At 51.9% G+C, this 57,671-nt stretch carries 52 protein-coding genes (1 of these 52 only partly in view); 23 read left to right on the top strand and 29 right to left on the bottom strand.

Features of this window, described 5'->3' with window-relative positions; genetic code table 11:
- The 5 genes in view from menD to menE are tightly spaced (at most 13 nt apart) and all read left to right on the top strand, a layout consistent with a single transcriptional unit that may run on beyond the window.
- Positions 1-1,073: the 3' portion of a 2-succinyl-5-enolpyruvyl-6-hydroxy-3-cyclohexene-1-carboxylic-acid synthase gene (menD, locus tag X965_RS08425; RefSeq protein WP_032098402.1), read on the top strand. The gene continues 598 nt to the left of window position 1, outside the view; only the last 1,073 of its 1,671 coding nucleotides appear in the window; its start codon lies off the left edge, out of view; its stop codon occupies positions 1,071-1,073.
- Positions 1,070-1,843 carry a 2-succinyl-6-hydroxy-2,4-cyclohexadiene-1-carboxylate synthase gene (menH, locus tag X965_RS08420; protein WP_004239877.1) on the top strand — a complete coding sequence of 258 codons (774 nt, stop codon included), beginning with the start codon at positions 1,070-1,072 and terminating at the stop codon, positions 1,841-1,843. The genes menD and menH overlap by 4 nt, the downstream gene beginning before the upstream one ends.
- A 13-nt stretch (positions 1,844-1,856) precedes the next feature.
- Positions 1,857-2,714, top strand: a complete 858-nt coding sequence (menB, locus tag X965_RS08415; protein ID WP_004235182.1) for a 1,4-dihydroxy-2-naphthoyl-CoA synthase — start codon at positions 1,857-1,859, stop codon at positions 2,712-2,714.
- Positions 2,714-3,685 (top strand): o-succinylbenzoate synthase, encoded by a 972-nt coding sequence (menC, locus tag X965_RS08410; RefSeq protein WP_036417751.1) that lies wholly within the window; start codon positions 2,714-2,716, stop codon positions 3,683-3,685. The genes menB and menC overlap by 1 nt, the downstream gene beginning before the upstream one ends.
- Complete coding sequence (menE, locus tag X965_RS08405; RefSeq protein WP_036417749.1) at positions 3,685-5,076, top strand: o-succinylbenzoate--CoA ligase; 1,392 nt, start codon at positions 3,685-3,687, stop codon at positions 5,074-5,076. Before menC ends, menE begins: the two co-directional genes overlap by 1 nt.
- Positions 5,077-5,137: 61 nt before the next feature.
- On the opposite strand, the gene X965_RS08400 is transcribed toward menE, so the two are convergent.
- Positions 5,138-6,580: a catalase gene (locus tag X965_RS08400; protein WP_015422776.1), complete on the bottom strand. Its 1,443-nt coding sequence runs from the start codon at positions 6,578-6,580 to the stop codon at positions 5,138-5,140.
- 296 nt (positions 6,581-6,876) lie between these two features.
- Between X965_RS08400 and X965_RS08395 the strand changes: the two genes are divergently transcribed.
- On the top strand, positions 6,877-7,416 hold the full coding sequence (locus tag X965_RS08395) for a YfaZ family outer membrane protein (protein ID WP_004235190.1): 540 nt from the start codon (positions 6,877-6,879) through the stop codon (positions 7,414-7,416).
- 64 nt (positions 7,417-7,480) lie between these two features.
- Here X965_RS08395 and satP read toward each other — a convergent pair whose 3' ends face one another.
- Positions 7,481-8,050, bottom strand: a complete 570-nt coding sequence (gene satP, locus X965_RS08390; RefSeq protein WP_004235192.1) for an acetate uptake transporter — start codon at positions 8,048-8,050, stop codon at positions 7,481-7,483.
- A gap of 916 nt (positions 8,051-8,966) precedes the next feature.
- Between satP and X965_RS08385 the strand changes: the two genes are divergently transcribed.
- The gene (locus X965_RS08385) at positions 8,967-9,167 is read left to right on the top strand and encodes a hypothetical protein (protein WP_004235196.1); all 201 of its coding nucleotides are present in this window, start codon (positions 8,967-8,969) and stop codon (positions 9,165-9,167) included.
- A gap of 76 nt (positions 9,168-9,243) precedes the next feature.
- Positions 9,244-9,414, top strand: coding sequence for a hypothetical protein (locus tag X965_RS19320; RefSeq protein WP_155275476.1), 171 nt, complete (start codon positions 9,244-9,246; stop codon positions 9,412-9,414).
- Positions 9,415-9,420: 6 nt separating this feature from the next.
- On the opposite strand, the gene X965_RS18955 is transcribed toward X965_RS19320, so the two are convergent.
- A complete protein-coding gene (locus X965_RS18955; protein WP_004235197.1) occupies positions 9,421-9,597 on the bottom strand; it encodes a GhoT/OrtT family toxin in 177 nt (58 codons plus the stop codon).
- Positions 9,598-10,682: 1,085 nt separating this feature from the next.
- Between X965_RS18955 and X965_RS08380 the strand changes: the two genes are divergently transcribed.
- Entirely contained in the window at positions 10,683-12,137 is a 1,455-nt protein-coding gene (locus X965_RS08380; protein WP_004235201.1) for a sodium:alanine symporter family protein, read from the top strand.
- 164 nt (positions 12,138-12,301) lie between these two features.
- Positions 12,302-12,952, top strand: a complete 651-nt coding sequence (locus X965_RS08375; RefSeq protein ID WP_036417747.1) for a CatB-related O-acetyltransferase — start codon at positions 12,302-12,304, stop codon at positions 12,950-12,952.
- A 35-nt stretch (positions 12,953-12,987) separates the two neighbouring features.
- Here the strand turns inward: X965_RS08375 and X965_RS08370 are convergent, their stop codons facing one another.
- Positions 12,988-13,599, bottom strand: coding sequence for a glutathione S-transferase family protein (locus X965_RS08370; protein WP_004239895.1), 612 nt, complete (start codon positions 13,597-13,599; stop codon positions 12,988-12,990).
- Between the two features lie 193 nt (positions 13,600-13,792).
- Between X965_RS08370 and X965_RS08365 the strand changes: the two genes are divergently transcribed.
- A complete protein-coding gene (locus X965_RS08365; RefSeq protein ID WP_004235209.1) occupies positions 13,793-14,620 on the top strand; it encodes an N-acetylmuramoyl-L-alanine amidase in 828 nt (275 codons plus the stop codon).
- A gap of 55 nt (positions 14,621-14,675) precedes the next feature.
- On the opposite strand, the gene brnQ is transcribed toward X965_RS08365, so the two are convergent.
- The 3 genes from brnQ to X965_RS08350 form a co-directional block, all read right to left on the bottom strand.
- Entirely contained in the window at positions 14,676-15,998 is a 1,323-nt protein-coding gene (gene brnQ / locus X965_RS08360) for a branched-chain amino acid transport system II carrier protein (RefSeq protein ID WP_036417745.1), read from the bottom strand.
- Between the two features lie 157 nt (positions 15,999-16,155).
- Positions 16,156-16,962 (bottom strand): sugar-phosphatase, encoded by an 807-nt coding sequence (yidA, locus tag X965_RS08355; RefSeq protein WP_036417743.1) that lies wholly within the window; start codon positions 16,960-16,962, stop codon positions 16,156-16,158.
- A 240-nt stretch (positions 16,963-17,202) separates the two neighbouring features.
- The gene (locus tag X965_RS08350) at positions 17,203-17,586 is read right to left on the bottom strand and encodes a helix-turn-helix domain-containing protein (protein ID WP_015422774.1); all 384 of its coding nucleotides are present in this window, start codon (positions 17,584-17,586) and stop codon (positions 17,203-17,205) included.
- A gap of 207 nt (positions 17,587-17,793) precedes the next feature.
- Between X965_RS08350 and X965_RS08345 the strand changes: the two genes are divergently transcribed.
- Entirely contained in the window at positions 17,794-17,940 is a 147-nt protein-coding gene (locus X965_RS08345; protein WP_025154858.1) for a PhoP/PhoQ regulator MgrB, read from the top strand.
- Between the two features lie 139 nt (positions 17,941-18,079).
- On the top strand, positions 18,080-19,480 hold the full coding sequence (locus tag X965_RS08340; protein ID WP_036417741.1) for an amino acid permease: 1,401 nt from the start codon (positions 18,080-18,082) through the stop codon (positions 19,478-19,480).
- A 55-nt stretch (positions 19,481-19,535) separates the two neighbouring features.
- Here X965_RS08340 and pagP read toward each other — a convergent pair whose 3' ends face one another.
- Positions 19,536-20,141 (bottom strand): lipid IV(A) palmitoyltransferase PagP, encoded by a 606-nt coding sequence (gene pagP, locus X965_RS08335; RefSeq protein WP_036417740.1) that lies wholly within the window; start codon positions 20,139-20,141, stop codon positions 19,536-19,538.
- Positions 20,142-20,619: 478 nt separating this feature from the next.
- Between pagP and cspE the strand changes: the two genes are divergently transcribed.
- From cspE to rluF, 3 genes are all read left to right on the top strand, one after another.
- Positions 20,620-20,829, top strand: coding sequence for a transcription antiterminator/RNA stability regulator CspE (gene cspE / locus X965_RS08330; RefSeq protein ID WP_004239901.1), 210 nt, complete (start codon positions 20,620-20,622; stop codon positions 20,827-20,829).
- A 223-nt stretch (positions 20,830-21,052) separates the two neighbouring features.
- The gene (gene thiD / locus X965_RS08325; RefSeq protein ID WP_036415055.1) at positions 21,053-21,850 is read left to right on the top strand and encodes a bifunctional hydroxymethylpyrimidine kinase/phosphomethylpyrimidine kinase; all 798 of its coding nucleotides are present in this window, start codon (positions 21,053-21,055) and stop codon (positions 21,848-21,850) included.
- Between the two features lie 48 nt (positions 21,851-21,898).
- Positions 21,899-22,795 (top strand): 23S rRNA pseudouridine(2604) synthase RluF, encoded by an 897-nt coding sequence (gene rluF / locus X965_RS08320; RefSeq protein WP_024473323.1) that lies wholly within the window; start codon positions 21,899-21,901, stop codon positions 22,793-22,795.
- A gap of 143 nt (positions 22,796-22,938) precedes the next feature.
- Here rluF and fbaB read toward each other — a convergent pair whose 3' ends face one another.
- The 3 genes from fbaB to yegQ all read right to left on the bottom strand — a co-directional run bounded on the left by fbaB (position 22,939) and on the right by yegQ (position 26,578).
- On the bottom strand, positions 22,939-23,988 hold the full coding sequence (gene fbaB, locus X965_RS08315; protein ID WP_004235228.1) for a class I fructose-bisphosphate aldolase: 1,050 nt from the start codon (positions 23,986-23,988) through the stop codon (positions 22,939-22,941).
- A 63-nt stretch (positions 23,989-24,051) separates the two neighbouring features.
- Positions 24,052-24,945, bottom strand: a complete 894-nt coding sequence (gene yegS, locus X965_RS08310; RefSeq protein WP_004235229.1) for a lipid kinase YegS — start codon at positions 24,943-24,945, stop codon at positions 24,052-24,054.
- A 241-nt stretch (positions 24,946-25,186) separates the two neighbouring features.
- Positions 25,187-26,578, bottom strand: a complete 1,392-nt coding sequence (gene yegQ / locus X965_RS08305; RefSeq protein WP_036417738.1) for a tRNA 5-hydroxyuridine modification protein YegQ — start codon at positions 26,576-26,578, stop codon at positions 25,187-25,189.
- 218 nt (positions 26,579-26,796) lie between these two features.
- Between yegQ and X965_RS08300 the strand changes: the two genes are divergently transcribed.
- Positions 26,797-27,558, top strand: a complete 762-nt coding sequence (locus tag X965_RS08300) for a hypothetical protein (RefSeq protein ID WP_032098393.1) — start codon at positions 26,797-26,799, stop codon at positions 27,556-27,558.
- A gap of 40 nt (positions 27,559-27,598) precedes the next feature.
- On the opposite strand, the gene baeR is transcribed toward X965_RS08300, so the two are convergent.
- Genes baeR through X965_RS08275 form a run of 5 tightly spaced genes read right to left on the bottom strand, consistent with a single transcriptional unit; the run spans position 27,599 to position 37,137 of the window.
- Entirely contained in the window at positions 27,599-28,318 is a 720-nt protein-coding gene (baeR, locus tag X965_RS08295; RefSeq protein ID WP_004239907.1) for a two-component system response regulator BaeR, read from the bottom strand.
- 14 nt (positions 28,319-28,332) lie between these two features.
- On the bottom strand, positions 28,333-29,694 hold the full coding sequence (gene baeS / locus X965_RS08290; protein WP_004235234.1) for a two-component system sensor histidine kinase BaeS: 1,362 nt from the start codon (positions 29,692-29,694) through the stop codon (positions 28,333-28,335).
- Positions 29,691-32,783, bottom strand: a complete 3,093-nt coding sequence (gene mdtC, locus X965_RS08285) for a multidrug efflux RND transporter permease subunit MdtC (RefSeq protein ID WP_036417736.1) — start codon at positions 32,781-32,783, stop codon at positions 29,691-29,693. The genes baeS and mdtC overlap by 4 nt, the downstream gene beginning before the upstream one ends.
- A complete protein-coding gene (locus X965_RS08280) occupies positions 32,780-35,920 on the bottom strand; it encodes an MdtB/MuxB family multidrug efflux RND transporter permease subunit (protein WP_032098390.1) in 3,141 nt (1,046 codons plus the stop codon). The genes mdtC and X965_RS08280 overlap by 4 nt, the downstream gene beginning before the upstream one ends.
- Positions 35,920-37,137: an MdtA/MuxA family multidrug efflux RND transporter periplasmic adaptor subunit gene (locus X965_RS08275; protein ID WP_036417734.1), complete on the bottom strand. Its 1,218-nt coding sequence runs from the start codon at positions 37,135-37,137 to the stop codon at positions 35,920-35,922. Before X965_RS08275 ends, X965_RS08280 begins: the two co-directional genes overlap by 1 nt.
- A gap of 286 nt (positions 37,138-37,423) precedes the next feature.
- Here X965_RS08275 and X965_RS08270 point away from each other — a divergent pair, with 286 nt between their 5' ends.
- Positions 37,424-37,783, top strand: coding sequence for a hypothetical protein (locus tag X965_RS08270; protein WP_004239914.1), 360 nt, complete (start codon positions 37,424-37,426; stop codon positions 37,781-37,783).
- A gap of 49 nt (positions 37,784-37,832) precedes the next feature.
- Here X965_RS08270 and phoC read toward each other — a convergent pair whose 3' ends face one another.
- The gene (gene phoC, locus X965_RS08265; RefSeq protein WP_004235240.1) at positions 37,833-38,582 is read right to left on the bottom strand and encodes an acid phosphatase PhoC; all 750 of its coding nucleotides are present in this window, start codon (positions 38,580-38,582) and stop codon (positions 37,833-37,835) included.
- A 401-nt stretch (positions 38,583-38,983) separates the two neighbouring features.
- On the opposite strand from phoC, the gene X965_RS08260 reads away from it, so the two are divergent.
- Positions 38,984-39,406 carry a DoxX family protein gene (locus X965_RS08260; protein WP_004235241.1) on the top strand — a complete coding sequence of 141 codons (423 nt, stop codon included), beginning with the start codon at positions 38,984-38,986 and terminating at the stop codon, positions 39,404-39,406.
- Between the two features lie 62 nt (positions 39,407-39,468).
- On the opposite strand, the gene X965_RS08255 is transcribed toward X965_RS08260, so the two are convergent.
- The 5 genes from X965_RS08255 to speG all read right to left on the bottom strand — a co-directional run bounded on the left by X965_RS08255 (position 39,469) and on the right by speG (position 47,281).
- Positions 39,469-40,818 carry an MFS transporter gene (locus X965_RS08255; protein WP_004235242.1) on the bottom strand — a complete coding sequence of 450 codons (1,350 nt, stop codon included), beginning with the start codon at positions 40,816-40,818 and terminating at the stop codon, positions 39,469-39,471.
- Positions 40,819-41,488: 670 nt separating this feature from the next.
- On the bottom strand, positions 41,489-42,952 hold the full coding sequence (mgtE, locus tag X965_RS08250; RefSeq protein ID WP_004235243.1) for a magnesium transporter: 1,464 nt from the start codon (positions 42,950-42,952) through the stop codon (positions 41,489-41,491).
- A 56-nt stretch (positions 42,953-43,008) separates the two neighbouring features.
- A complete protein-coding gene (ppx, locus tag X965_RS08245) occupies positions 43,009-44,541 on the bottom strand; it encodes an exopolyphosphatase (protein WP_004235245.1) in 1,533 nt (510 codons plus the stop codon).
- An 11-nt stretch (positions 44,542-44,552) separates the two neighbouring features.
- Positions 44,553-46,625: a polyphosphate kinase 1 gene (gene ppk1 / locus X965_RS08240; protein WP_015422771.1), complete on the bottom strand. Its 2,073-nt coding sequence runs from the start codon at positions 46,623-46,625 to the stop codon at positions 44,553-44,555.
- 65 nt (positions 46,626-46,690) lie between these two features.
- A complete protein-coding gene (gene speG / locus X965_RS08235) occupies positions 46,691-47,281 on the bottom strand; it encodes a spermidine N1-acetyltransferase (protein WP_004235247.1) in 591 nt (196 codons plus the stop codon).
- Positions 47,282-47,486: 205 nt separating this feature from the next.
- Here speG and X965_RS08230 point away from each other — a divergent pair, with 205 nt between their 5' ends.
- The gene (locus X965_RS08230) at positions 47,487-47,789 is read left to right on the top strand and encodes a helix-hairpin-helix domain-containing protein (protein WP_004235250.1); all 303 of its coding nucleotides are present in this window, start codon (positions 47,487-47,489) and stop codon (positions 47,787-47,789) included.
- A 36-nt stretch (positions 47,790-47,825) separates the two neighbouring features.
- Here X965_RS08230 and purN read toward each other — a convergent pair whose 3' ends face one another.
- Together purN and purM are read right to left on the bottom strand one after the other, a co-directional pair.
- A complete protein-coding gene (gene purN, locus X965_RS08225) occupies positions 47,826-48,458 on the bottom strand; it encodes a phosphoribosylglycinamide formyltransferase (RefSeq protein ID WP_004235252.1) in 633 nt (210 codons plus the stop codon).
- The gene (gene purM / locus X965_RS08220; RefSeq protein ID WP_015422770.1) at positions 48,458-49,498 is read right to left on the bottom strand and encodes a phosphoribosylformylglycinamidine cyclo-ligase; all 1,041 of its coding nucleotides are present in this window, start codon (positions 49,496-49,498) and stop codon (positions 48,458-48,460) included. The genes purN and purM overlap by 1 nt, the downstream gene beginning before the upstream one ends.
- Before the next feature lie 253 nt (positions 49,499-49,751).
- Between purM and upp the strand changes: the two genes are divergently transcribed.
- The 3 genes from upp to hda all read left to right on the top strand — a co-directional run bounded on the left by upp (position 49,752) and on the right by hda (position 52,607).
- Entirely contained in the window at positions 49,752-50,378 is a 627-nt protein-coding gene (upp, locus tag X965_RS08215; RefSeq protein WP_004235255.1) for a uracil phosphoribosyltransferase, read from the top strand.
- A gap of 69 nt (positions 50,379-50,447) precedes the next feature.
- Positions 50,448-51,737, top strand: a complete 1,290-nt coding sequence (gene uraA / locus X965_RS08210) for a uracil permease (protein ID WP_036405800.1) — start codon at positions 50,448-50,450, stop codon at positions 51,735-51,737.
- 153 nt (positions 51,738-51,890) lie between these two features.
- Entirely contained in the window at positions 51,891-52,607 is a 717-nt protein-coding gene (gene hda, locus X965_RS08205) for a DnaA inactivator Hda (protein ID WP_004239923.1), read from the top strand.
- Positions 52,608-52,610: 3 nt separating this feature from the next.
- On the opposite strand, the gene X965_RS08200 is transcribed toward hda, so the two are convergent.
- The 5 genes from X965_RS08200 to X965_RS08180 all read right to left on the bottom strand — a co-directional run bounded on the left by X965_RS08200 (position 52,611) and on the right by X965_RS08180 (position 57,540).
- A complete protein-coding gene (locus X965_RS08200) occupies positions 52,611-53,003 on the bottom strand; it encodes a hypothetical protein (RefSeq protein ID WP_004239924.1) in 393 nt (130 codons plus the stop codon).
- Positions 52,996-54,327 carry a dual specificity protein phosphatase family protein gene (locus tag X965_RS08195; protein WP_036417732.1) on the bottom strand — a complete coding sequence of 444 codons (1,332 nt, stop codon included), beginning with the start codon at positions 54,325-54,327 and terminating at the stop codon, positions 52,996-52,998. The genes X965_RS08200 and X965_RS08195 overlap by 8 nt, the downstream gene beginning before the upstream one ends.
- Before the next feature lie 65 nt (positions 54,328-54,392).
- On the bottom strand, positions 54,393-56,159 hold the full coding sequence (locus X965_RS08190) for a bifunctional alpha/beta hydrolase/class I SAM-dependent methyltransferase (protein WP_036417731.1): 1,767 nt from the start codon (positions 56,157-56,159) through the stop codon (positions 54,393-54,395).
- 2 nt (positions 56,160-56,161) lie between these two features.
- On the bottom strand, positions 56,162-56,791 hold the full coding sequence (locus X965_RS08185; RefSeq protein ID WP_004235263.1) for a CDP-alcohol phosphatidyltransferase family protein: 630 nt from the start codon (positions 56,789-56,791) through the stop codon (positions 56,162-56,164).
- A gap of 191 nt (positions 56,792-56,982) precedes the next feature.
- On the bottom strand, positions 56,983-57,540 hold the full coding sequence (locus X965_RS08180) for a filamentous hemagglutinin N-terminal domain-containing protein (protein ID WP_004235269.1): 558 nt from the start codon (positions 57,538-57,540) through the stop codon (positions 56,983-56,985).
- Positions 57,541-57,671: the final 131 nt, after the last annotated feature.

Genomic DNA, 57,671 nt, shown 5'->3' with positions numbered 1-57,671 from the left:
TGCAGCAGACCCGTTGTACATCGGTGATCAGCGTGGATGACTGGTTCTTCTGGCGGCAGAAAAAAGGTGTGATTATTGCCGGACGTATGCAGGCCGCCGAAGGTAAACAGTTGCGCCAGTGGGCTGAATGTCTCGGCTGGCCGCTGATCAGTGATGTGCTTTCCCAGACCGGGCAACTGCTGCCGCATGCGGATCTCTGGCTGGCATCCCCGCGTTACCGCGAAGTACTGGCTCAGGCGGATGTGGTGATCCAGTTCGGCTCAAGCCTGACCGGCAAACGGCTTTTACAGTGGCAGGCTGCCTGCACGCCGCCGGAATACTGGATTGTGGATACTATCCCGGGACGGCTGGATCCGGCAAATCACCGGGGCCGCAAATTTGAATGCAGTGTCAGCGAATGGCTGGATGACCATCCGGCACAAACCCGCACACCGTGGGCTCCGCAACTGGCGGAATGGACGCAGGCACTGAACACGCATGTTACAGAAACCCTGGGCGATGGCTGGGGCGAGGCGCAGATTGCCTGCCGCCTGCCGGAACTGCTGCCGCCGCAGGGCATTTTATTTGCCGGTAACAGCCTGATTGTCCGGCTGATTGATGCGTTTGCTCAACTGCCGTGCGGTTATCCTGTGTACAGCAACCGGGGCGCGAGCGGTATCGACGGCCTGATTTCCACGGCGGCCGGTGTTCAGCGCGGCAGTGCCAAACCGGCACTTGCTGTCGTCGGGGATATCTCCGCGCTGTATGATCTCAACAGCCTGGCACTGCTGCGTTATACCTCCGGGCCGTTTGTTCTGCTGATCGTCAACAACAATGGCGGACAAATCTTTTCCATGCTGCCGACACCGGAACAGGAGCGTCAGCGCTTTTACTGTATGCCGCAGTCGGTCAGTTTTGCCGGTGCGGCGCAGATGTTCGGCCTCAGCTACAGTGCTCCGCAGGACTGGCCGTCACTGAAAGCCGCCGTCAGCAAAGCCTGGTCACAGCACTCTGCTACCGTGATTGAGGTGGTGACAAACGGCGACGAGGGCGCAAAATACCTTCAGCAGCTGGTCCGTGAGGCAGCACAATGACGGTTCTGGCCGCACAGCGCTGTTATGCGGACAGGCCCGGTCCGTGGCTGGTCTGGCTGCACGGTCTGTGGGGAAATAAAGAAGAGTGGCTGACGGCAGCAGCAGAAGCCGGAAATTATCCCTCATTACTGATTGATTTGCCGGGTCACGGCGGCTCACAATCCGTCCGCGCAAAAAATTTTCCGCATGTCAGTCAGCTGATTGCTGATACCCTGGCCGCACATCAGGCAGACGATTACTGGCTGATTGGCTACTCTCTCGGCGGGCGGCTGGCGATGTATCACGCTGCATACGGCGACCGGGCAGGGTTGCGCGGTCTGATTATTGAAGCCGGGAATCCCGGGCTTGCCACACTCGATGAGCGCAATGCCCGGCTGCTGCATGATAACCGCTGGGCACAACAGTTACGTGAACGTCCGCTGGCATCGGTGCTGTATGACTGGTATCGTCAGGGCGTTTTTGCTGATCTCAATGAGGTTCAGCGACAGCAGCGGGTAGAGCAGCATCTGCATCATAATGCTTTTGCGATCGCGGATATGCTGTCGGACACCTCGCTCGGGCATCAGCCGCAGCTGGCGGAGAAACTGCATGCCCTGAATCTGCCGCTGCTCTATCTCTGCGGTGAGCGGGACAGCAAATTCCGCGCCATTGCAGAGGCACATCATTTTCCGTTACGGACTATCCAATATGCCGGGCATAACACCCATCAGGCAAATCCCGCTGCGTTTGCGGAGACAGTCCGGACATTTTTATCATTACATTCTGTTTAAGGAACTCACCGCTATGATGTATCCGAGCGAAGAAAAGCTCTCTGCCCCGGTTGAATGGGTCGACTGCACCGGCGATTATCAGGATATTCTGTTTCATAAATCAAAAGACGGTATCGCCAAAATCACCATTAACCGTCCGCAGGTGCGCAACGCGTTCCGTCCGTTAACAGTGAAAGAGATGATCAGTGCGCTGGCGAATGCCCGTTATGATGACGGCATCGGTACCATTATTTTTACCGGACAGGGCGAAAAAGCCTTCTGTGCGGGCGGTGACCAGAAAATCCGCGGTGACTACGGCGGCTACCGTGATGACAGCGGCACACATCATCTGAATGTGCTCGATTTACAGCGTGATATCCGTACCTGTCCGAAGCCGGTGGTGGCGATGGTGGCGGGGTATGCTATCGGCGGCGGCCATGTGCTGCACATGATTTGTGACCTGACCATTGCGGCGGATAATGCGGTATTCGGCCAGACCGGGCCGAAAGTCGGTTCATTTGACGGCGGCTGGGGTGCTTCTTATATGGCGCGGATTGTCGGCCAGAAGAAAGCCCGTGAAATCTGGTTCCTGTGCCGTCAGTACAATGCACAGGAAGCACTGGATATGGGACTGGTCAACACCGTGGTGCCTTACGCGGATCTGGAAAAAGAAACCGTGCGCTGGTGCCGTGAGATGCTGGAAAACAGTCCGATGGCGCTGCGCTGCCTGAAAGCGGCACTCAATGCGGATTGTGACGGCCAGTCCGGTCTGCAGGAGCTGGCGGGTAATGCCACCATGCTGTTCTACATGACCGAAGAAGGTCAGGAAGGGCGTAATGCATTCAACGAAAAACGCTCACCGGATTTCTCTAAATTCAAACGTAACCCGTAATGCGCCACGCTACACTGTACAGTTTCAGCCTGCCGATGGAGGCAGGCGTTATTCTGCGTAATCAGCGCCTGAAAACCCGTGACGGACTGCTGGTCTGTCTGCGGGAAGATGACCGCGAAGGATGGGGGGAAATCTCCCCGCTGCCGGAATTCAGCCGAGAAACCCTCACTGAAGCACAACAGGCGGCGGAAGCGTGGATTACGGCCTGGTGTCAGCGCAGCAATCCGGCGGAAAGCCCGCTGCCGTCAGTCGCATTCGGGCTGAGCTGCGCACTTGCTGAGCTGGATGATACGCTGCCGCAGACTCTCAATACCCGCAAAGCACCGCTCTGTACCGGTGACCCGGATGATCTGATCCTTGCGCTCGATGCCATGGAAGGTGAGAAAATCGCTAAAGTGAAAGTCGGGCTGTATGAGGCGGTTCGTGACGGTATGGTGGTCAATTTACTGCTGGAGGCGGTGCCGGATCTGCGTCTGCGCCTGGATGCCAACCGCAGCTGGACCCGTACCAAAGCGGATGGTTTCGCGAAATATGTGGCACCGGAGCACCGCACCCGGATTGATTTTCTCGAAGAGCCGTGCAAAACGCCGGAAGAATCCCTGTGTTATGCGCAGGATACCGGTATTGCTATCGCCTGGGATGAATCTGTCCGTGAACCGGGCTTTACGGTAACAGCACAGCCCGGCGTGGCAGCGATTGTGATCAAACCCACGCTGACGGGCAGTATCGCCCGCTGCCGTGAACTGATCACAGCGGCGCACCGCGAAGGGTTGCAGGCGGTGATCAGCTCCTCGGTGGAGAGCAGTTTCGGCCTGACACAACTGGCCCGTCTTGCCGGATGGCTGACGCCGGATACCCTGCCGGGGCTGGATACGCTCTCCCTGATGCAGTCACAGCTGGTGCGTCCGTGGCCGGGCAGTACACTGACACTGATAACCGCAGATCAATTAACTCAGACAGGACAATGGTAATGACGGCAGCACAATGGCCGTGGGTTGCGCATGCTCAGCAGACACCGGATAAAACTGCGCTGCGCTGTGCGGACTCATCGCTGACATGGACAGAACTGGCAGCTCTCGCGGATGCCCGCGCCGCCGGGTTTTATCAGCAGGGATTGCGGGAAAGTAACTGCGTGGTGCTGCGCGGCAAAAACAGCACAGAGCTGGTAATCGATTTTCTGGCGCTGCTGCGCTGCGGGGCAGTGATTCTGATACTCAATCCCGCATTACCGCGCGGGTTACAGGCAGAACTGGTCGCGTCTCTCGATGCGGATTATGTGTGTGACCGGAGCGACGGTACAATCGCGCTGCCGCTGAAAACACTGGATCCGTCTGTGACCGGCATGGCTCCGCCGGACGTGATCCCGCATCCGAAACGGCTGGCAACGCTGATACTGACCTCCGGATCCACCGGGTTACCGAAAGCCATTGCCCACCGTCCGGTCGCACATCTGGCTGCGGCGCAGGGCGTGGTTTCACTGCTGGACTATCAGGCAGATGACAGCTGGCTGTTATCACTGCCGCTGTGTCATGTTTCCGGACAGGGGATTCTCTGGCGCTGGCTGCTGCAGGGCGGGGAAATGGTTCTCAGGGCGGAGGGGGAAACGCTGGCGGAATCGCTGCGCGGATGTACTCATGCTTCTCTGGTACCAACACAGCTCTGGCGTCTGCTGCAGTCACCGGACACACTACCGCCGCTGCGGGATGTTCTGCTCGGTGGTGCGGCTATCCCTGTTGCGCTGACGGAAGCAGCGGAAGCCCGCGGGATCCGCTGCTGGTGCGGCTACGGTATGACCGAATTTGCCTCAACTGTCTGTGCCAAACGGGCGGACGGCAAACCGGGTGTCGGACATCCGCTGCACGGCAAAGATATCCGCCTGGATGAACAACAGCAAATCCTGGTTAAAGGTGACAGTTTTGCCGCCGGTGTCTGGCTGAATGGTGCACTGCATACACTGCCGTCCCATGACGGCTGGTATCCGACCCGCGACAAAGGCCATATGCAGGACGGTGAACTGGTGATCGACGGCCGGCTGGATAATCTTTTCTGCTGCGGTGGTGAGAATGTGCAGCCGGAAGTGACAGAAAAGCAGCTTATGTACTATCCGCTGATCACGGAGTGTCTGGTGGTACCGGTCAGCAGCGAGGAGTTTGGTGCTGTACCGGTGTATCTGATCCGTGATTATGATGACTGGACAGACGAACAGCGTCAGCATTTCAGTGACTGGTGCCTGGCGGAACTGCCTGCATTTATGCGCCCGGCGGCCTGCTATGCATTACCGGAAGCGGATGCGGCCGGTGGTATCAAACGCACCCGCGCACCGCTGATTCAGATGGCGCAGGATCGTTTTCATACCAACTGAGTTCATATAAAAAAACCGCTGCGGTCAGTGAACGCAGCGGTTTTGTCATGTTATCACACGATTATTTTTTCAGTTTTGCGATCGCGGCTTCCACACCGGCACCGTACTCCGGATGCACCTGTTTAAACAGTGCTATCTGGCGGGCTTGTGTTTCTTCGGCTGCCTGCACCAGTTCACCGGCGATACGGGCAAACATACGCTGATGCTCGGCGTCGCTGAGTAATTCATACAGCGCACGAGGCTGGCTGAAGTAATCGGTATCTTCGCGGTGGTTCCAGTGGTCGGCGGCACCGTCCACAGACAGTGGCGGCTCGCTGAAATCCGGCTGCTCCTGAAAGAGACCGGCACTGTTCGGCTCATACGTTTCCGCATTACCGCTGTTACCGTCGATACGCATTGCACCGTCACGGTGATAGTTGTGGAACGGGCAGCGTGGTTTATTGACCGGGATCTGATGGTGATTGACCCCTAAACGGTAGCGGTGAGCATCGCCGTAGGAGAACAGACGGCCCTGCAACATTTTATCCGGTGAGAAACCAATGCCGGGAACCACGTTGGCCGGGCTGAATGCCGCCTGTTCCACATCGGAGAAATAGTTTTCAGGGTTACGGTTCAGCTCGAAATAACCGACATCCATCAGCGGATAATCCGCATGCGGCCATACTTTGGTCAGGTCAAACGGGTTATACGGTACTTTTGCCGCATCAGTTTCCGGCATCACCTGAATTTGCAGGTTCCAGCGCGGATAATCGCCTTTCTCGATCGCATTGAACAGATCACGCTGTGAGCTTTCACGATCTTTCCCGATTAACTGTTCTGCTTCATCATCCATCAGGTTGGCAATACCCTGCTGGCAGCGGAAATGGAATTTCACCCAGAAACGCTCGTTATTACCGTTGATAAAGCTGTAAGTATGACTGCCGAAGCCGTGCATATGGCGGAAGCTCTGCGGCAGACCACGGTCACTGACATCGATGGTCAGCTGGTGGAGGGATTCAGGCAGATGAGAGAAGAAATCCCACTTATAAGCCATATTGCGCAGGTTGGTGCGCGGGTCACGTTTCACCACGTGGTTCAGATCCGGGAATTTCAGCGGGTCACGCAGGTAGAACACCGGCGTGTTGTTACCGACCATATCCCAGTTACCTTCCTCGGTATAAAATTTCAGGGCAAAGCCGCGGATGTCGCGCTCTGCATCTGCCGCGCCGCGCTCACCGGCCACGGTGGAGAAGCGGGCAAACATATCGGTTTTTTTACCGACCTGAGAGAAAATTTTTGCGCGGGTAAAACGGGTAATATCATGGGTTACTGTAAATGTACCGAACGCACCGGAGCCTTTGGCGTGCATACGGCGCTCAGGGATCACTTCGCGGTCAAAATGCGCCAGTTTTTCCAGAAACCACACATCCTGTAACAGCATCGGGCCGCGTTTTCCGGCAGTCATGACATTGTTGTTATCAACGACGGGTGCGCCCGCAGCCGTTGTTAATCCTTTCTTTTTCATCACATATCTCCAGTCGGTAAAGGAAAAAAGACACTGATTGCAGAAATTGGCGCGATGTGCAAAATCAGCATGGTAAGTCATAAATTGCACTGAGCATTGTTGTTTTTATCTGTATTTATAACTTGGTATAAAATATAGCACTGTCATAAAAAGAATGTGTCGATTTGATGGATTGGTGTGACCTATTGATGGCGGATATAGATAACTTTACATAAAAATCAGAATATTAACTTTCAAACGGTGACAGTTTCGGGGAAAATGCCCGAAACCCTGTCTGAATTTATGTGGTGGCAAAAATGAAAAAATATAAAGCAGCTGTGGCTGCAACACTGATGCTTGCGGCAGGTGCTGCAAACGCAATCTCTATGGATGTTGAAGCCGGTAAGAAATTTACTGATATCAATGTGGGCTTAGGTGACCCGTACTCCGGTCTGTCATTTGACGGTAACTGGGCGCGCAGTGATCACCAGGGGCAGTTAGGCGGCGCGCGTGCCAAATTTGCTTTCCCGCTGGGCCCGGTTTCCGCGAGTGTCGGCGGTAAAGCGGTTTACATCGACCCTGAAGTGGGTAAGAAAGGTATGGCCGTGGCTCCGGGTGTCGGTGTGGCATGGAGCATTCTGCCGTCAGTACGTGTTTACGGTGAGTTTTACGGTGCGCCGTCAGGCCTGACTTCCGGTAACGACTCTTATAAAGAAGCGGATGTCGGTGCAAACTGGACAGTATTTGCCCCGCTGAATGTCAAAGCCGGTTACCGTAAGATTGAAGTTGAATCCAACAGCGGTCATGAAAACCGTATTGCGGATGGCGCTTATCTGGGCGCGGGTCTGAGTTTCTGATCCCCGTTTTGCAGACAAAAAAACCCGTTCACTGAACGGGTTTTTTTATACAGAAATCGTGTCATCAGGCGTGACGTTCACCGATTGGTAAAATTGTCCGGCCATACTGTTCATTCAGAACTTCAGCCATTGCCAGATAAAATGCAGTCGCACCACATAAAATACCTTCATAACCGGCAAATTTCAGTAATGCGGCATTACCGGTAGCATTACCGATAACGAGCAGGGCAAATAAAATCACCAGTAAAAAGAAAACCGCGCGCAGTGTCAGGTTTGCTTTCAGTGTGGCAATAAACATAAAGAACGAGAAAATACCCCACAGTGCCAGATAGACAGCCAGGAATTCATGACTGGTTGCTTCACCGAATCCCATTGACGGCATCAGCAGTATGCCGACCAGACTTATCCAGAAAAAGCCATACGACGTAAAGGCAGTCGCACCGAACGTATTTCCTTTCTTAAATTCAAAAATACCCGCGATGACCTGCGCAATACCACCGTAGAAAATCCCCATGCTCAGAATAACAGAAGCCATCGGGAAGAATCCGGCGTTGTGGACATTCAGCAGGATAGTCGTCATACCAAATCCCAGTAAGCCCAGCGGGCCTGGATTCGCAATACGGTCAGAGCTCATAGAACCTCAATCAGATAAATAAAGGAGAGACACACTATTCAAAGGCGCGGATGATAAGGGGAAATGTACAGAAATACAACTATAAAAAACTGATTTTTGCAGGGTAAATGTTAAATATTAATATATTGTAAAACAAGATGTCTTGTTTACGGCAGATTTGTTTAAAAATATGGCAGATCGGGTGTGTTTACCCGCTGTTCAGAATAACCTGTTTTTTTGACCGGTAATAAGTGTATTCAAATTATGATTAGGCGTAATTACGATGAAATATTTTATTATATTATCTAAGTAAGGAAATAAAAATAATAGTATGGAACGGCTTGTTTATTACTGTTATTAATAAAAGAATGATTAACTAAAGTATTATAACTACGTATTAAGCGAGTGGTGTATATCGGTTAATACTTATATCCCTGTATTGTGTAAATGCCTTTATTCCCACACAAACAGTAAAGGAATAATGTGAATCACTGCCTGTTGAGGGAGTATTGAGATTTTGTATGATTATAATAATCCATAAATGAGTATGGCGAAGTGATTTAATATATTTTATTTGCCGGGAAAAAAAGGACGTTATTTATGCGGGTAAAAATTTATAAATTTATGTATTTTAATAGCGAAAAAGCACATATCGCATGATATAGTATTAACCAATAAACAACCGAAAAGTAACAATTCGTAGCAATGATAACACAAAATTAGTATAACTATTTGATAGTGGTTAATTTTCGCTGTTTTCAAAAAAATGTTCTCCGGAATAATATGTTTTTCTTTGAACATTAAACGTAATGTGACGATAATAAATCACAGGGAATTTTTAGATAATTCTTACCGGGGTGTCAGTCAACAGCAATGCCCTGATGTCTTAATTAAAGACGGAAAGGCAGTAGTTATATTAAAATAAATAGGCACAAATATGATTTCAGAACGAGTTAGCGATGCATATGTTTATGGCGAAATTTGCCAGGCAATCGGCAGAGCCGCTGTCCTTTTATGCAAAAGTGGCGAGCCGGTTACTAAAGAAGCCATTCAGGTGATGCTGGAAATATATTGGGAACAGCAGAATGATGACTTTATGAATGTCATCTATGAAAAAGCCATCAATGCACTGGACTGATTGTTATCAGCCATTATTCTCAATAAAGGAGAACTCAGCCGCATAATCCCTCCCTTTTTGTGGTTGCGGTTCTCTTTTGTTATTCCGTCTTTTCCTTGCCCGTCATATCCGCCGCCGTATTTGTCAGCGCGGCTACACACGGGTACCTGAAATAAATGCATTATGGCAGCAGCATGGCAGTTTTCTGACATGGGGGCGGCTGATGCTTTTTTGTCTGGTGATGACAGCGGGAATATTGTGGGTTTAAAACCTGTCAGAACAGAGAGAATAAAATAACCACCGGTAATGACATCGGCCAGGTGAGGGCTATCAGCAGGCAACTGAGCAGGCGGAAAAACGGGTTCGGATCTTTTGTCAGGAAAAAAGTCAGAATGAATGAAAGAAGACCACCTGTTGCGTAGATAGTCAGTAAAATCTGTGCAGAGGACATAACGGTTACATTAGTTAAACTGATGCGGGTAGTGTACCTCACCCCGCGTGATAAATCATGGCGGATCTGCTGCCGGCACCGGAATTTTTATGATTTTCCGTGCCGGCAGCGGTGTTTTACAGCCCGGCTGATAAGAAAATGCTCCCGTAAGGGAGCAAAAATAAAGAAAAATAACGAAGAAATGCACGATTATCTGTTCTGATAATAATGATTAATGACAAAATTACTACACGGTTATTCCTGTCTTTATGCTGAATGCCGGGTCGGATCACATTTTTAGTCGTCGTAATCAGATATAGCAGACAAAAAAATTGCCGGTCAGCTGACCGGCAAAAATATATTAAGAGCAATGTATACAATCCTGTATATAACAGATTATATAACGCTATGTTAGCGGAAACGGGTCTGTGGTGAAAGCTTTTTTTCACAGGAGTGTGTTACAGAGCAAAGTTTGGCCCGGAATCAGAGCCCGCCTGAGGTAAGCAGTGATCGGCAGGCTGACGGGCATCCCCGGTGTTGCTGCATGTTTCAGGTAATGAAAAAAGGTATATTATTTTGTAATAACCGACGTTTTTATTTCACGGTTTAATTTTTTATCTGAATTTTATTATTATCATTTCTGTTTTTCTCTGTGAGAACTTTAAATTATCCAATTCTGTAAAAATAACGATTAATTAAGAGGGCTATTTTAATATTGATTTAATCATGTGTTTTAATATCAGAAAATAAAACAGAATAGGGCGCTAAATTGAAAGTATCAGTTAATGAATAAGAATATAAAATAAAAAAATTATAACATCATGAAAACAAAGGCGTTATGTGTGTTTTTGATGGATTTTATTGAGTTAATAATTCGGATTAAACGCTGTATTAATGCGAAAAAGTAACGCTGATAAATAGAACAAAAAAAAGAAATAAAAAAATATACAGGGAAATATTTCTTATGGTAAAGTCGGGCTGATTCTTAATAAGAGGTGTCTTTTTTTTAAACAATCACTGTCAGATATGACAACACGGATACTACCTGTCATTCGTTAAGGGGCTTATTCGCCGCAAATCAGCACAGCAATATAAGAGGTATAACTTTGACCGATATAATTAATACATTAAACGGACTGCTCTGGAACCACCTGCTCATCTATTTATTACTGGGTATCGGACTGTACTTCACATTTCGTACCGGATTTATCCAATTCCGTCACTTCGGACACATGTTCAGCGTGCTAAAGCACAGTAAGAAATCGGATAAATCCGGCATCTCGCCGTTCCAGGCGCTTTGTACAAGCCTGGCCGCGCGGGTCGGTACCGGAAACCTGACCGGGGTGGCTATCGCCCTGACTGCCGGTGGCCCCGGTGCTATCTTCTGGATGTGGGTGGTCGCCCTGATCGGGATGGCAACATCCTTTATCGAAAGCACACTCGCACAGCTTTATAAAACACGGGACGACCAGGGAAATTATCGCGGCGGACCGGCGTATTATATGGAACGCGGACTGAAAGCCCGCTGGATGGGCGTGTTGTTTTCTGTCTTCCTGATCATCGCGTTCGGGCTGGTCTTTAACGCGGTTCAGGCTAACTCGATTGCCCAGGCGTCCAAAATGGCCTTTGGTGCGGATGCCGGTTATGTCGGTGCCTTGCTGGTGGTTATCTGCGGCGTGATTATTTTCGGCGGTCTGCGCTCGATTGCCCGTGTGGCGGAGCTGGTGGTGCCGGTGATGGCGGTTGCGTATCTTATCCTCGCTTTCTGGGTGATGGGGCATTACGCCGAGCGTCTGCCGGATGTCTTTATGCTGATTATCAAAAGTGCCTTTGGTTTACAGGAAGCCGTTTCCGGTGCTGTCGGTTACGGCGTGGCGCAGGCCATGATTAACGGCGTGCAGCGCGGTCTGTTTTCGAATGAGGCCGGTATGGGCTCCGCACCGAATGCAGCCGCTTCTGCAGCACCGTTCCCGCCGCATCCGGTTTCTCAGGGGTACGTACAGATGCTGGGAGTCTTTATGGACACACTGGTTATCTGCAGCGCCACCGCGATGATTATTCTCTCCTCAGGTGTACTGGATAATCCGCCGGGCGATATCAACGGTATTGAGATCACACAGCTGGCGCTGAGTTCGGTTGTCGGCAGTTGGGGATCCACCTTTGTGGCCGTGGCTATCTTCTTCTTCGCCTTTACCTCCATTATTGCCAATTACGCTTATGCGGAGAGCAATATGGTGTTCCTCGAGCATAAACACACCAAAGGGTTGTTTGTGCTGCGTCTGGCTGCGCTGGGAATGGTGATGTTCGGGGCACTGTCAGAAATGCCGCTGGTCTGGAAAATGGCTGATTTCTCGATGGGGCTGATGGCGGTGACTAACCTGATTGCTATTTTGTTGTTATCCGGCGTTGCATTTAAGCTGGCGAAAGATTATAACCAACAGCGCAAAACGGGGAAATTACCGCAGTTTGATATCAACCTTTATCCTGAAATCCGTAAACAGGTCGAAGACGGCATCTGGGAAGAAGTACCGGAACCGCTGGTCGAACAAAAGGTTAACTGATGATGACACCCGCAAATGCGGGTGTTTTTCTGTATGGGAGAGAGTGATGGACAATCCCCGGCTGAAACGGGCGAGGATAACCCGGCGTGATGTGCTTTGAACGCGAGTGCATCACCACAGAATAGCGTTCTGTGGTAACTATCCATTAAATAATGAGATTTACCATGAAACAAAAGCATTGGTCCGTTTGCGAACGGCTGCATGAAACCGTTACAAACCCGAATATTCATATCAAAGGTACGCACAGTTATTACAGCGATTGCTGGGATAATGGCTTTGAAGCTTCTGTTGTCCGCTATTTACAGGGCGATGAAATCAGCCGCGACTGGCAGCTCAGCTGGAAAGTAGATGAGCTGTATATCGGGGATTATGTCTGTATCGGGGCAGAAGCCGTGATCCTGATGGGAGGCAATCATACACACCGCCATGACTGGTTCAGCCTCTATCCGTTTCCGGAGATGATTGATGAGGCTTATATCGGTAAAGGGGATACCCGGATTGGTGATGGTGCCTGGATAGGCATGCGGGCCATGATTATGCCCGGTGTGACTATCGGGGAGGGCGCGGTGATTGCCGCGAACAGTGTGGTTGTCCGCGATGTCCCACCCTATGCTATCGTTGGCGGTAATCCGGCTGCCTTTATCCGCAGCCGGTTTGATGAAAGTACCATCCGCGAATTGCTGGCGCTGTCTCTTTATGACTGGCCGAAGGCGAAGTTTGATGCCCTGAAACCGCTGATTTGTTCGGCAGATCTTGCCGGGCTGAAAGCAGCGTCAGAACAGTATGACATAAGAGAAAAACTCACTCAGTCATAACTGACTTATTGAATACCCGCTGCGGCGGGTATTTTTTATCGTGCGTTTTCAGCCGCCTGTTGTTCCCGCTGACGGGCACGTTGCAGCGCCGGGCGCTTTTCCAGCTCGCCGGTGTAATGCACCAAATCCTCTGACAATACAAAGCCCAGCATCATTGCCCAGCGTGAGATATGAAATAAGAAGATATCTGCCACAGAAAAATCATCATTGCACAGCCATGTTTTTCCGCTGATCTCCTGCTCAATCACCTTAATTGCCCGCAGAAAATCCGCTTTTGCCGGTTCAATTGCCCCCGGCTGCCGCATAGCTTCCGGCAGAACCACGGCGTGTCTCAGTATGATCCAGAGCGGACCTTCCAGCTCCGAAATAATATAGGCAAGCCACTGATTTACGATGGCCTGTTTTTTCGGATCCTGCGGGTAAAAGCGGCCATTGCCGTAGGTTTGTGCCAGATAAATGCAGATAGCGGAGGATTCAAAAATAACCAGACCGTTATCAGACAGTGCCGGGACTTTCTGGTTTTTCCCGGGGACCTGCTTTTCAGCAGACATCACATCGGTAAAGTGACACTGATAATCAAGACCCAGCTCTTCTGCCATCCAGGTGGCACGGATGGAGCGCGACTTCGGGTAGGTGTAAATATCCATTTTATTCTCCGTGTGAATAAAAAGCTGAAAAACATCATGATGATTCGCTTTCAGAGCATAGCACTGCCGCAGTGAAGTCGTCATAATACACGGCCGTGATATTATGTCCGTTGTGAATAATGCGGTCGTGATATTTCCGGGAAAGGGGCTGTACCGGCATTGTGCCGGATAACATTGTACAGGACAAAGAAAGATGTGGCGTAGTGTGTGTCTGGTGTGTGCGCTGATACTGACAGGATGCAGTAATCAGAGCCAGTATATTGATCGCGGTGAGTATATTGTTGATCAGCGAAGTATCAAAGAGCCGTGGCTATCCAAACCGAATAATTATCTGGTTTTCCATTATACCGCACTGAATGATGAGGCATCGCTGCGTGTGCTGACTGCCGGCGGGGTGAGTGTCCAGTATCTGGTGCCGACAATCCCTGCGGTACGTGACGGTAAACCGGTGGTATTGCAGCTGGTGCCGGAGGGCAATGAAGCCTGGCATGCGGGCAAAAGTCACTGGCGCGGGGAAAGCAGCCTGAATAAAAGCTCGATCGGCGTGGAAATTGTCAATCCGGGCACTGTGAAAATGTCTGTCGGGCAGCGCTGGGTGCCGTATCAGACTGCGCAGATAGACCTGATTGTAAAACTGGCACAGGATGTGATAGCGCGGCATAACATTGCCCCGCAGAATGTGGTGGGGCACAGTGATATCGCGCCGCAGCGCAAACTGGACCCGGGCCCGATGTTCCCGTGGGAATATCTGGCAAAACGCGGGGTCGGCGCCTGGCCGGATGCTTCTGATGTGAAACGTTTTCTCGGTAACCGGCATCCGTCGGATAAAATCAGTGTCGGTGAATTACAGCAGGCACTGAAAAAATACGGCTATGAGATTCCGCTGACCGGTAAGGCTGACGGGAAAACCCGCAATGTGATTAAAGCGTTCCAGATGCATTTCCGCTCTCACAAGGTGAACGGGGAAGCGGATGCGGAAACCCTGGCACTGGTGAAAGCATTGCTGAAGAAATATAACTGACAACGTATCAGCGGCAGGAATAAAAAAGCCCGGTCAGATAACCGGGCTTTTGTGTTTACGCGGCCGCATCCGGCTGTGGTTTTGCCGCTCTCATATTGCCGGCAACAAATGAGATGATAAAGGCAATCACGCCCGGCAGTAACCAGCCGATCCCTTCCTTAAACAGCGGCATCCGGTGTAACACTGCCAGCACATTTTCACTGAGCAGACCGATGTTATTCAGGGTGTCGAACGCACTCATCACCACCAGCACCGCGACAGTAAAGCCGTAGGTAAAACGCGGATTACGCATTTTGCGGCGGGCAAACTGCAGGAACACCAGTGCAACGGTGGTCGGGTAGATCAGCAGCAGCACCGGAATGGTGACGCGCAGCAGTGTATCAAGGCCGAAGGTGGAGACAATGGTGGTCAGCAGTGTGGATACCACCACCCAGAAACGGTAGTCCAGGCGCGGATTGAATGTCGCGAAGAAATCCGCACAGGCACTGGTCACGCCGACAAAGGTGGTCATACTGGCGAGCAGTACGATACCGCACATCAGCCAGGTACCGAGCGCGCCGTAAAGGGCATCGACATAGCGGGAGAAAATCTGTCCGCCGTTGGTGGCGGTCTGTGAAACCGCATCACTGGTCGCACCCAGGTAGAACAGGCAGATATAGAGTGCAGCCAGCAGGCCGACCGCAATCAGCCCGGCTTTGATAGTGATAACCACCACGTCCTGCGGTGAGGTTATCCCGCGTGATGCCAGCGCGCGGGCAACAATACCGCCGAACGCCATTGCGGACAGCACATCCATGGTCTGATAACCATCGACAATACCGGAGAAGAACGCAAAATCCACATACTGATTGATCGGTTCATTAATTGGGGAGAGCGGGGTGCGCACCACGGCGATCCCCACGGCAACCAGCAGGAACAGCAGGGCCGGGGTCATAAATTTACCGATGGCGCTAATCATCGTTCCCTGTTTAAGCATAAAAAACATAGAAACGAAGTTAAACACAAAGGCAAAAATCAGATGGCTGGCGGTGCTTTTCTCAACGAAACCGAGCGGCAGAAAACCCAGTTCATACGCGGTGTTGGTGACACGCGGCATGGCGAATGTTGAGCCGAGGATCAGATAGAGCGCCACCCAGAATGTCACAGAAACCCAGCGCGGCAGATCGACAGAAAGCCGCTCACCACGGCCTTTGACCGCAACAGTAATCAGGGTAAGAAACGGCAGAACGACGCCGGTGACGATAAATCCGAGGGAGGCACTGAACCAGTCAGTTCCCGAGTGATAACCCGCCATCGGAGGAAAAATTATGTTGCCCGCACCCAGGAAAAGCGCAAAAACCATCATCCCGAGAACGAGCATGTCTTTTGTTGAAAACATAAAACAACCTGTACATGTTAAAATTAAATACTGTGATTTAGTTATTTTTTAAATGAAACCGTTAAAATAGTAACAAAATGCAGGTTGATTAAAAGACTCAGAAGAGTAAACGGAACAAATTCATTAATTAGGGGAATTTGAAAAAATATAATCCCGGTCACACAAACTTTTCTATGGCTGCCGCCACACCATCCTCATCATTTGAGGTGGTCACATATCCGGATTTTTGCTTAATGTGGTCAGCGGCGTTGCCCATTGCGACACCTACCCCGGCGTATTCCAGCATGGAAATATCATTGTTCTGATCGCCGATACACATGACTTTGTCCGGCGTCAGCCCCAGTTTTTCGGTGATTAGCGCAACAGCCTGTCCCTTCGTGGCGTTTTTGGCCGAAATCTCCACAAAATGCGGCGCTGTCCGCAGAATATTATAGCTGTCAAAGGAGACCTGCGGGATATAACCGGCAGCTTCATTCAGGCGCAGCGGGTTATCAATCATCATAAATTTGCTGAACTGCATTTCGCTGTCCATTTCCGCCAGCGGACGATAGTGCAGCTGTGTTTGTGTCAGGTACGCATCCATCAGGGTGTAGTGGCTGATGTCACGGTTTGTTGTGAACATTTCACCGTTACTCAGCACATGAAAATGCACGTTAATATCCCGGGCCAGCGCCTCAAAATAGCGGTAATCCTCAAAATCCATCAGCGTTTCAATTACGGGCTCGCCGGTTTCGGCATCATGGATCACCGCACCGTTGTTACTGATGCAATAATGATTTGCTTTATCCAGCCCAAGCTCCCGGAGGTAGGGCAGAATGCCGTTAAACGGGCGGCCGGACGTCAGGATAACATGCAGACCTTTCTCTTTTGCGCGGGTGACAGCAGCACTGACAGCGGGGGTAATCTGATGGTGAGAGTTAAGCAGGGTGCCATCGAGGTCAATGGCGATAAGTTTTACGGACATGCAGGCTCCTGAAAACAGCGGCAACAAAATAACAGACAGTTAAAATGTTATGCCGCCATTTCGGGGGGATGTCAATAAAACCGCCTGTTGCGCGATAAGATTGCCGTTATTCATCAAAAACAGCCGGATACACCGTATGTTGTGCTGTGGCAGGGATTTGTCCTGCCAATCTGAATGCTGAATAAGATAGCTAAAATCATATGGCTAAATATAGTTTTGTTATTAATTGTTTAAGTTGCCTTAGTTACAGTCATGACTGAAATGCCACGGCTCTTTGATATCCAGAGTGATATCCGGGTTCTGGCGGTAGTCGTAAGGGGTGATGTTATATTCTTTGCGGAACATATAGGTGAAATGAGATTGCGACCCGAAACCGAAATCAAGGGCGATATCAAAGATAGTCTGTTCACTCCGGCGCAGGGCGTTAACCGCACCGGCCAGACGGCGCTGACGGATGTATTTGCCGAGCGAGATCCCGGCAACTTCTTTGAAGATCTTCTGCATATGCCAGAGCGAGTACCCGGAATAGGCAGCCAGTTCTTCGAGGTGGATAACACGACCTGTGTGGTTTTCTATCCATTTACTAAGTGCGCACACAAGTGCGACATGATTATCTTGCGGCATTGATGATTTCGGCTCAGTTTCAGGGTTTTCCAAGTATACAAGTTTATTTCATTATGACAAAACAGGGTGTTATCTGTTTATGCGCTTCCTGCTGATGAAATGAATTTTTTTGTGAAACAGCACACTCATTCCGCTAAAGTATGTGACGATACCGGAATGTAACGAAATCTTTTAAACGGGTATAATTCAGATGAAAATAGGCGAAACATGAAAAAAATCATAATTATCCTGCTGCTGATTGTTGCCGGTGTATTTTTTTATATTGCGGCGCTCGATAAGTACTGTGATCAGCGTGAGGATTTTATGCTGGGAATCTGTGAAATTACGAAATTTATTCCGTCAGACAAGGGCTGAGTTTTGCCTTTTCCCTCTGATTATCTTGTTGCTAACGGTATTCAAGGCAGCAAAATGATGTTTTAATAACGGGCTTAAACTTTTCAGGATGCAGTGATGCACGACGCAGAATAATAATATAGCCGTTACAGAGGATCTAATGTCAGAAGTACAGCAGGAGCAGACGCTCAAGCGCGGATTAAAAAACAGACACATACAGCTTATCGCATTGGGTGGTGCTGTGGGTACGGGGCTGTTTCTGGGAACAGCCACAACGATTCAGATGGCAGGGCCTTCTGTCCTGCTCGGTTATGCAGTCGCCGGGTTTATCGCGTTTCTGATCATGCGCCAGCTTGGTGAGATGGTGGCGGAAGAGCCGGTTACGGGGTCATTCAGTCACTTTGCCCATAAATACTGGTGTGGTTTTGCCGGCTTTTTATCCGGCTGGAACTATTGGGCGATGTTTGTTCTGGTGGGCATGGCGGAACTGACGGCGGTCGGCGAGTATATTAAATTCTGGTGGGATGTCCCGACCTGGATCTCTGCGGCAGTTTTCTTTGTGCTGATAAACCTGGTAAACCTGGTGAACGTCAAGGTTTACGGGGAAACCGAATTCTGGTTTGCCATGATCAAAGTGGTGGCCATTCTTGGTATGATTGCCTTTGGTGCTTATCTGCTGATCAGCGGTAACGGCGGCCCGGAAGCCTCTGTCAGTAACCTCTGGGAGTTCGGCGGATTTATGCCGCACGGCTGGGGCGGGCTGATTTTCGCGATGGCTATCATTATGTTCTCCTTCGGCGGCCTCGAGCTGGTCGGCCTGGCGGCAGCGGAAGCGGAAAACCCGCGTTACAGCATTCCGAAAGCTATCAATCAGGTGGTTTACCGTATCCTGATTTTCTATATCGGTTCCATTACCGTTATCCTTTCTCTCTATCCGTGGACAAAAATTGTCGAGAACGTCAGTCCGTTTGTGCTGATCTTCCGTGAAATCGGCCATGCCTTTGGTGCTGCGGATTCTGTGCAGGGCAATATCAATCTGTGGATTGCTCATGTGCTGAACGTGGTGGTACTGACTGCCGCTCTCTCTGTTTACAACAGTGGTGTTTACAGCAACAGCCGCATGCTCTACAGCCTGGCACGTCAGGGTAATGCGCCGGCATTCCTGAAACGCATCAGTCCGCGTGGTGTACCGGTGAACTCGATTATTCTGTCCGGTCTGGTCACCTCGGTGGGGATCCTGATTAACTACCTGCTGCCGAAAGAAGCGTTCTCGCTGCTGATGTCGCTGGTGGTCACCACACTGGTGATTAACTGGATCATGATCTGTATCTCCAACCTGAAATTCCGTCAGGCGAAGATGAAAGAGGGTGTGGAGCCGTTCTTTAAGGCACTGTGGTATCCGTGGGGCAACTATATCTGTCTCGTGTTCCTGGCCTTTATCCTGGTACTGATTGCCCTGATGGATGGTCTGCGGATTTCAGTGATCCTGCTGCCTTTCTGGATTGGCTTCCTGTGGCTGACATACCGCTATTATGAACGCCGCCGTGCAGCGAAAGCATAATGTCAGGCAATAAAAAACCGGGGAAAAATCCCCGGTTTTTTATGTTTAAAAAGGCTTAAAACTGCCAGCGGGCCCACATAAACAGGACGTTACCGTTATTGTAAGTGCCCGGAATATAAGTGGCCTGAATCGCGAGGCGGTTATATTCCACCGACGCCAGCGGCAGCGGTACCGGGATCGGGATATAGTGATAGTCATCCCGCGCCGTCACGCCAATGGTAAAGCCGACACCGGCTTTGAAACCATCCTGCCCGTGCGGCATCCACATCTTCTGGAATCCGTAACCGACAATCGGCTCCCATTTATTGTGTGAATCCTTAAATGCCATGGCGTACAGGCTGTGCCAGTCATTATCCTCATCATAGTAGGACTTGCCGAACCCGGCACCCCACGGCTTTTCATTGTATTTATCAGTTTTTTCTTTGTCGTAGGTCAGGCGGTTATGCCATGTCCAGAACGGGACATATAAATCATACTGGTCTGATTGCCAGACGTTGGTAACGTTGTGTTTAAACGTTCCCCACAGTCCTTCTGAAGCTGCAGTATCATTTGTGACGCTGTCACTTTGGTGTGTGTCCTGTTCCTGTGCTGCTGCGGGCTGTGCGGCCATCAGCAGAGAGGTGAGCGTCAGGGCGCTGATTGTGCTTAAAGAAAGCTTCATGAATGACTCCTGGTGTGACAATAATCATTTATCCTAAAACGATTATTTTGCTCATAACAAATGATGCTAATTAGTAGACAACAATTATAGTAACATAGATTTCATATTATTTTTATACTGCTAATCCGGCTTAAATCTAAACAAAATATCAACGGCTACCGGAACCAGGCAGATTCTTAGTCCGGAAATAATGAAGTAAGGCAGCTTATCGTTCTTGCAGGAAAGGAACAAAGTTGTAATTTTTTTATATGTTTAAACACAAGCGGTTATCAATTTTCCGTATAAATTTACCTGAACATGTTATTAATATTTCTAAATATGTGCACCAGATCTTCCCGCTGAAAAAATCGCTTGATTTCCGACCTGTCCTATGTGATAACTCAAATGGGTAAACGAGGTACGCTTCTGTTTTTTAAGCAGTAACGACTAGTTTGTATACGCCGGTTATCGGCAAATTTGTAGGATAGGAATTTTATCAATGGCTAAACTTAAAGGCACCGTTAAGTGGTTTAACGAATCAAAAGGTTTTGGTTTCATCACTCCAGCTGATGGCAGCAAAGACGTGTTCGTTCACTTCTCTGCAATCATGACTGATGGTTTCAAAACACTTGCTGAAGGCCAACAAGTTGAATTTGAAGTGCAGGATGGTCCTAAAGGCCCTGCTGCTGCCAACGTCACTAAAGCATAATTATCTCCGGCAATAAAATTGCCCCTGATAGTTGGTTTTACCAGCGTGGTCAACGCGACAGCCTGATAGCCGTTTTAACGACGAGTGTATATCACTGACGCAAATTCAGACCCTGTGCCCTTGCGGGCATGGGGTTTTTTATTGCCTGCTCTGCGGTGGTTTCCTGTCACCGGATGCGTATAATTCACTATACAGAGTGGTACAGCAAAACAGGAGATATCAGGTGAGAATCAACGCATTAACCATTGCAGGAACGGATCCGAGCGGCGGCGCGGGTATCCAGGCAGATTTAAAAACCTTTTCTGCACTGGGCGTTTACGGCACCACGGTAATAACAGCGCTGGTGGCACAAAATACCTGTGGCGTAAATTCTGTTCATTCTGTTCCGCCGGAATTTGTCGCAGCACAACTGGATGCGGTACTGACGGATGTCAGAATTGACAGCGCCAAGATTGGTATGTTGTCTGACGGCGGCGTGATCCGCACCGTGGCTGAGAAACTGCGTCAGTATCCTGTGCCGTACGTGGTACTGGATACAGTCATGCTGGCGAAAAGCGGCGATCCGCTGCTGAAAGCCGAAGCGGTTGATTTACTGATCTCTGAATTATTACCTCACGTTTCGGTTATTACCCCCAATCTTCCCGAAGCGGCGGCATTGCTGAAAACGTCCGTCGCCACAGATGAAAAAATGATGCAGCGGCAGGGCGAGGCACTGATGGCCGCCGGGGCAAACGCCGTATTGCTGAAAGGCGGACATCTGGATAACGCCGAAAGCCCTGACTGGCTGTTTCTGCCGGATGGCCGCCACCGCTTTACCTCAACCCGTATTCCGACCAAAAACAGCCATGGCACCGGCTGTACATTGTCTGCGGCAATGGCGGCACTGCGGCCTCAGTGTGCGGACTGGGCGGAAACCACGGAGGCGGCAAAACAGTATCTGCACGGGGCGCTGGCGGCGGCAGACAGCCTGGAAGTGGGGCACGGACATGGCCCGGTTCACCATTTTTATCAGTGGTGGTGATATCACACGATAATTGGTGTATATTGCGCGCTTTTCAGGGGGGAAGATATGGAAACGGGTTCATCTGTGCGTCTTAATAAATACATCAGCGAAAGCGGCATCTGCTCCCGCCGGGATGCGGACCGCTATATTGAGCAGGGATTAGTCCTGATCAACGGCAAACGTGCGGCTATCGGCTCACAGGTGATGCCGGGTGATGTGGTTAAAGTCAACGGACAACTGATTGAGGCGCGGGAGCAGGATGATCTGGTGCTGATTGCCCTCAATAAACCGGTGGGTATCGTCAGCACCACCGATGAAGGCGAGAAAGATAATATTGTCGATTTCGTCAATCACAGCACCCGTATCTTCCCTATCGGCCGCCTGGATAAAGATTCACAGGGATTGATTTTCCTGACTAACCACGGTGACCTGGTAAACAAAATTCTGCGTGCCGGTAACGATCACCAGAAAGAGTATGTGGTGACGGTAAATAAACCGATCACCGATGATTTTATCCGTGGTATGGGAGCAGGTGTGCCGATCCTCGGTACCGTTACCAAAAAATGTAAAGTGAAGCAGGAAGCGCCGTTTGTTTTCCGCATCACGCTGATTCAGGGGCTGAACCGTCAGATCCGCCGCATGTGTGAGCATTTCGGTTATGAAGTGACGAAACTCGAGCGTGTTCGCATCATGAATATCAGCCTGACCGGGATCCCGGTGGGGGAATGGCGTGATTTAACGGATGACGAGCTGGTCGAACTCTTTGATGCGATTGAAAAATCCTCATCTGAAGATAAAAAAGTCAAAAAGCCGGCTGCAAAACCACAGAAGCGCGATAACAAAATTAAAGTTGCTCCGCCGGTTTATCCGGGCTCTGACAAACAGCAGAAGAAGAAAGAGAGCAGCAGCGATAGTAACCGCCAGCGCTTTGCTCAGGCAGGACGGAAGAAGAAGAAACGATAATTATCTGTCTGCTGAAAAGTAATCTGCAGTACAGGTAATAAGCGGATAACGGGCATGCTTTTCGTTTTGCCCGTTATCAGCAGCTCCCCGGAACAAACAGGGAGCACAAAAAAATCAGGCCGGTTATCCGGCCTGTTCTGCATTTAAGCAATCGTCACTTTCTTATCGAGATACACATCCTGCACTGCATTAATCAGTGCCACCCCGTCTTTCATCGATTTCTTAAAGGCTTTACGGCCGAGGATCAGCCCCATACCACCGGCACGTTTGTTGATCACCGCAGTACGGACCGCATCCGCCAGGTCATTATTACCGGATGCACCGCCGGAGTTAATCAGCCCCGCACGGCCCATATAGCAGTTCGCCAGCTGATAACGGACCAGGTCAATCGGGTTATCCGTGGTCAGTGTGCTGTAAACGCGCTCATCAGTATGGCTGAAGCCGATAGCTTTAAAGCCGCCGTTGTTTTCCGCCATTTTCTGTTTGACGATATCCGCACCGATAGTGGCCGCAAGATGGTTTGCCTGGCCGGTTAAATCCGCGCTGGCATGATAATCCACCCCGTCTTTTTTGAAGGCCGGGTTGCGCAGATAAGCCCACAGCACGGTCACCATGCCCAGTTCATGGGCACGTTCAAAGGCCGCAGAGATTTCTTCTATCTGACGGCGGGATTCCGGTGAGCCGAAATAAATCGTCGCGCCGACAGCCACAGCGCCCATTTCGAAAGCCTGTTCAACACTGGCATACAGTGTCTGATCATACTGCGCAGGCAGGCTCAGGGTTTCATTGTGGTTGATTTTGACAAGGAACGGGATGCGGTGTGCGTAGCGGCGGGCAACAGAAGCCAGTACACCGTAGGTAGAGGCAACACAGTTACAGCCTGCCTCGATAGCCAGCTCGACAATATTTTTCGGATCAAAATAGAGCGGGTTAGCGGCAAAAGAGGCTGCGGCAGAGTGCTCAACACCCTGATCCACCGGCAGAATAGAAAGATAACCGGTACCCGCCAGACGGCCGTGATTAAACAGTGACTGCATGGAGCGCAGCACGGTATTCGGCCGGTTATTATCAATCATCACGCGGGTGACAAAGTCATCGCCCGGCAGATAAAGATTGTCTTTGGGAATGGTGGTGCAGGTGTGTTCAAGAAGAGATGATGCATCATTGCCTAACAACTTAACGATATCAGTCATGGTAAGTAAACTCCGATTCCTGTAGCGTGTTATAAAATTGTCACGGATTGTCGTGGATTGTGTTTAAGATAACAACCCGCAGTGTGGCGGTAACCGGCACTGGATCGCTTCAGGCAGCACGGAAAAGGTGAATTGCTGACCAGTCAGCGGTTCGCCGTCGAGATTAAACACCATCTCATGTGCCGCGCTGATGGTGATCCGTGTGCTGCGCTTCATGATGACGCCTTCCGCCTCACCCTCATTAAAGAGGCTGTTCCAGAGTGAGCGCGGCCAGTTGCGTTCCGGCAGAATACTCAGGTTGAGCAGACCGTCATTGATCCGCGCATCCGGGCACAGTTTATGTCCGCCGCCCGCCTGGCAGCCGTTGCCGACACCAATCACCAGCGCGTCATCCTGCCAGTGGAAATCATCACAGCTGATAGTACAGTGATCCGCTTTCAGCAAATCGCTGCGTGTCAGGCCGTGGAGAAAATAGGCGGCACCGCCGAAGGTGCTTTTCAGGGCTTCCGGGGTATCTGTGGTGATTTTCGGGCCGAATCCGCCCGTAGCCATATTGATAAAATAATGAGATTCATTGATACAGCCGATATCAATGGCGACCGGACTGCCTTTGGCGGCCAGAAGCAGGGCTTTGGTTTTATCCGCCGGTATTCCGGCTGCGGTGGCAAAATCATTGGCGGTGCCGAGCGGCAGAATGCCGAGAACCGGGCGTTTTTCAGCCGGATAAGTCATCAGGGCACTGCATACGGCATTAATCGTGCCGTCGCCTCCGGCTGCAATCACGGTTGCCGCTTTCAGCTGACGGGCTTCGCGGACAAAACGGGGAATATCCTCCGGCTCCCACGTCACCCGCACCTGAATGTCCTCACCGCTTTCCCGCAGGTGCCGGACAGCCTGACGAATACCGTCATCACCGGCACGTTTTCCGTTAAGAACCACTATATGCGTTTCCGCCATATCAGACTCCGTGTTCAGATTACGTCTTTTAAAGATAACAAACACGGACAGTTTATGCCGGGAAAAATGGGCGGAGAAAAAAGAGAAGGGCACAAAAAGAAAAGGTTGGCTCAAGGGAGATTGAGCCAACCAAGGAGGTGGTTCCTGGTATTACATGTTGCGTTTTAGTTCTTCATTTTCCTGTCCGATACTACGAAATAACTAACGTGATTGTTGTGATCGGATTCGAAAATTCAGAATTTTACCCGTTGGTGGCCGCAGCGTCGGTAAATTCCGGCATATGCGGATTACGGGTGCTGGTGCCCGGTAAGTTACGGATCAGCAATGCAAATTCCAGGTTTACATCATCCGGTACCGGCAGATAAACAATATGACCGTTACCCGGCGCGACTTCGGTGGCTTCCCCTTTGCGGTTATTCATGGCATCGAGGGTAAAGCTGATATTGCCGTTAGGCGTCATCAGTTCCAGGCTGTCGCCGACGGAGAATTTGTTTTTCACATCCACTTCAGCCAGGCCGTTCACGCGGTTGCCGGTAAACTCACCGACAAACTGCTGGGAATCAGAAACGGAATAACCGTACTCATACGTCTGATAAGAGTCATGGGTATGGCGGCGCAGGAATCCTTCGGTATAACCGCGGTGTGCCAGGCCTTCCAGCGTGGTCAGCAGCGACGGGTCAAACGGTTTTCCGGCAACAGCATCATCAATAGCACGGCGGTAAACCTGTGCGGTACGGGCGCAGTAATAGAAGGATTTGGTACGGCCCTCGATTTTCAGGGAGTGAACACCCATCTGCGTCAGTTTTTCGACGTGCTCGATAGCCCGCAGATCTTTGGAGTTCATAATATAAGTACCGTGTTCATCTTCGAACGCGGTCATATATTCGCCCGGACGCTGTGCTTCCTCAATCAGGAATACTTTGTCTGTCGGGGCACCGGCACCGAGGGTCGGCTCAATGTTTTTCACCGGAATCGGTTCCTGCTTGTGGACGATATTACCGACCACATCCTCTTTGCCTTCCTCGACTTTATATTCCCAGCGGCAGGCATTGGTGCAGGTACCCTGGTTCGGGTCACGTTTGTTGATATAACCGGAGAGCAGGCAACGGCCGGAGTAGGCCATGCACAGTGCACCGTGAACAAACACTTCCAGCTCAATTTCCGGTACATTTTTGCGGATATCGGCGATTTCTTCGAGTGACAGTTCACGGGAGAGGATCACACGGGTCAGGCCCATCTGATGCCAGAATTTAACGGTTGCCCAGTTCACGGCATTGGCCTGAACGGATAAATGGATATCCATCTGCGGGAAATGCTCGCGCACCATCATGATCAGGCCGGGGTCAGACATAATCAGTGCGTCCGGACCCATGGCAATCACCGGCTCCAGGTCACGGATAAAGGTTTTCAGTTTGGCGTTATGCGGGGCGATATTGACCACGACATAGAATTTCTTGCCCAGTTCGTGGGCTTCCTGAATGCCTTTGGCGAGGTTTTCATGGTTAAATTCGTTGTTACGGACACGCAGGCTGTAACGTGGCTGTCCGGCATAGACCGCATCCGCACCATAGGCGAACGCATAGCGCATATTCTTCAGCGAGCCCGCCGGAGAGAGTAATTCGGGTGTAAACATAATGTATTCCGATCTGAGTTCAAGTCAGAACCTTCCCCGGAGGGGGAGGCGTAATCAAGGCGTTGGATTCTAGCGCGTCATCCGCCCGGTATCAAATGAATTACTGAAAATGGCATGAATATCGGATAACGATTTGATATAGTTTCGTTAAATTCAGTTGCGCGGCGGATAATTTCTGCCGCACTATCATTTACTATAGCCTGTTACAGCGTGGATACATGGAAAAACGTCATATTGCAGTCTGGATCGGTTTGGTTCTTAACCTGATTTTCCTGGGGATTATCTCCTATATTCCGTCGGCACTTGAGCCGTACCGGGATCAACTGGATTATCAGATGCAGCAGATGATTGAAGTCTTACCGTACGTGAAAATTCTGATGACCGGCGGGATGGCCGCACAGCTGGCCAGTCTGGCATTCTTGCGTAACCAGCCGAAACTGGGCCTGGTTCTCGCCATGATCGGCGGTATTATTTTTATTCCGCTGGGCTTTGTCTTTATCGTCGGTTACCTCTACGACTACAACCGCGTGGTCTACCGGTCACTGAAAACAGTACCGAAACTGGCACAACTGCCGTTTGAGGTCCTGCTGAAATTCAATAAACAGCGCCAGATCAGCATGGCGGTGCTGTACGGAATTCTCGGCGTGGCACTGCTGGTGTTCGGGATGGATATCGGCGGCATTATGGTCGCGGTGGCGATTGTGCTGGTGATTAACGCGCGGCGTATCCAGTATTATCCGATGCTGGCGATTGCCGGTGATAACCTGTTGTTTACCCCGGGACAGTACGCGGTCTGCTATGAAGCACCGCTGAGTGCTTTCACTGTGATAACAGACAACCGCGCTGCGCTGAAACTGCATATCAGAACAGCAGAGCTGGATCGGACATTCCGTATTGCAAAAGCGGATTTATTACAGGATGAACAAAATACGCTTGATAAAATCCTGGCACGGCTGAAGCGTCCGTCCGTTATTCAGTAATCAGAGAAACAACAAACGGCGGATATTCCGCCGTTTTTTATCAGATAATGGTGGCGGCAATAATCTCTGCCGGACCGCCTTCCCAGCGGTAACCCAGCCCGTAGACGGAATGAATAAAATCGCGGTCACCGTCTAATTGTCCGAGCTTGCGGCGCAGATTTTTGATATGGCTGTCAATCGTGCGGTCAGTGACCACGCGGTAATCATCATACAGATTATCCAGCAACTGATTGCGTGACAGTACGGTGCCCGGCTGTGACACCATGGTGCGCAGCAGGCGGAATTCAACCTGAGTGAGATCCAGGCTTTGTGTCCCGAAACGCACCTGATAATTCACCTCATCAATAGTCAGGGTGTCACATTTATCCTCTGAGGTATCGTTACTGCGCTGACAGCGGCGCAGAATGGTTTTGATCCGCGCCACCACCTCACGCGGACTGTAAGGCTTGCAGACATAATCATCCGCACCGATTTCCAGCCCCAGCAGGCGGTCAATCTCTTCGGTTTTGGCCGTGACCATCATCACCGGCACGTCACTGAACTGACGGATTTCACGGCAGAGTGTCAGGCCGTCTTTCTCCGGCAGCATCAGATCCAGCAAAATCAGATCCGGTTTATTTTCCTGCACCCAGGCCGTAACTTCGCCGCCGCGTGCCAGCCAGTGCGTGCGGTAATGGGCGGCGTGCAGGTAATCTGTCAGTAACTGAGCCAGTTTCGGCTCATCTTCCACAATAAGAATCAGTTCAGCATTTTGTTCCATGCAGTCAACTCCTGTCAGTCAGGGCGGGGCAGGATCAGAGTGATGGTCACGCCGCCGAGCGGGGACGCGGATGCACTTATCTGCCCGTGATGCGCTTCCGCGATTTTATCACAAATCGCAAGGCCGAGTCCGGATCCGCCGCTGGCCCGGTTGCGGGAGGATTCGCTGCGGTAGAAACGCTCAAAAATCTGTGAAAATTGTTCTTCAGTCAGCCCCGGTGCACTGTCTGACCAGTCGATGCGGATCTGTGTTTCATCCTGCCGCCCGCGTACCACAATCTGTCCGCCGCTGTCGGTGTAACGCAGGCTGTTTTCCAGAAGATTATGGAACAGCTGGCCGAGCCGCGCATCATCCCCGAAAATCATCAGGGTATCCGGCAGCTCCGTTGTGACGGAGAGACCTTTTTCCTGCAACCGGTGGCGGAATACGCCGATAGACCGGCTGATCACATCGGTCAGGTTGCATAACTCTTTGCGGTAAGAGAGTGAGCCGCGATCGGATAGTGACAGCTGATGCAGGTCACTGACCAGTTTTGTCAGGGTCTGCACTTCAGCAAGCAGAGACGCCAGGGTTTCCGGTGTCGGCTGGCGGATCCCGTCCTGAAGAGCTTCCAGTTCACCCTGTAACACCGCCAGCGGAGTACGCAGTTCGTGTGAGACATCCGCCATATAGTCGCGGCGCATCAGCTCATTTTTCTCCAGCGCGGAAGCGAGCTGATTAAAGTCATTGGCCAGCTGCGCGATTTCATCTTTGCCGTGAACCGGCACGCGGCTGCTGAAATTACCCGCTGCCAGCTGATGTGTGCCTTCTGCCAGCCGTTTGACCGGACGCAGGAAGCCGCGCGTCAGCAGCCAGGTGACTACCAGAGTCACCAGCAGCACCAGCGCCGAGACTATCCAGCTGGTGCGTGCCTGCTGATGTGAAAAGCTCTGGTCGGCGGCACGGTTGATATTGTCATCCGCCGGCATCACCACCCAGCCGACGATATTATCATTGTATTTTACCGGTTTGCGGTAGAGTTCGCCGGGGGGGACCGGGCCGTGCCCGAACAGGCGGCGGTCATCCTCATCCAGCAGCCAGAAACGCATTTTCCAGCCGCGCTCCATATGCTCCATATGGCGGTCGGTATCCAGCGCCCGCAGTGCCTGCATAAAACCGCGCTGATTATTGCGCAGAAAATACCAGCTGCCGTAATCGGCATATTGTTCAGCGACAACATCGGCGATCATCTCCGTCCGGTCTTCGGCGGAGCGCTGAAGATAGCCGAGAAAGCCCTGCTCAAAACTGAAACGGATAGCCAGATGCATGGTCAGCACCACCAGCATACAGGTGGCAAAAATGGCGAGAAACAGTTTGTGACCTATTCCGGTTTTCATGCATTTCCCTCCGTACTGATAACGGATTGCCCGGCGGATTCTCCGGTTTTTTTGCGGCGCAGCCGGTCAAAGAACAGGTAAATCACCGGCGTGGTATAGAGTGTCAGGATCTGACTGACCAGCAACCCGCCGACCACGGTTATCCCGAGCGGCTGGCGCAGTTCCGCACCGTCTCCGCTGCCGAGCGCCAGCGGCAGCGCACCGAACAGGGCGGCCAGCGTGGTCATCAGGATCGGACGGAAGCGCAGAAGGCAGGCCTGGAAAATCGCATCCCGCGCACTTTGCCCGCCGCGCTGGGCGGCAATGGCGAAGTCCACCATAATAATGGCGTTTTTCTTCACGATCCCTATCAGCAGCATAATTCCTATCAGGGCGATCAGACTGAACGGCGTGTCAAAGAAGCGCAGCGCCAGCAATGCGCCGACCCCCGCTGAGGGCAGGGTGGATAAGATGGTCAGCGGATGAATAAAGCTCTCATACAGCATGCCGAGCACCAGATACACCGTGATAATGGCGGCGATAATCAGCAGCACCTGGGACTGTAATGTCTCCTGGAACAGCTGCGCGGTTCCGGCAAAGGTACCGCGCACCCCGGACGGCACACCCAGCTCCACCATAGTGCGTTCGACCGCCGCCACTGCGTCTGACAGGGAATAGCCTTCCGCCACGTTAAAGCCGATCGTCGAGGCCGCTGACAATCCCTGATGGTTAACACTCAGCGGCGCATTCGCCGGACGCCATTGTGCGAAATACGCCAGCGGAACCGGTTGTCCCTCTTTATTGATGACAAACATTTTATCCAGCGCGCTGACATCCTGGGTATATTGCGGCGCGACTTCCATCACCACTTTATACTGGTTCAGCGGCTCATAAATGGTGGAGATCTGCCGCTGACCGAAGGCGTTATTCAGCAGGTTATTGGCATCATTAACACTGATGCCGAGCTGCGCCATCACATCACGGTCATAGGTCAGCGCCATCTCCGCGCCTTTATCTTCTTTATCTGAGTTTACATCGGTCAGCTGCGGCAGTTCGCCGAGCGCCTTGCGGATTTTCGGCTCCCATTCACGCAGCAGGGATAAATCATCCGCCAGCAGGGAGTACTGATAACTGGAGTTAGACTCTCGGCCACCCACGCGCACATCCTGCACCGGGATCAGAAACAGATTGGCACCCGGTTCATCCGCGAGAGTGACGCGCAGCCTGTTAATGACATCCTGGGCGCTGTCTGTCCGCTCATCCAGCGGATTGAGCGAGATAAACATAAATCCGCTGTTCACCCGTCCGCCGCCGGTAAAACCGGTGACACTGGCGACATCTTTATCACTGTGAATGCGCTGCATAAAGGTGCGCATTTTCTGCTCCATCGACTGGAACGAAATGCTCTGATCAGCGCGGACAAAGCCCAGCAGCCGCCCGGTATCCTGATCCGGGAAAAAGGTTTTCGGCACAGAAATATAAAGCCAGACCGCGAGAGCAATGGTGCCGGTGAAAATCAGCAGCACCCAGCGGCTGTGTGCCAGCACCACGGTCAGGCTGCGCCCGTACCATTGCTGGATGCGGAACAGGATCCGGCCTGCACCACGTTTACGCTCCCGTGCCGGTGCTGCGCGGTTTTTCAGCAGATGAGCACAAAGCATCGGGGTGAGTGTCAGCGAGATCACCAGTGAGATAGCAATGGCGGTGGTCAGGGTGATGGCAAATTCGCGGAACAGCCGCCCGACGAGGCCATCCATCAGCAGCAGCGGAATAAACACCGCCACCAGCGAGATACTCATGGAAAGCACGGTAAACCCGACTTCGCTGACCCCCTTGAGCGCCGCTTCTTTCGGTTTCAGGCCGTTTTCAATATGACGGGCGATATTCTCCAGCACCACAATCGCATCATCCACCACAAAGCCGGTAGCGACGGTCAGGGCCATCAGTGACAGGTTATTGAGGCTGAACCCGCACAGATACATGGCACTAAAGGTGCCGATAAGAGAAACCGGCACGGCCAGCGCCGGGATAATAGTGGCGCGTCCGGAACGCAGAAACAGGAACACCACCAGGATCACCAGCCCCACCGCAATGGTCAGTGCGCGTTCCACTTCGGTCAGTGAGGCGCGGATGGTGGGTGTGCGATCCTGGGCAACCTGCAGATCCACACTGGCGGGAATGGTATCCTGCAATACCGGCAGTTGTTCGCGGATACGGGCCACGGTGGCGATAATATTGGCACCGGCTTCACGGCGGATCACCAGCAAGATAGCGGGCTTGCCGTTGCTCATCCCGGCGGCGCGGACGTTTTGTACCGAGTCTTTCACGGTGGCGACATCGGCCAGCCGTACCGCCGCGCCGTCATTGTAATGCACAATCAGCGGACGATAATCCTCCGCCGTTTTCAGTTCACTGTTACTGTCAATCTGCCAGCGGCGTTCATTGTCAGATACCGAGCCCTGCGGACGCAGCACATTGGCATCGCTGATTGCTTTGCGCACACTGTCGAGGGAAACCCCCTGGTTAAACAGCTGTGACGGATTAAGCTCCACCCGCACGGCAGGCAGCGAGCCGCCGCCGACCGAAACCTCACTCACGCCCTCAATCTGTGACAGGCGCTGTGCCAGCCGGGTGGAGGCGATATCATAGAGTTTGCCGGTATCGAGGGTGTCCGATGTCAGCGTCAGTATCATAATCGGCGCATCGGACGGGTTGGATTTATAGTAACGCGGCCGCGACGGCATCCCGGACGGCAGCAGGTTCTGCGCGGCATTGAGAGCCGCCTGCACATCGCGGGCGGCGCCGTTGATGTCGCGGTTAAGCTCAAATTCCAGGGTAATACTGGTACTGCCGAGGGAACTGGAGGAGGTCATTTCCGATACCCCGGCTATCTGCCCGAGCGAGCGTTCCAGCGGTGTGGCGACAGACGATGCCATCGTTTCCGGCGAGGCACCCGGCAGTGATGCCGTGATATTAATCACCGGATAATCCACCTGCGGCAACGGTGCCACCGGCAGGAACAGGAAGCTGATCGCCCCGCACAGAGTGATGGCGAGGCTTATCAGCGTCGTGGCTACCGGACGGGCGATAAACAGGGCGAACAGCCTCATGATGAGGCTCCCGTGTTGTCACTTTCCGGGGTAAACCGGGCGTTATCGCGCCAGTGAGACAGGCGGTCAAACAGCAGGTAAATCACCGGGGTGGTAAAGAGGGTCAGGATCTGGCTCATAATCAGCCCGCCGACCATACAGACCCCCAGCGGCTGACGCAGCTCGGCACCGACCCCGGTACTGAGCATCAGCGGTACTGCACCGAACAGCGCGGCCATGGTGGTCATCAGGATCGGGCGGAAACGCAGAAGACATGCCTGATAAATCGCATCATACGGTGACAGCCCCTGTTCGCGCTCTGCCGCAAGGGCGAAGTCAATCATCATAATGGCGTTTTTCTTCACAATCCCGATCAGCAGAATAATACCGATAATCGCGATCACATCCAGCTCATTACCCGCCATAATCAGTGCCAGCAGGGCACCGACCCCGGCGGTGGGCAGGGTGGAGAGGATAGTAATCGGGTGAATAAAACTCTCATACAGAATGCCGAGCACAATATACATTGCCACGACAGCGGCAAGGATCAGCCACAAGGTATTGGACAGGGCATTTTCAAAGGCGAGGGTCGCCCCCTGGAATTGTGTGGTGATATCTTTCGGCAGGCCGATACGCTGCTCCGCTGATTTCACCGCATTCACAGCCGCTTCCAGTGAACCGCCCGCCGGGATATTAAAGGAGAAGGTGGCGGACGGGAACTGAGCCAGATGATTGATCGCCAGCGGCCCGAAGCGCTGCGAGACAGTGGCAAAGGCTGACAACGGCACGGAGTTGCCGTCTTTATTGGTCAGGCGGATGCTGCTGAGGGCATCTGCGCCCGGTGTCAGCGCGGTGTTATTTTCCAGCACCACGCGGTACTGACTGGCCTGGGTATAAATCGTGGAGATCAGCCGCTGACCGAACGCATTGTACAGCGCGTTATCAATATTGGTCATGGTCAGCCCCAGCCGTGACGCGGTGTCACGGTCAATATCGATATAGGCAACCAGTCCTTTGTTCTGCCAGTCATTGCCGGTGTCAGTCAGGGCATCACTGCTCTCTAATTCTGTCATCAGACGCGGCACCCACAGATCCAGCTCCTCCAGGGAATTCGCCTGTAAGGTAAACTGATACTGCGTGCGGGAGGTCTGGGTATCGATAGTCAGATCCTGAGACGGCTGGAGATACAGTTTCACGCCGGGCAGGGAATCAGCTTTCTCCTGTAACCGCGTGATGATAGCTTCCGCGCGGTCAGCCCGCTCAGACAGCGGTTTCAGGGTGATTTGCAGGCGTCCGGTGTTCAGTGTGGCATTGCTGCCGTCGATACCGGCAAAGGCGGCGATATTGGCGACCGCGGGGTCATCCGCCAGCAGACGGCTGACCGCCTGCTGTTTCTCACTCATGGCCTGAAACGACACAGACTGCGGCGCTTCCAGCGTGCCCTGAATCAGTCCGTTATCCTGGATCGGGAAAAAGCCTTTCGGAATAAACAGATAGAGCATGACGGTGATCGCCATGGTACTGAACGCAACCCCGAGTGTCAGCCACTGATGGCGCAGCACCCATGTCAGCCAGCGGCCGTAACCGGCAATCACCCGCTCAAAAAAGCGTTCAGTGGCGCGGTTAAAGCGGTTATGACGGTGAGCGGATTCAGGTTTCAGGAACCGGGCGCACATCATCGGTGTCAGTGTCAGTGACACCACACCGGAAATCAGGATCGCCACCGCAAGGGTGATGGCAAACTCACGGAACAGGCGGCCGACGATATCCCCCATAAATAACAGAGGGATTAATACGGCAATCAGCGAGAAGGTCAGTGAGATAATGGTAAAGCCAATCTCACCGGCACCTTTCAGGGCAGCGGTCAGCGGCTTGTCGCCTTTTTCCAGATAGCGGGCGATGTTTTCCACCACCACAATTGCATCATCCACCACAAACCCGGTGGCGATAGTCAGTGCCATCAGTGTCAGGTTATTGACGGAAAAGCCGCAGAAATACATCACCGCGAACGTACCGACCAGCGAGAGCGGTACTGCCACTCCCGGGATCAGGGTCGCGGCCATATTGCGCAGGAACAGATACATCACCATGATCACCAGCGCAATCGCCAGGAACAGTTCAAACTGCACATCTTTGACCGAGGCGCGGATAGCATCTGTCCGGTCAGTCAGAACCGTTACGGTGACGGATTCCGGCAGGGTTTCCACCAGCTCCGGGATCAGAGCACGGATGGTATCGGTGGTGGAAATCACGTTTGCGCCGGGCTGGCGCTGCACATTAATGACAATGGCCTGTTTATCATTAACCCAGGCACCCAGCTGAGTGTTTTCCGGTCCTTCCTGTACGGTTGCCACATCCCGCAAACGGATCGGGGCATTGTTTTTGTAGCTGACAATCAGGTTCTGATAATCTTCCGCCGATTTCATCTGGTCGTTAGCGGACAGCGTTACCGAACGCGCCGGGCCGTCGAGGCTCCCTTTGGCGGAGTTGACGTTGGCGTTGTTAATTGCGGTGCGGATAGTTTCGCTGTCCAGCCCGTAAGCGGCGACAGCATTGGCATTTAACTGCACCCGCACGGCAGGGCGCTGGCCGCCCGCGAGTGTTACCAGCCCGACCCCTTCCACCTGGGAGATTTTTTGGGCGATGCGGTTCTCCACCATATCCTGTAACCGCGTCATCGGCATGGCATCGGAAGTAACGGCAAGGGTCAGTACCGGCGGATCCGCCGGGTTCACTTTGCTGTAAATCGGCGGATAAGGCAGATCATTCGGCAGCAGATTGGTTGCCGCGTTGATGGATGCCTGCACTTCCTGCACCGCCACATCAAGCGGCAGGGAGAGCTGGAACATCAGGGTAATAACAGAGGCGCCGCCCGAGCTTTGCGACGACATCTGTTTCAGTCCGGACATCTGCCCGAACTGGCGCTCCAGCGGCGCGGTCACGGCGGAGGTCATCACATCCGGACTGGCACCGGGATAGAGTGTCACCACGCGGATAGTCGGGTAATCCACTTCCGGCAGCGATGAAACCGGCAGCATACGGTAGCCGACAATCCCCGCCAGCAGGATCGCCAGCATAAACAGGCTGGTGGCGACCGGACGCAGAATAAACAGGCGGGACGGGCCGCCGGCACGGGTTTCAGGATTGTTTCCGGACATCAGGCCTTATCTCCGGCTGCGGCTTTTTTCTCACCGGACACCACTTCCACCTGCGCGCCGTCAGTCAGACGGTCGATTCCGTCTGTCACCAGGGTATCACCGGCGCTGACGCCGCTTTTGATCACCACGCGTTCCGGGGTCTGTAATTCCACATCCACAATCTGTTTGCGGACTTTATTTTCGGCTTCCAGCAGCCAGACATAATTGCCTTCCGTTCCCATCTGCAGTGCAGCATTCGGGATCACCACCGCATTCTCCAGCTGGCCGACCTGCAGCAGCACATTGACAAACTGGTTCGGGAACAGCAGGTCATCATCATTGGTAAACCGTGCTTTGGCTTTTACTGTGCCGGTGGCGGCATCTATCTGGTTATCCAGGGTCAGCAGTTTGCCCTGAGCCAGGCGGATGCTGTTATCTTTGCTCAGCGCGGTGACCGTGAGTTCGGGCATAGTGCGCTGCGCCATGCGGATCAGCGGAATATCATTTTCCGGAACGGTAAACAGTACATCGGCAGGTGCGGTCTGGTTGATCACCACCAGCGGCATGGCAGTTCCGGCGGTAATAAAGTTGCCGGTATCCACCTGACGCAGACCCATTTTTCCGCTGATAGGCGCGGTGATGCGGCTGTAGGTCAGTTGCAGTTTCGCGCTGTCGATAGCGGCCTGATCCACCTTAATACCGGCTTCCGCCGATTTGACGGTTGCCTGCTGGGTATCCAGCTCCTGTTGCGAAATCACATTAGTGGCCGCGAGTTTCTGATAGCGGCTCAGGTCACGGCGGGCATTGGCGAGCGTAGCCTGATCTTTGGCGAGCTGTCCCTGAGCCTGGGCCAGTTGGATCTCAAACGGACGCGGGTCGATAGTGAACAGCAAATCACCGGCATTCACTTTCTGACCTTCCTCAAAATGGATTTGCATCAGTTGCCCTTCCACGCGGCTGGTCACCGTCACAGAATTTGCAGCCTGCACAGTACCGAGAGCTGACAAGGTACGGGGAATGGTCTCCGAAACGGCTTTGGCTACCTGCACCGGTGCCAGCGGCAGGCGGCCCGGACGGTTGCTGTTTTTGCCTGCGGAAGCTCCCGGCTTTCCGGCAGCAGGCGGGGTGGCTGGTGCCGCAGAGTGAAAGTAATGATAGGTGCCGTAACCGGCTGCGCCCAGAAGGAGAACGGCAATCGTAATGCCTGTGCGTTTCTTTCTCTTTTGTACATTATTCATTATGGGATTACTCATCATTCCTTTTTACCCGGTACTGCCGGGGTACGCGTAAGGGCACAAAACAGCCTGAAATATGATGGGGATAGTGTACCGGTAAATCTGATCGTAAAAATGGAAGAATTGTGAAAATAACGTTGATACAGGTAAATATACGTGGTTTCAGCGGAGTCTGCCTTTATGTCAGCCACTTTATCATCCCTTAAGGAAATATTACCGGTGCGGTTTACTCAGTTTATGATGTGCAGTAATATTACGCATTCTTAACAAGCTGATAATACACACTATAATGATGAAAAACAGACTTATTCTTGTCTCTGCACTGCTGCTGTCCGGTTGTTCTTCTGTCTGGGTGGAAGTTCCGGGCGGCTCTGAATACACACGGGCAGAGGCAAATGCTTTCTGTGAACCGGAATCACATAAGCTTTATCCGGTCAAAAATGAAGTTGCCCAGCGCAGTGTGATGCGGGATGTGGAGAAACGCTGCAAAAAAGACGATGACTGCGGTAACAGCAAAACCTACAAAGAGCAGACACCGGTAACGGAAAGTTATGTGATGGATGTGAATGAAGACAGCCGCAACCGCTATTTCTACAACTGCATGAAAACAAAAGGCTGGGATCGGGAAGACCGCTGGATGTGGGAATAAACAGGGATTTCAGGGCAGATATTGCACTGCCCTGACCAGATATCACTGCTTATTTCTGTGATTTTTGCGCAAATTCCTGTTTGGCTTTCGCTAACTGCGCCTGAAATGCCGGATCGGAATGTAATGTCGCGACAGCGGCTGAACCGACAATCCGCGCGGCATCCACATCACTCTGCCAGTGATAGCCGCAAATCACCCGGCTCTGACCGAGCTGATAACCCCGTTCCAGAATCGCATCCTGATTTGCCGGGTTCACTTCCGCCAGCACTAATGCCGTTGCCCAGCCGATAGACGTATGACCGGACGGGTAAGATCCGTTGGTGGAGAGTTTTTTCTGATCTTTGGTATTACAGGTTTCTGTGCCGTAAAACGCAAACGGCCGGATGCGCATGTAATGTTCTTTAGCGGAGCGGGTGGCCAGATCACCGGCATCCTCAATCATGTTGGTCAGCAGTTTATACAGCTCCGGAGAGTCTTTTTCGGTTATCGGATAGCCGAATGCCCCTGAAAATGCGGTTGCCACCCCCCCTGCGGCCAGGTCAGCATCTGCCTGTGCCTGTTTTCCGCGCTCGGTATTGCGCAGCATACGGCCTTTCTCATACATTGCCTGATCATTTAAAAACTGAATACTGCCGACTTCCGGCGGTGGCGGTAACAGTTTCAGGCTGTCGATAGCCTGTTCATTTTTCAGATAATATAAATCCGGCTTGGTGGTGGCATCGTTGCCTGCCGGGATCGCGGCCAGTGCGGAAAGGGAAAACAGTGAGAACAGACAACCGGCGATAATATTCTTCTTCATGACATCTCCTTATCAGATACAACAGTATTACTCAGAAACCTGTTTGCCAGTGTAGGGCGGAGAGATGCAAATTGATGTTAACTCTTTCAAAAAAGTGTGACGAAACAGACGGAAGACAGGTAAGTATTTTTGATGATGATTTTCAGATAATTTGACAGAAACAGCATGGCTTTTGTTAACGAACGGATAAATAAGACCTGACCGATAGTATTGAAAAAGATAACACACAGATATTATAAGAAAATATAAAGCATTGGGTTTTGTTTTTGCCAGCATATTCTTAACAATTAAAATGAATGAAATTTTCCGGAATTCACTGTCACTGAATGTTGCCGCTACCGCTTTGCGTATCACTGCGTATACTCACAATGAGTAAGATTCTCATTCAACAGGGGTATATTATGACAGGTCTAATCAACAGGCTGTTATCACACGACGATGCAGGGAAATTATTACTGCGGCTGGCGGTCGGCGGATTAATGTTGTTTCATGGTATCGGTAAATTACTCACCGGTGCGGCGGGGATAAAAGGGCTGCTGGCCTCTTTCGGGTTACCGGAGTTTATTGCTTACGGTACCTATTTCGGGGAAATTGTCGCGCCGGTCTTTATTATCCTCGGCATTCTGACCCGTCCGTCCGCATTGCTGGTGTCTTTTACCATGGTCGTTGCCTGGCTGATGATCGGGGTAAATAAAACCTTTATGCTGGATCCGACAGGGGCGTGGGCGATTGAAAGCCTGATGTATTTCTTTATCAGCGGTATTGCACTGGCCTTTATCGGCCCGGGTAAATATTCGGTAATGAAAAACCCTGCCTGGCGCTGATTCGGAAGACGGAAAAGAAAAAGGGCGGATAATCATCCGCCCTTGCTGTTTTACCTGTTTCGTTAAGACTGTTGTGCTGCGACAGTTTTCACATTCTGTGCTTTACGCGCTGTCCAGCCTTTGTGTGCCAGCGGTAAGAAACCGATGATAATCGCCAGTACGGACACGCCTGCCACATAATACGCCGGTGCCATTGCACTTTTCTGTAACCAGGCACCGGTCAGCATCGGCGTTAAGCCGCCGAATACCGCGTAAGCCATGTTGTAGGCAAAAGACAAACCAGAGAAACGGATTGCCGGCGGAAATGCCCGCGTACTGATGATTGGTGTGGTGGCAATCGCACCGACAAAAAAGCCCATCACCGCATAGTTAATCACCAGCGAAGCCGCCGCAATATCCGGTGACAGTGCACTGTAGAAGTGGAATGCGGTGATCGCTAATCCGCCCCAGGACAATGCCAGTGTCACACGGCTGCCGATCTTATCTTCCAGCCAGCCCCAGAAAATACAGCCGAGGGTTAAGGTCAGTGTGGCCACGCAGTTTGCCTGTAATGACAATGTGCGATCAATGCCGTACATCTTTTCAACCACAACGGACGGGGTCATCAGGATGATCACCACGATAGCGGTGGATAATGACCAGGTCAGCCCGGCGGTGACAAAACAGGCCATTTTATGGTTTTTCAGAACCGTTTTCACCGGCATCTCTTCGGATAATGTCCGTTTGGCCGCCATCTCTTTAAAGATCGGGGTTTCCTGCAAAAAGCGGCGCAGATACACCGAAATCAGGCCGAACACACCACCGAGGATAAACGGAATACGCCATGCCCATGCAGTCACTTCCGCCGCAGTATAAGAAGCCTGAACGGCGATAGCGACCAGCGAGCCGAGCAAAATACCGCCGGTGATCCCGGAGGTCAGCGTACCGACACCCAGCCCGTAGCGCTGTTGCGGTGTGTGCTCCGCGATAAATACCCATGCGCCGGGCATTTCACCGCCGATAGCCGCACCCTGTAAAATCCGCATCAGCAGTAACAGGACAGGTGCTGCCACACCGATACTTTCATAGGTCGGCAGCATACCGATAACCAGTGTCGGCACCGCCATCAGGAAGATACTCAGGGTAAACATGCGCTTGCGGCCGATAATATCGCCGAAATGCGCCATAATGATCCCGCCGAGCGGGCGCGCCAGGTAACCGGCGGCGAAAATTCCCAGCGTTTTCATTTGGGCGATAAACTCGTTATCACCCGGGAAAAACAGGTGGGTTAGTGTTCCGGTAAAAAAGACAAATATGACAAAATCATAGAATTCAAGCGTGCCGCCGAGGGAGGATAATCCCAGTGTTTTATAATCGTTTTTATTTAATGGCCTTGCCTGAGGCTGACTTAATGGCGATGTATCGGTTGTCATAATTATGTCCTTTTATTTACTCATTTATTCAATGACGGGGGTCGTGTCATTTTTTTTCTCATTTGTGTTTCCCAAAAGAGAGGTGGCGGCAACAGCATCCCAGTTATCACAGGGATAACCGGAAATAAAAAACGGGAATTGTCTGTTACCGGAGGGTATGCTTTGTTATAGCAAGAAGTTCCGTATATTGTAAACAGCATCAGCCAAAACAAGATGAACATTCTTGCTGTATGCCATAAGATGGATTATTGAACTAAATATGATTTGCGTCACGGATAATAACGTTAAGGAATCCGGAATGACAGCATATTATGAAAACCGGAACAGATAATTAGCGGAATAATTAAAGGTTCAGCCCTTATTATTATTTACCAGTAATACGGGTTTATAAAATACGATTAATAGCATTATATGAATAAGGCTTATCAATATACTCACGAATGAACAGCGGTAAATAAATATAAATAAGTGTGAAGGGCATGATGATTATTTCAGAGCAGCAGTACAGAAGTGATCATATTCACCGGATATTGTCAGTCCGGCATCATAATACTCTGTGGCGGGGTGATAACAAGAGGGCTGAAACTCAGCCAAAAGAGACAAAAACGGCCACGGAGAGCAGAAGTAAAACTTCTCTTTCCGTGGCCGCAGAGGACTATCTGAGCAAAAATCAGACCAGGAACAGGGTGGCGAGACCTAAAAAGATGAAAAATCCGCCGGTATCGGTGATGGCGGTGATCATCACACTGGAGCCGAGTGCCGGATCGCGTCCGAGTTTCATCATCGTCAGCGGGATAAGCACACCCATGATGGCGGCCATCAGCAGGTTAAGCACCATAGCCAGCGTCATTACCGCACCCATAGCGATATCGCCGTAGAGCAGGTACGTAACGACCCCCATAATCCCGCCCCAGACCACGCCGTTGATAAAGGCAACGCCCAGCTCACGCAGCAGCAGGAAGGAAAAACTGCCTTTCTGGATCTGGTGAAGCGCCAGAGCGCGGACAATCATGGTGATGGTCTGGTTACCGGTATTACCGCCGATACCGGCAACAATCGGCATCAGGGTCGCGAGTGCAACCAGCTGGGAAATGGTATGCTCAAACACACCAATCACGCGGGAAGCCACAAACGCGGTACAGAGGTTAATCGCCAGCCACGCCCAGCGGTTTTTCACCGCCTGGCCGACCGGGGCAAACACATCCTCTTCCGGACTTAAGCCCCCCATACGACGGATGTTTTCTTCACTTTCTTCATTCAGGTTATCAACGATATCCTCAACGGTGAGCCGTCCGAGCAGCCGCCCGTTATTGTCCACAACCGCGGCGGAAATTAAGTCATAACGTTCGAATGCACCGGAAGCATCTTCGCCTTTTTCATCCGGCAGGAAGGTGACCGGCTCGGTTTTCATCACATCAGAGACCAGTTTGTCCGGCGACTGGGTGAGAATGGTGGTCAGCGGCAGTTCGCCCTGCAAAATATTATTGCTGTCAATAACAAAGATTTTATCGGTGGCTTCCGGGATATTGCTGCGGTAGCGCAGAAAACGCTGAACCGTTTTCAGCGGAACATTGCCGCGCACGGTGACAAACTCAAAGTCCATCATCTGCCCGATACTGTCCGCCGGGTACTGAAGAACGGTGCGGATGCGGTTACGCAGACTTGGTTCCAGATAGGTCAGCAGGCGGCGCATGGTATCGCGCGGCAGGTGCTCGGCGATATACGCCTGCTCATCCACATGCAGGGTGGCAACGGCACGCAGCAGCTCTTTGTCTGACATATCTTTAATCAGACTGTCCCACACGGACACAGAGGCTTCCACCAGCACTTCCCCGCGCTGGTGGTTATCAATCAGATGCCAGAGCGCGAGACGCTCATCATAGGGCAGGGCTTCCAGCATATCCGCAAGGTCAGCGGCGTGGAGGTCAGTCAGCAGATTTTTGACTAACTTCGATTTTGAATGCAGTTCATCATCACTGAGCCTGGCATGTTCATCGGCGGTGCCCAGAATGGTTTCCACAAACTGTGAGTCGTTGAGGAAAAGAGGCAAAACCTGCTGACGAATGTGGGCCAGCCGCTGGGAGTGCGGATTGACCGGTGATGAGTTATCAATGGAGAAACTGTGTTCAGACATGATTTTCCTTTACACATAAAACTTTTAAACAAATAAGACCGGCCGGGGATTCTCTGTCAGACGTCTTCTTCTTTTATACCGAGGTGCCAGCCGGGCACATCATCCCAGTAAGCCTGCTCTTTTTCCAGATCAAGCTGCATTAATGTGTTGATAGTCAGATAGCGGCGCGGAAAAAACAGGGTCCAGTGTCCTTCATTGGTCTCCAGACGCAGTGAGGAGCGTTTGGTGGTGGACTGGCGCTGATTATTCAGTAAGACCGCGAGGCGCAGGATCTGTATCAGGGGGATGACCTGTTTACGTTTAAACAGTGTGAATTTCGGGATATCGTCACTTTTTACCGCTTTGCGGTGGTAACGCACCAGTGTGGCGAGCAGCAGTTGCTGTTCCTGGGTGAATCCCGGTAAATTGGTGTTCTGCAGAATATAGGCCGAATGACGGTGCAGGCCGGAAAGGTTGATGCTCAGCCCGACTTCATGCAGCCAGACCGCCCAGACCAGAATGGCTTCCAGCTGCGGATCAACCAGGGACGGATTCTGCTCCGCCCACTGACGGTACAGGTTTTTCATGGTGGTGAGGACACGCAGTACCTGGGCGTTATCCACGTTATAGTGTTCCACCAGACTTTGTGCGGTTCGCTGGCGGATATCCTGATGACGGAAACGGCCTTCCATCTCATACAGCACCCCTTCACGCAGGGCGCCGGCAGACAGGCGCAGTTCAGTGATTTCCAGCGCGTCAAACAGGCCGCACAGAATTGCCAGGCCCGGCACAAACACTTTTTTGCGGTCGTCAGACAGCCCCGGTAAATTCAGGGCATCAAACCGTTTGTAACGCAGCACTTGTTTGACCAGCATTTCCAGGCGGACAGGGGTGATAATACCGTCCCGCTCCCCCAGTTCACGCAGGATTTCACAGGCCGCTTTGATGGTGCCGGATGCGCCGAGGCATACATCCCAGCCCTGCACACGGAAAGCAATCGCCAGGTTTTCCAGTTTGGAAACGGCCATCAGCCTGGCGCGGTTAAAGTTGGCCTCGGTGATTTTACCGTCCGGAAAAAACTGACGGCTGAAACTGACACAGCCCATACGGCGGCTTTCGATTAAAATCGGTTCAAAACGTTCGCCGATCACCAGCTCTGTTGAACCGCCGCCGATATCAATCACCAGTTTGCGGCCTTTTTCCGGTTGTGTGTGTTCAACACCCATAAAAATCAGGCGTGCTTCTTCGTGACCGGAAATAATTTCAATCGGATAGGGGATAACGGACGCGGCGCGTTCGAGAAACTCGTGCGCATTGACTGCCTCACGCAGACTGTGTGTCCCGACAATCGTGACCTGTGCGGCGGGAAAGCCCTGAAGGCGCTCGGCAAACAGCGCCAGGCAGGCCAACCCGCGCTCCATGGCTTCTTCGCTCAGTTCATTCTGATCATTTAAGCCTTCAGCCAGATACACCCGCTGTTTCAGGCGGCTGAGAACCTGGAGTGCGCCGTTGACAATACGGGCAATCACCATATGAAAGCTGTTCGACCCGAGGTCGATGGCTGCAATTTCCAGCGGACGATCTTTTTCAGTGATCAGTGATAATGGCATGCACGGGCCTTTTAATTATCCGGTTGTTCCAGGGAACGAATATAGTCATAAACTGCCATCTGCGAGCGGACTTTCCGCTTGTTGCCGCGCGGCACATAATGGTTGGACATCTCTTTATCGAGATAACGCGCCTTCTCATTATCACTGAACTGAATATCCAGAATATCGAGCACCCGGCGGCGCAGCACCGGATCCAGCAGGCGAACCGCCACTTCAATCCGGTAATCGATATTGCGGGTCATCCAGTCCGCAGAGGAGAGATAGACTTTTTCGTCCCCTTTGTTGGTGAACACATACACCCGGTCATGCTCCAGGAACCGGTCAACGATACTGGTCACCTGGATATTCTCACTGTACGGCACCTGTCCCGGCACCAGTGCGCACATGCCGCGCACCAGCAGACGGATTTTCACCCCGGCTTCTGAGGCATCATAGAGACGCTCACTCAGCTGCTTATCCACCAGGTTGTTGATTTTCAGTGTAATTCCGGCTTCATAACCGGCCAGTGCATTGGCTATTTCATCATCAATCAGCTGATTCAGCATTGCCCGTGAATTCTGTGGCGACACCATCAGGTTATCAAAGGAAACCGGCCGGTACGGGTTCTCAATAAAGTTGAACACGCGCCGGACTTCATTGGTGATCTCTTCGTTGGCGGTCAGCAGCGAGTAATCCGTGTAGATGCGCGCGGTTTTTTCGTTGAAGTTACCGGTACCGATATGGGCATAACGGCGGATCACATCCCCGTCTTCCAGCCGCGAGATAATAAACAGTTTGGCGTGGATTTTCAGCCCCGGCGCGGAGAAAATAACATGCACTCCGGCAGCGGTCAGGTGTCTCGCCCAGTGAATATTGGCTTCTTCATCAAAACGTGCCTGTAATTCCACCACTACGGTGACTTTTTTACCGTTGTGTGCCGCGTGGATCATGGAATCGATAATGCGGGAGTCCTTGGCGACACGGTAGATATTCATCTTGATGGAAATCACGCTCGGGTCAAAAGAGGCCTGGCGCAGCAGTTCCAGCACATGCTCAAAAGTGTGATACGGGTAATAGAGCAGCACATCCCGTTCGCGGATAGCATCAAACCCGTTGCGGTGATGATCAAACCAGACATGACGCAGACGCGGCAGCGGTTTGTTTAATAAATTCTTATTGCCTTCATTCGGGAAGCGGATGAAGTCCTTGAAATTATGATAGCGACCGCCGGCAATGACGGAATCATCATTGGTCAGGCCGAGTTTTTCACGCAGCAGCGTCACCATTTCATCCGGCATATCGCGCTGATAAACAAAGCGCACCGGCTCAGCGGTCAGACGCTGTTTCAGGGTGGAGGACATCAGCTCCAGCATCCCGGATTCCATTTCGGTGGCGAGGTCATATTCCGCATCGCGCGTCATTTTCATGGAATAGGCATTGAGGGCATCGAAATCGAAGAAGCCCTTGAAGATTTCATCCAGGCAGTAGCGCAGAATATTGTCGATAAGGATCATCGACTGGCGGCGGCGGCCGTTTTCGGTCGGCAGATTAACAAAACGCGGCACTTTATCAGACGGAATTTCCAGCAGCGCATAGCGGGTCTCACGGCCGGATTTGACAATCTCCACCACCAGATAGGTGTAATCGTCTTTGAGGAATTCGACCAGATCGGTGCTGGTCTGGATCATAATCGGCGTGATGTGCTGGCGCAGATGCTGACGGAAATACTGACGCAGCCAGATTTGCTGTTTCGGCGAAATCTGGCGTTCGTTGATCAGGAAAATCTGGTTACGTGCCATTTCCAGCAGCAGGTCGTTATACAGGGTATCAAATGCCTGATCCTGTTTTGCCACTTTGTTTTCAATTTTACGCAGCAGATGGCGCCCGCTGGCGCCGGAACCACGCTGTTCCTCATTAATCAGGATGCGGCGTTTCACATCCGCATAGCGGACTTTATAAAACTCATCCAGGTTATTTGAGTAAATGCCCAGAAAACGCATGCGCTCAATCAGCGGGTTGCGTTTGTCGGCGGCCTCCTGAAGAACCCGCTCGTTGAACGACAGCCAACTGAGTTCTTTTTCCATATAGAGCCTATCTTGGGACATTGTTACTCCGGAGCGGGTTACTCTGAATCAGGGTTGAACACAGCGTACAGTTTACTAAAAAATCGTTACAGGTTCTGCTTTACGCGGGCATTTTTTTCAACGTAGCTTTCCGCATCCGCAGATTTATTTTTCATGACCAGATATTCCGGCTGAAAAATACACATACGGATGGCAGTGCGGTATTCCCCGTTGACGAAAAACTCATCAATTAACTGGCCTTCGGTATGAAAACCGAGCTTTTTATAGATGTGGATCGCTTTTTCGTTTTCGATATCCACAATCAGATACAGTTTATACAGATTGAGGACAGAAAACGCATAATCCATAGCCAGACGGGCAGCGCGGGACGCAAATCCGTGACCCTGATGTGACGGGGCGATAATAATCTGGAATTCAGCGCGGCGGTGTACATGATTGATTTCCACCAGTTCCACCAGCCCGATCTTGGTGCCGTCGCTTTCCACAATGAAGCGGCGTTCTGACTGATCGTGAATATGCTTATCGTATAAATCACTTAATTCAATAAAGGCTTCATACGGCTCCTCAAACCAATAACGCATAATGCTGGCGTTATTATCCATCTGATGAACAAAAGCTAAATCCTCACGCTCAAGCGGGCGCAGTTTTACAGGCGGAACAGCAGTACCACCGGACATAAATCACCTCGATATTGGTTGTATTTTATCAGTCAGTGTAACACATAACAGAAACGGAATTATCCGGGGATCCGCTTTTCCGCGTCACGATGGGCACAACCGTGTAAAATTATGGCAATTACGTGTTATTTGAGTACCGGTCACAGCAGACAGATGATAAAGTATGTGGTAGTACGCATATCATTAATAAATACCGGATATTTCCATGAACCCGACAAAAGTGTGCCGCACCCGTCTTTATACGCTTACCGACCTGCCGAATATCGGCGAGGCGATGGCGGAAGATCTGCGTCTGCTGGGGTATGAGACGCCGCAGGATATTACCGGTTCAGACCCGGTGATTATGTATGAAATGCTCTGCGCGGTAACCGGCGTCCGTCAGGATCTCTGTGTTATTGATGTGTTCTGGTCAGTCACTGATTTTCTTGCAGGACAACCGGCACAGCCGTGGTGGAATTATACCGGACAGCGCAAAGCGTATCTTAATGAGATGGCGAAACTGCGGTAGTTATGAAAAACGCCCGGAAAAACCGGGCGGAGAGAATCAGAGCGTATTGTGAAAATATAATTTCCCGTCCAGATATATCCCGTCTTCTTTCAGTGCCAGACGCCCCTGCACAAACCAGTTAACCACCTGCGGATAGATGCGGTGTTCTTCCTGTTGTATCCGGGCGGTGAGAGTGTCTTCAGTATCATCCGGCAGAACGGCAATGCGTGCCTGTAAAATGACCGGGCCGCCGTCCAGCTCTTCCGTGACAAAATGTACAGAGGTACCGTGTTCGGCATCGCCGTTTTCCAGGGCTTTCCGGTGCGTGTGCAGGCCCGGATATTTCGGCAGCAGAGACGGGTGGATATTGAGCATTCTGCCGTGGTAATGGCGGACAAAGGCGGGTGTCAGAATCCGCATATATCCGGCGAGGATCAGTAAATCCGGTTGATACTCATCAATCTGTGCCTGCAATGCGGCATCAAAATCATCCCGTGAAGAGAATTCCGCCGGACTGAGTGCCAGTGCGGGAATACCGGCCTGTTGTGCGCGGAGTAACCCGTAAGCGTCCGCTTTATTACTGAAGACCGCAACAATTTCCGCATTGAGAGCTTTTGAATTGCAGGCGTCAATCAACGCCTGCAGATTACTGCCGCTGCCGGAAATCAGGACAACAAGGCGTTTTTTCATCAGCGGATGATGACCTGCGGTTCATCTTCACGGCAGACCGCGATATCACCGATCAGCCATGCATTTTCACCCGCCTCTGTCAGCAGGGCGAGGGCGGCAGGCACAGACGCTGCCGGCAGCGCAATCACCATACCGACACCACAGTTGAAGGTGCGGTACATTTCATAGTCTTCCACATTCCCGGCTTTTTGCAGCCAGTTAAAGACAGACGGCCACTGCCAGGATGAGGCATCAATCCGCGCCTGGGTGCAGGCCGGTAATACACGCGGGATATTTTCCCAGAAACCGCCGCCGGTCAGGTGGGCGATGGCGTGAACATCGGTGTTTTCGATCAGTTTCAGCACAGATTTAACATAGATTTTTGTCGGTGCCAGCAGATGATCCGCCAGTGATTTGCCGTCAAGCTCTGTGGCTGCCGGGTCAGTTTTGCTGACCTCAAGGATTTTGCGGATCAAAGAATAGCCGTTGGAGTGCGGGCCGCTGGAGGCCAGTGCTATCAGCACATCACCGGCGCGGACTTTGCTGCCGTCGATGATTTCTGATTTTTCCGCCACACCGACACAGAACCCGGCCACGTCATAATCATCGCCGTGATACATGCCCGGCATCTCAGCGGTTTCACCACCGACCAGCGCACAACCCGCCTGTTTGCAGCCTTCGGCAATACCGGTGACCACCCGGGCGGCAGTATCGACATCCAGTTTGCCGGTCGCGTAATAGTCGAGGAAGAAGAGGGGCTCAGCACCGGCGACCACCAGGTCGTTCACACACATGGCGACGAGGTCAATACCGATAGTGTCATGACGCGCCAGATCCATCGCCAGGCGCAGCTTGGTGCCGACGCCGTCGGTGCCGGAAACCAGCACCGGTTCTTTATATTTCTGCGGTACCGCACACAGCGCACCGAAACCACCCAGCCCGCCCATAACTTCAGGACGGCGTGTCTCTTTGACAACATGCTTAATACGGGAAACTAAGGCATTACCGGCATCAATATCAACACCGGCATCTTTGTAACTCAGGGAAGTTTTGTCAGTCACTGCGGCCCCCAACGGCGATTGCAAGTAAGTGGGTGTATCGAAAACGCGGCTATTCTAACAGGCCACGCAAACGTTTGCGAGAGGATTTACGCCGGTTTTTGTCAAAATGCGTCAGATCACACTTATTCATGTAACAAACATGAAACGCGTGATAATTGACTATAATCAACAAATCCGGGGTGGCGCTGCGAAAGAAAAGCGGTATAATCTCGCGATTTTTTTGTCCGCCAGGGCTTACACAGTAGGAGAACCCATGAAAGTCGTCGAGGTAAAACACCCGCTCGTTAAACACAAACTTGGCCTGATGCGAGATCATGATATAAGCACAAAACGCTTTCGTGAACTGGCCTCAGAAGTCGGTAGCCTGCTGACCTATGAAGCAACTTCAGACTTAGAAACTGAGAAAGTGACAATTGACGGCTGGTGTGGTCCGGTCGAAATTGAACAAATCAAGGGTAAAAAGATTACCGTTGTGCCAATCCTGCGTGCGGGTATCGGTATGATGAACGGTGTGCTGGAAAGCATCCCGAGTGCCCGTATCAGTGTTGTCGGTGTTTACCGTGATGAAGAAACACTGGAGCCGGTACCGTACTTCCAGAAATTAGCCTCTAATATTGAAGAGCGTATGGCGCTGGTGGTTGACCCGATGCTGGCAACCGGCGGTTCAATGATCGCTACCATCGATCTGCTGAAAAAAGCAGGCTGCACCGCGATTAAAATCCTTGTGCTGGTTGCAGCGCCGGAAGGTCTGAAAGCGCTGGAAAAAGCCCACCCGGATGTTGAGCTGTATACCGCATCCATCGACGATCACCTTAACGAACACGGTTACATTGTGCCGGGCCTGGGTGATGCGGGCGATAAGATATTTGGTACGAAATAAGTTAATGAGCCGACTTGATAGTCGGCTTTTTTTTGGCATATCCCTGAGTAATCATTTAAGAGGTTTAAGATGACGCGCCGCGTTATTGAAGTCGATGAACGCCCACCACTGCTGGTCACCATTCCGTTAAGTTTACAGCACCTGTTTGCGATGTTCGGTGCTACTGTTCTGGTGCCGATCCTGTTTCAGGTAAACCCGGCCACGATCCTGTTATTTAACGGTATCGGGACGCTGCTGTATCTGTTTATCTGTAAAGGAAAAATCCCGGCGTACCTGGGCTCCAGCTTTGCCTTTATTTCACCGGTGCTGATTTTACTGCCGCTCGGGTATGAACTTGCTCTCGGCGGGTTTATCATCTGCGGGCTGTTATTTATGCTGGTGGCGGGGATTGTCAAAATCGCCGGACGCGGCTGGATCAATGTGTTGTTCCCGCCTGCGGCCATGGGGGCGATTGTGGCGGTTATCGGCCTTGAACTGGCCGGAACCGCTGCCGGTATGGCCGGGCTGAAATTCGAGAACGGCGCTACGCCGGACAGCACCACACTGATTATCTCTCTGACCACACTCGGGGTGACGATTCTCGGCTCTGTGGTGTTCCGCGGCTTCCTGGCGATTATCCCGATCCTTATCGGAGTACTGACCGGGTATGCGCTGGCCTTCTTTATGGGCGCGGTGGATTTGACCCCGGTAAGTGAAGCACCGTGGTTTGCACTGCCGACATTCTACACACCGCGTTTTGAGTGGTTCGCTATTCTGACCATCTTACCGGCCGCGCTGGTGGTGATTGCCGAGCACGTCGGTCACCTGGTGGTCACGGCGAATATTGTCAAACGTGATCTGATGAAAGACCCCGGTCTGCACCGCTCTATGTTTGCCAACGGTTTTTCGACTGTATTGTCCGGTTTCTTCGGCTCCACACCGAACACCACCTACGGCGAAAACATCGGCGTTATGGCCATCACCAAAGTGTACAGCTCCTGGGTTATCGGCGGGGCGGCGGTACTGGCGATTCTGCTCTCCTGTGTCGGTAAACTGGCTGCCGCGATTGCTGCTGTGCCGGTGCCGGTGATGGGCGGAGTATCGCTGCTGCTGTACGGGGTTATCGGTGCATCCGGTATCCGCGTGCTGATTGATTCCAAAGTGGATTATAACAAGCCGCAGAACCTGATTCTGACGGCGGTTATCCTGATTATCGGTGTCAGTGGTGCGACCATCCATATCGGTGCGGCTGAACTGAAAGGCATGGCACTGGCAACGGTTGTCGGCATTGGTCTGGCACTGGTGTTCCGTCTGGTGAATATTATCCGTCCGGAAGAGCGGGTAGTGGATGTGAATCTGGATGAAGTGAAGAAAGACTGATTCAGATAACAAAAAAAGCCGCAGTGACTGATGAGCCCGTAAAGGCGGGCATGTTGGTTCTGCGGCTTTTTCCGTCACTGAGTACGGGAAGTATGTTGTTAAGGTTCATTTAGCCGGTGAATTTATGTTAAACTAACGGTGTTTGTTCACCCGTTGGCCGAGGTAACTCTGAACACGCCATCTCAGCTGTCATTACCGCTCTCTCTCCCTGATGATGAGACTTTCAACAGTTTCTACGCAGGGGAAAACGCATCCCTGTTATCCGCTATTCAGGCGGCTATCAATCAGCCGCACGGCAGCTATCTCTATTTCTGGTCCCGCGATGGCGGCGGTAAAAGTCATCTGCTGCATGCGGCCTGTGCCGAAGTCTCTTCCAAAGACCGGGCGGTCGGCTATGTGCCGCTGGATAAGCGCGCCTGGTTTGTGCCGGATGTGCTGGAAGGTATGGAGCATCTGTCGCTGGTCTGTATTGATAATGTGCAGTGTATTGCGGGGGATGAAGAGTGGGAAATGGCGCTGTTTAATCTCTATAACCGTATTCTGGAGACCGGCAAGACCTGTCTGCTGATCACCGGGGACAGACCGCCACGTCAGATCCCGCTGCAGTTACCGGATCTCGCTTCCCGTCTTGACTGGGGGCAGATTTACAAACTTCATCCGCTCAGTGATGACGAAAAAATTCAGGCACTGCAACTGCGGGCAAAGCTGCGCGGGTTTGAGCTGCCGGAAGATGTCGGGCGCTTTATCTTAAAACGCCTCGACCGTCAGATGCGCACACTGTTTGATATGCTGGACAGGCTTGATCATGCCTCGATTGTTGCCCAGCGCAAACTGACCATTCCGTTTGTCAAAGATATCCTGCGGTTGTGACCATCAGTTAAGCAGGGCAATCACCGTTACCCCCCACTGGAGCACCATACAGAGTGCACCCTGCTGAAACAACCGTTTTGTGCCGCGCCAGCGCTGTGAGAAGTGGGTGTGCTGTGCTCTGCCCGGAAACAGTGTCGTCAGGGATTCATCAAAAATATCGGTATCGGACGATTGTGCCAGGCGGCGGAACAGATGGTGATCCAGCCACAACCGGAAGATAAAATACATGGCGCACAGAAAGAACAGGATCCCCGCCGCCATCGGATATTCACCGGAAAAACCGGAAATATAAAGCAGAAACTGCGTCAGAAAGGCCATCACCGATAAGGCAGCCAAAAAACGCCAGCCCGCCGTAAAAATCACAATTATCTGTTCGTCATGAGGTCTGTTATTCATCGTTTTTTCCGTAACGGGCTGCCCAGCGGGTCAGGGCGGCAATTGTCTGTTCCCGCAGAACAATTTGTGGCCGGGCCTGTCTGACGGCCGCCAGCGCCTGCTCCACATTGTCTGCCAGCCCGGCACGTATCAGCCAGGCGACCACGACGGTAGTACTGCGGGTGTAACCCAGTTTACAGTGTACATAAACCTGACCGGATTGCGCCAGGCGGCTGAGATTGTTCACCGCCGTTTCAATCTGCATCTCTGTCAGCGGAAACAGATCCAGCTGCGGCTGACAGTGATAAGCCAGCCCGGCGGTATAGCGACTGCGGGGAAATTCCCCTGTCATATCCAGTACGGCGGCAGCCGTCAGTGGTGCGGCAGGATAACCACCCAGCGCGATATGCTCATTGACCACACTGGTGTGACGGCACCGTTTTGCATACCAGTAATAGCTGATTTGCGCCGCAATCCGGTATGGCAGCAGCAGGAGTGCGGCAGAGGGTGAAATGCGCCCGGCGCTGTCCTTCTGAAACACTGATGCGCCGGCCCCGAGATAACCCGCCGTGATGCATAAAAATGCCAGCCCCGGCCACAGCAGCCACCAGCCCTGACCACCTATCACGACAGCCGCTGTTATCAGCACCAGCGAAATAACGGCGTACCGCCCGGCCAGCTGATAGCCGCGGCGGATACGGTGCGGGGCCCACTGCCAGCGTGTACTTACCGGCAGCAGATAGCTTATCACCACACCGGTGGCGGCACCGGTGATCACATCAATAAAATGGTGCTGCCAGGTTGTCAGTACAGAAACTAAGATCAGAATTGACCACAGGTGCAGAAGCCATTGCCATTTCTGCGGTGTGTGCGCCCAGAAGCGCAGCCACAGCAGCCACAGCAGAATGATATGCAGAGAAGGGGCCTGGTTAAACGGCAGATCAAACATCTCCAGCTGGTCAAACATCCAGCCTGCGGTACCGTCTGTCTGCGGACGGAGAAAACTGAATTTCAGCGGAAAGATCAGGAACCCGGCGCAGGCTGTCAGTGACGCAACTGCCAGCCGAAGCCCGTGAATACACTGTTCGCGCAGAGAGGTGCAGATAAACAGGGATAATCCGTAGAAGAGATCGATGCTCCAGTACGGAATAATTGTCCACGGCAGAAACGGAATATGTGTTTCCCAGCTGAACGCAAAAGAAGGGACTGACGGCAGCGACGCGGTATAGGTATTGACCTGTCCGTAAGTCAGAAAAAAGAAAGGTGCCAGAAACAGCAGCCAGAGCAGGGCAAATCCCCACCGTTTACGGCGGGAAGCGGGCAGCGGCAGTGCGGCATCAGACATAATTTTTCATTCCCTGTAAAACAGAAGATGCGCAAAAAGGCGCATCTTCATCAGTATGATAACAATCAGCGGCGTCTGGCGACTGAGACACTGAAAATACCCCAGTTATCAATGAGCTGATCCAGTTTTTCAAATCCGGCCTCATCCACCAGCGCATCCATTTCCCCCTGGCTGCGGCAGCGCATCACCCAGGCTTTTCCGCCCTGATGGCTCGGCAGAACGCGGGCTATCATTTCTACCTGCGGGTGCCACGGCTGACAGGTGTAGACAAGATAACCGCCGCTTTCAATCGCCTGCGCCAGCCCGGCAAGGGAATCGCGCAGCAGATGGTTTTCCGGGAACAGTTCATATAACCCGCTCACCACACCGAGGGTCGGTTTCGGGGTGACCGCCGCCAGATCGGCGGTATCAAAGGCATTGCCCTCTTCAAAACGGATTTTGTCTTCCAGGAAGCGCTCTTTGATCTGTAAACGACCCTGTTCCACATTGATGGTGCTGTAATCGCGCATCAGAACAGATTCTATCCGGCTGTAATCATTAATTGCATCAAAGAGATAGCGGCCCTGACCGGCAGCGATATCCATGATCCGCACCGGCTGACCCTCTTCCTGCAATGCCCGGATGGTGCGGCGCAGAATTTTCTCAATATTCACTTTGCGTTGGCGGATCCCCTGCCAGCCGATACTGTTGAGATACTGGCGGTCAACAATGCGGCCGAAAATGCCTTTGCCCTGAGCCTGGTTACGGTAGACATAATCGAGGGTGGATCCGGAATCAAAGCCTTTATCGTAGCCGATACTGACGCCTTCCGAGGCTTTGCCGAGGGTGGACATCGCTTTGCTGAGCAGTTTATAACCGAGATTTTTCGGGCAGTAATCCGGCAGCGGAACCTGCAATTCACGATAAGCATCGGCACCGGCGCTGCACACATCCTCAAACCGGTAATCGTGCTGATAGCGCGGCTGTTCAAACAGGGTGGTGACAAAGCGGCGGATTTCCGCCAGCGGGATATGACGATCTTTTTCGCCCAGAGTGTCGTGATAAAACCCCGGCAGAATATGTTTTTCTTTATACGGGGTGTTAAGCCGCGCATAGAACTGATTCTGCGGCTTGCGGTGCACCACGTGGTCACTGCCGGAGATAAACAGCTGAGTCGGCACTGTTATCGCGGCAGCATCCGCCACCAGACGGTCAGCGGTTTTGTAGAGCTCCAGCAGGATATTGACGGCAATCGGCCGGGTGATCAGCGGATCCCGCTCAAATGAAGCGATACGTACCGGGTCGTGGGTGAGATATTTGGCTTTAACGTAGGAATTAACATAAAACAGCCCGCGAATTTTCTGCATCAGCGCCAGTCCGCTGCGGGCAAACGGCACATAGAGTTTGACTTTAAAGGCCGGAGAAGCCAGTACCAGACCCCGGATCTTCGGTGCGAAATCATGCACCCAGCCGGTCAGGGTGACTGCGCCGACACTTTGTCCGAGCACGACCATGTTCTCGATAGGAATTTCATACTCAGATGAAATGAAGTTAATAAATTCATTGATGTCGCTGATAGATGTGCCCATCGACGGGCTGTAGCCTCTGGGCCCGTCATTGCGGCCGTGACCTCTGGCATCCCAGGCAAATACCGCGAAATCAGGTAACGCCAGCTCATCCGCAAGATGTGCCACACGTCCGGAGTGCTCATGACCCCGGTGAAACAGCATAATGGCTTTCTTTTCTGCGGTTGCGGAAGGCCAGTAACGGAAGAATAACCGCTGCTGGTCACTGGTGGTAAAGTGAGATTCAATGGATTCACGCTGAGTCGGATAATCAGAAGATACACTCATAATCAGTCCTTTTGAGATGCGCTTTGTTGCGCAGATTCCTGCAACGCACGCCGGATACGGTGATAACAGGTAAGAAACAGCAGGGCGGCAAAGACCGCAAACAGCACCGGAAACAGTGCGGAGTCAAGGGATGCGGGAAAAACCGCCGCCCACAGACCCAGTGCGCCGAACAGAAAGGCGCGGTCACTTTTTCCGGCAGGGCCGTCATAGCGGCGTGATGCCCCGATAGTTTGTGCCAGTACACCAATAAATTCAGTCAGTACAGAGAGAAACAGGGTCAGCAGTATCCAGATGGCTGCTCCCGGAAACAGCAGGACAAACGGGAAATAAAGAATCGTATCGGATACCACATCGCCCAGTTCATTGAGGATCGCGCCGAAGCGGCTTTTCTGGTGATGTTCGCGGGCCAGCATGCCGTCAATGGCATTGAGCGCCATCCGGATAAACAGCACCGGCGGCAGAAGCAGAAACAGGCGCGGATCGGGAAACAGGATCAGGATGAAACCGGTAAGCAGGGAAAGGAACATCGCCGCCAGCGTGACCTGGTTGGCCGTGATTCCGGCATTAAACAGGCGGATTACCACGGGACGCAGCAAGTTCTGAAACTTCGGTTTTAGATCATAAATGGTCATTTTTTTCCCTGATGATACACAGTCAGTTATCTGTATTATCAATACGTTATTCTGTGATCGCCGCAATAAGAGTTTTCTTAAGTTAATACGGTGTGATCACAGGGCTGTGTTGTTACAGGTATGACAGTCTGCGGCAGGGAAAGTTTCTGATAAAAGCAATACCGCCGTGAAAACGGCGGTATAACAGGGGGTCAGCGCGGTGAATTTACGGAAATATTATGACTGATGCCGGTCAGACGTTCTGATGCATGCAGCGGTTTGCGGACATCAAAAATGACCTCATTATTTTTTGCAGCATTGATAACCACCGGCAGTGTTTCGCGGTGAGAATAGAGTGAGGTATTGGTTGAGCTGCAATCCTGACAGATCACACCATTCGGGTTAACAATCACCAGACTGGCCTTGCCGCCGGCGACAAAGGTATTACCGCGCAGGTGGGTTTTATTGTTGCCGAGCACTTCATTAATAATGGTTTTGGCATTTTCTTTATTATGAATGACGAGGCCTTGCTTGCCGACATTATAGTCAGTAAAAATATTATGCGAGATCCCGCGGTTATCCGGTGATGTAATCACCAAAACCGGTTTCCCTGATTTATCTTTAAACAGCGATGTTTCCGCTTCCGGACTGGCTACCCGGATTTTATCGCCGTTACGGTAGGTATATTCTGTGCTTCCCGGTCCGGCGGCAACAGCAGCAGAGAATAATGCAACGGAAATGAATGATAACGCCGTTAATGTTTTTTTCATGATTTATTCCTTTAATCATTATATTAAGTGTAAATAACCAAACGAACTTTACCACTTGAAATAAATGACGATTTCATAAAAAGAACATAAGATCTAAAAATAGATAAAGTTATAAATTAATAAATAAAAAT

The organism is Morganella sp. EGD-HP17 (assembly GCF_000512315.2).
Classification (GTDB): domain Bacteria; phylum Pseudomonadota; class Gammaproteobacteria; order Enterobacterales; family Enterobacteriaceae; genus Morganella; species Morganella morganii.
This window is presented reverse-complemented; position numbering and strand designations above follow the sequence as displayed.

What these genes read in the sequence shown, in the direction of transcription:
- menH (WP_004239877.1), top strand. Translation starts at nt 1,070, where the DNA reads ATGACGGTTCTGGCCGCACAGCGCTGTTATGCGGACAGGCCCGGTCCG.
- menB (WP_004235182.1), top strand. Translation starts at nt 1,857, where the DNA reads ATGATGTATCCGAGCGAAGAAAAGCTCTCTGCCCCGGTTGAATGGGTC.
- menC (WP_036417751.1), top strand. Translation starts at nt 2,714, where the DNA reads ATGCGCCACGCTACACTGTACAGTTTCAGCCTGCCGATGGAGGCAGGC.
- menE (WP_036417749.1), top strand. Translation starts at nt 3,685, where the DNA reads ATGACGGCAGCACAATGGCCGTGGGTTGCGCATGCTCAGCAGACACCG.
- X965_RS08400 (WP_015422776.1), bottom strand. Translation starts at nt 6,580, where the DNA reads ATGAAAAAGAAAGGATTAACAACGGCTGCGGGCGCACCCGTCGTTGAT.
- X965_RS08395 (WP_004235190.1), top strand. Translation starts at nt 6,877, where the DNA reads ATGAAAAAATATAAAGCAGCTGTGGCTGCAACACTGATGCTTGCGGCA.
- satP (WP_004235192.1), bottom strand. Translation starts at nt 8,050, where the DNA reads ATGAGCTCTGACCGTATTGCGAATCCAGGCCCGCTGGGCTTACTGGGA.
- X965_RS08385 (WP_004235196.1), top strand. Translation starts at nt 8,967, where the DNA reads ATGATTTCAGAACGAGTTAGCGATGCATATGTTTATGGCGAAATTTGC.
- X965_RS18955 (WP_004235197.1), bottom strand. Translation starts at nt 9,597, where the DNA reads ATGTCCTCTGCACAGATTTTACTGACTATCTACGCAACAGGTGGTCTT.
- X965_RS08375 (WP_036417747.1), top strand. Translation starts at nt 12,302, where the DNA reads ATGAAACAAAAGCATTGGTCCGTTTGCGAACGGCTGCATGAAACCGTT.
- X965_RS08370 (WP_004239895.1), bottom strand. Translation starts at nt 13,599, where the DNA reads ATGGATATTTACACCTACCCGAAGTCGCGCTCCATCCGTGCCACCTGG.
- X965_RS08365 (WP_004235209.1), top strand. Translation starts at nt 13,793, where the DNA reads ATGTGGCGTAGTGTGTGTCTGGTGTGTGCGCTGATACTGACAGGATGC.
- brnQ (WP_036417745.1), bottom strand. Translation starts at nt 15,998, where the DNA reads ATGTTTTCAACAAAAGACATGCTCGTTCTCGGGATGATGGTTTTTGCG.
- yidA (WP_036417743.1), bottom strand. Translation starts at nt 16,962, where the DNA reads ATGTCCGTAAAACTTATCGCCATTGACCTCGATGGCACCCTGCTTAAC.
- X965_RS08350 (WP_015422774.1), bottom strand. Translation starts at nt 17,586, where the DNA reads ATGCCGCAAGATAATCATGTCGCACTTGTGTGCGCACTTAGTAAATGG.
- X965_RS08345 (WP_025154858.1), top strand. Translation starts at nt 17,794, where the DNA reads ATGAAAAAAATCATAATTATCCTGCTGCTGATTGTTGCCGGTGTATTT.
- X965_RS08340 (WP_036417741.1), top strand. Translation starts at nt 18,080, where the DNA reads ATGTCAGAAGTACAGCAGGAGCAGACGCTCAAGCGCGGATTAAAAAAC.
- pagP (WP_036417740.1), bottom strand. Translation starts at nt 20,141, where the DNA reads ATGAAGCTTTCTTTAAGCACAATCAGCGCCCTGACGCTCACCTCTCTG.
- cspE (WP_004239901.1), top strand. Translation starts at nt 20,620, where the DNA reads ATGGCTAAACTTAAAGGCACCGTTAAGTGGTTTAACGAATCAAAAGGT.
- rluF (WP_024473323.1), top strand. Translation starts at nt 21,899, where the DNA reads ATGGAAACGGGTTCATCTGTGCGTCTTAATAAATACATCAGCGAAAGC.
- fbaB (WP_004235228.1), bottom strand. Translation starts at nt 23,988, where the DNA reads ATGACTGATATCGTTAAGTTGTTAGGCAATGATGCATCATCTCTTCTT.
- yegS (WP_004235229.1), bottom strand. Translation starts at nt 24,945, where the DNA reads ATGGCGGAAACGCATATAGTGGTTCTTAACGGAAAACGTGCCGGTGAT.
- yegQ (WP_036417738.1), bottom strand. Translation starts at nt 26,578, where the DNA reads ATGTTTACACCCGAATTACTCTCTCCGGCGGGCTCGCTGAAGAATATG.
- X965_RS08300 (WP_032098393.1), top strand. Translation starts at nt 26,797, where the DNA reads ATGGAAAAACGTCATATTGCAGTCTGGATCGGTTTGGTTCTTAACCTG.
- baeR (WP_004239907.1), bottom strand. Translation starts at nt 28,318, where the DNA reads ATGGAACAAAATGCTGAACTGATTCTTATTGTGGAAGATGAGCCGAAA.
- baeS (WP_004235234.1), bottom strand. Translation starts at nt 29,694, where the DNA reads ATGAAAACCGGAATAGGTCACAAACTGTTTCTCGCCATTTTTGCCACC.
- mdtC (WP_036417736.1), bottom strand. Translation starts at nt 32,783, where the DNA reads ATGAGGCTGTTCGCCCTGTTTATCGCCCGTCCGGTAGCCACGACGCTG.
- X965_RS08280 (WP_032098390.1), bottom strand. Translation starts at nt 35,920, where the DNA reads ATGTCCGGAAACAATCCTGAAACCCGTGCCGGCGGCCCGTCCCGCCTG.
- X965_RS08275 (WP_036417734.1), bottom strand. Translation starts at nt 37,137, where the DNA reads ATGAATAATGTACAAAAGAGAAAGAAACGCACAGGCATTACGATTGCC.
- X965_RS08270 (WP_004239914.1), top strand. Translation starts at nt 37,424, where the DNA reads ATGATGAAAAACAGACTTATTCTTGTCTCTGCACTGCTGCTGTCCGGT.
- phoC (WP_004235240.1), bottom strand. Translation starts at nt 38,582, where the DNA reads ATGAAGAAGAATATTATCGCCGGTTGTCTGTTCTCACTGTTTTCCCTT.
- X965_RS08260 (WP_004235241.1), top strand. Translation starts at nt 38,984, where the DNA reads ATGACAGGTCTAATCAACAGGCTGTTATCACACGACGATGCAGGGAAA.
- X965_RS08255 (WP_004235242.1), bottom strand. Translation starts at nt 40,818, where the DNA reads ATGACAACCGATACATCGCCATTAAGTCAGCCTCAGGCAAGGCCATTA.
- mgtE (WP_004235243.1), bottom strand. Translation starts at nt 42,952, where the DNA reads ATGTCTGAACACAGTTTCTCCATTGATAACTCATCACCGGTCAATCCG.
- ppx (WP_004235245.1), bottom strand. Translation starts at nt 44,541, where the DNA reads ATGCCATTATCACTGATCACTGAAAAAGATCGTCCGCTGGAAATTGCA.
- ppk1 (WP_015422771.1), bottom strand. Translation starts at nt 46,625, where the DNA reads ATGTCCCAAGATAGGCTCTATATGGAAAAAGAACTCAGTTGGCTGTCG.
- speG (WP_004235247.1), bottom strand. Translation starts at nt 47,281, where the DNA reads ATGTCCGGTGGTACTGCTGTTCCGCCTGTAAAACTGCGCCCGCTTGAG.
- X965_RS08230 (WP_004235250.1), top strand. Translation starts at nt 47,487, where the DNA reads ATGAACCCGACAAAAGTGTGCCGCACCCGTCTTTATACGCTTACCGAC.
- purN (WP_004235252.1), bottom strand. Translation starts at nt 48,458, where the DNA reads ATGAAAAAACGCCTTGTTGTCCTGATTTCCGGCAGCGGCAGTAATCTG.
- upp (WP_004235255.1), top strand. Translation starts at nt 49,752, where the DNA reads ATGAAAGTCGTCGAGGTAAAACACCCGCTCGTTAAACACAAACTTGGC.
- uraA (WP_036405800.1), top strand. Translation starts at nt 50,448, where the DNA reads ATGACGCGCCGCGTTATTGAAGTCGATGAACGCCCACCACTGCTGGTC.
- X965_RS08200 (WP_004239924.1), bottom strand. Translation starts at nt 53,003, where the DNA reads ATGAATAACAGACCTCATGACGAACAGATAATTGTGATTTTTACGGCG.
- X965_RS08195 (WP_036417732.1), bottom strand. Translation starts at nt 54,327, where the DNA reads ATGTCTGATGCCGCACTGCCGCTGCCCGCTTCCCGCCGTAAACGGTGG.
- X965_RS08190 (WP_036417731.1), bottom strand. Translation starts at nt 56,159, where the DNA reads ATGAGTGTATCTTCTGATTATCCGACTCAGCGTGAATCCATTGAATCT.
- X965_RS08185 (WP_004235263.1), bottom strand. Translation starts at nt 56,791, where the DNA reads ATGACCATTTATGATCTAAAACCGAAGTTTCAGAACTTGCTGCGTCCC.
- X965_RS08180 (WP_004235269.1), bottom strand. Translation starts at nt 57,540, where the DNA reads ATGAAAAAAACATTAACGGCGTTATCATTCATTTCCGTTGCATTATTC.